51 protein-coding genes and 2 pseudogenes (1 of these 53 running past the window's edge) are annotated in these 55,910 nt (G+C 71.4%); 32 read left to right on the forward strand and 21 right to left on the reverse strand.

Annotation, left to right across the window (positions count from 1 at the left end; all coding sequences use genetic code 11):
- Positions 1 to 550: 550 nt before the first annotated feature.
- The 3 genes from P3G67_RS09810 (at position 551) to P3G67_RS09820 (ending at position 1,190) form a co-directional block, all read left to right on the forward strand.
- Positions 551 to 751 (forward strand): hypothetical protein, encoded by a 201-nt coding sequence (locus P3G67_RS09810; RefSeq protein ID WP_269858200.1) that lies wholly within the window; start codon positions 551 to 553, stop codon positions 749 to 751.
- 115 nt (positions 752 to 866) lie between these two features.
- Complete coding sequence (locus P3G67_RS09815) at positions 867 to 1,061, forward strand: hypothetical protein (protein ID WP_276093075.1); 195 nt, start codon at positions 867 to 869, stop codon at positions 1,059 to 1,061.
- 27 nt (positions 1,062 to 1,088) lie between these two features.
- Entirely contained in the window at positions 1,089 to 1,190 is a 102-nt protein-coding gene (locus tag P3G67_RS09820; protein ID WP_276093076.1) for an LPFR motif small protein, read from the forward strand.
- 265 nt (positions 1,191 to 1,455) lie between these two features.
- Here P3G67_RS09820 and P3G67_RS09825 read toward each other — a convergent pair whose 3' ends face one another.
- Positions 1,456 to 3,072: an FAD-dependent oxidoreductase gene (locus P3G67_RS09825; RefSeq protein WP_276093077.1), complete on the reverse strand. Its 1,617-nt coding sequence runs from the start codon at positions 3,070 to 3,072 to the stop codon at positions 1,456 to 1,458.
- A gap of 372 nt (positions 3,073 to 3,444) precedes the next feature.
- On the opposite strand from P3G67_RS09825, the gene P3G67_RS09830 reads away from it, so the two are divergent.
- The 7 genes from P3G67_RS09830 (at position 3,445) to P3G67_RS09860 (ending at position 8,782) form a co-directional block, all read left to right on the forward strand.
- The gene (locus P3G67_RS09830; protein ID WP_276093078.1) at positions 3,445 to 4,578 is read left to right on the forward strand and encodes a SchA/CurD-like domain-containing protein; all 1,134 of its coding nucleotides are present in this window, start codon (positions 3,445 to 3,447) and stop codon (positions 4,576 to 4,578) included.
- A 62-nt stretch (positions 4,579 to 4,640) separates the two neighbouring features.
- Positions 4,641 to 5,054, forward strand: coding sequence for a cupin domain-containing protein (locus P3G67_RS09835; RefSeq protein ID WP_276093079.1), 414 nt, complete (start codon positions 4,641 to 4,643; stop codon positions 5,052 to 5,054).
- Positions 5,051 to 6,319, forward strand: a complete 1,269-nt coding sequence (locus tag P3G67_RS09840) for a beta-ketoacyl-[acyl-carrier-protein] synthase family protein (protein WP_276093080.1) — start codon at positions 5,051 to 5,053, stop codon at positions 6,317 to 6,319. Before P3G67_RS09835 ends, P3G67_RS09840 begins: the two co-directional genes overlap by 4 nt.
- Positions 6,316 to 7,560, forward strand: a complete 1,245-nt coding sequence (locus P3G67_RS09845) for a beta-ketoacyl synthase N-terminal-like domain-containing protein (protein WP_276093081.1) — start codon at positions 6,316 to 6,318, stop codon at positions 7,558 to 7,560. The genes P3G67_RS09840 and P3G67_RS09845 overlap by 4 nt, the downstream gene beginning before the upstream one ends.
- Before the next feature lie 37 nt (positions 7,561 to 7,597).
- A complete protein-coding gene (locus tag P3G67_RS09850) occupies positions 7,598 to 7,849 on the forward strand; it encodes an acyl carrier protein (protein ID WP_269858207.1) in 252 nt (83 codons plus the stop codon).
- A gap of 2 nt (positions 7,850 to 7,851) precedes the next feature.
- Complete coding sequence (locus tag P3G67_RS09855; RefSeq protein WP_269858208.1) at positions 7,852 to 8,340, forward strand: SRPBCC family protein; 489 nt, start codon at positions 7,852 to 7,854, stop codon at positions 8,338 to 8,340.
- A gap of 109 nt (positions 8,341 to 8,449) precedes the next feature.
- Positions 8,450 to 8,782 carry a TcmI family type II polyketide cyclase gene (locus tag P3G67_RS09860; protein WP_269858209.1) on the forward strand — a complete coding sequence of 111 codons (333 nt, stop codon included), beginning with the start codon at positions 8,450 to 8,452 and terminating at the stop codon, positions 8,780 to 8,782.
- A 2-nt stretch (positions 8,783 to 8,784) separates the two neighbouring features.
- On the opposite strand, the gene P3G67_RS09865 is transcribed toward P3G67_RS09860, so the two are convergent.
- The 3 genes from P3G67_RS09865 to P3G67_RS09875 all read right to left on the reverse strand — a co-directional run bounded on the left by P3G67_RS09865 (position 8,785) and on the right by P3G67_RS09875 (position 11,955).
- A complete protein-coding gene (locus P3G67_RS09865; RefSeq protein WP_276093082.1) occupies positions 8,785 to 9,816 on the reverse strand; it encodes a methyltransferase in 1,032 nt (343 codons plus the stop codon).
- Between the two features lie 30 nt (positions 9,817 to 9,846).
- Positions 9,847 to 10,905: a right-handed parallel beta-helix repeat-containing protein gene (locus P3G67_RS09870; RefSeq protein WP_276093083.1), complete on the reverse strand. Its 1,059-nt coding sequence runs from the start codon at positions 10,903 to 10,905 to the stop codon at positions 9,847 to 9,849.
- A 264-nt stretch (positions 10,906 to 11,169) separates the two neighbouring features.
- Complete coding sequence (locus tag P3G67_RS09875; RefSeq protein ID WP_276093084.1) at positions 11,170 to 11,955, reverse strand: VOC family protein; 786 nt, start codon at positions 11,953 to 11,955, stop codon at positions 11,170 to 11,172.
- A gap of 284 nt (positions 11,956 to 12,239) precedes the next feature.
- On the opposite strand from P3G67_RS09875, the gene gndA reads away from it, so the two are divergent.
- Entirely contained in the window at positions 12,240 to 13,676 is a 1,437-nt protein-coding gene (gene gndA, locus P3G67_RS09880; protein WP_276093085.1) for an NADP-dependent phosphogluconate dehydrogenase, read from the forward strand.
- Positions 13,677 to 13,749: 73 nt separating this feature from the next.
- Here the strand turns inward: gndA and P3G67_RS09885 are convergent, their stop codons facing one another.
- Positions 13,750 to 14,961: a PucR family transcriptional regulator gene (locus P3G67_RS09885; RefSeq protein WP_276093086.1), complete on the reverse strand. Its 1,212-nt coding sequence runs from the start codon at positions 14,959 to 14,961 to the stop codon at positions 13,750 to 13,752.
- A 136-nt stretch (positions 14,962 to 15,097) separates the two neighbouring features.
- Here P3G67_RS09885 and P3G67_RS09890 point away from each other — a divergent pair, with 136 nt between their 5' ends.
- The 3 genes from P3G67_RS09890 to P3G67_RS09900 all read left to right on the forward strand — a co-directional run bounded on the left by P3G67_RS09890 (position 15,098) and on the right by P3G67_RS09900 (position 18,633).
- Positions 15,098 to 16,285, forward strand: coding sequence for a lactate 2-monooxygenase (locus P3G67_RS09890; RefSeq protein WP_276093385.1), 1,188 nt, complete (start codon positions 15,098 to 15,100; stop codon positions 16,283 to 16,285).
- Between the two features lie 10 nt (positions 16,286 to 16,295).
- On the forward strand, positions 16,296 to 17,282 hold the full coding sequence (locus tag P3G67_RS09895; RefSeq protein ID WP_276093087.1) for a 2-hydroxyacid dehydrogenase: 987 nt from the start codon (positions 16,296 to 16,298) through the stop codon (positions 17,280 to 17,282).
- 187 nt (positions 17,283 to 17,469) lie between these two features.
- Entirely contained in the window at positions 17,470 to 18,633 is a 1,164-nt protein-coding gene (locus P3G67_RS09900; protein ID WP_276093088.1) for a permease, read from the forward strand.
- A 35-nt stretch (positions 18,634 to 18,668) separates the two neighbouring features.
- Here P3G67_RS09900 and P3G67_RS09905 read toward each other — a convergent pair whose 3' ends face one another.
- The 3 genes from P3G67_RS09905 to P3G67_RS09915 form a co-directional block, all read right to left on the reverse strand.
- Positions 18,669 to 18,956: a hypothetical protein gene (locus P3G67_RS09905; RefSeq protein ID WP_276093089.1), complete on the reverse strand. Its 288-nt coding sequence runs from the start codon at positions 18,954 to 18,956 to the stop codon at positions 18,669 to 18,671.
- A gap of 35 nt (positions 18,957 to 18,991) precedes the next feature.
- Positions 18,992 to 20,194 carry a globin domain-containing protein gene (locus tag P3G67_RS09910; RefSeq protein ID WP_276093090.1) on the reverse strand — a complete coding sequence of 401 codons (1,203 nt, stop codon included), beginning with the start codon at positions 20,192 to 20,194 and terminating at the stop codon, positions 18,992 to 18,994.
- An 89-nt stretch (positions 20,195 to 20,283) separates the two neighbouring features.
- Entirely contained in the window at positions 20,284 to 20,721 is a 438-nt protein-coding gene (locus P3G67_RS09915; RefSeq protein WP_276093091.1) for an RrF2 family transcriptional regulator, read from the reverse strand.
- Between the two features lie 161 nt (positions 20,722 to 20,882).
- On the opposite strand from P3G67_RS09915, the gene P3G67_RS09920 reads away from it, so the two are divergent.
- From P3G67_RS09920 to P3G67_RS09935, 4 genes are read left to right on the forward strand one after another with little or no spacing between them, the layout of a single operon-like run.
- Positions 20,883 to 21,743 carry a polysaccharide deacetylase family protein gene (locus P3G67_RS09920; RefSeq protein WP_276093092.1) on the forward strand — a complete coding sequence of 287 codons (861 nt, stop codon included), beginning with the start codon at positions 20,883 to 20,885 and terminating at the stop codon, positions 21,741 to 21,743.
- A 14-nt stretch (positions 21,744 to 21,757) separates the two neighbouring features.
- Positions 21,758 to 22,540 (forward strand): uracil-DNA glycosylase, encoded by a 783-nt coding sequence (locus P3G67_RS09925; RefSeq protein WP_276093093.1) that lies wholly within the window; start codon positions 21,758 to 21,760, stop codon positions 22,538 to 22,540.
- 47 nt (positions 22,541 to 22,587) lie between these two features.
- Positions 22,588 to 22,869, forward strand: a complete 282-nt coding sequence (locus P3G67_RS09930; RefSeq protein WP_276093094.1) for a hypothetical protein — start codon at positions 22,588 to 22,590, stop codon at positions 22,867 to 22,869.
- Between the two features lie 50 nt (positions 22,870 to 22,919).
- Positions 22,920 to 23,579, forward strand: coding sequence for a PhzF family phenazine biosynthesis protein (locus P3G67_RS09935; RefSeq protein WP_276093095.1), 660 nt, complete (start codon positions 22,920 to 22,922; stop codon positions 23,577 to 23,579).
- Between the two features lie 41 nt (positions 23,580 to 23,620).
- Here the strand turns inward: P3G67_RS09935 and P3G67_RS09940 are convergent, their stop codons facing one another.
- From P3G67_RS09940 to P3G67_RS09960, 5 genes are all read right to left on the reverse strand, one after another.
- Complete coding sequence (locus P3G67_RS09940) at positions 23,621 to 24,013, reverse strand: CBS domain-containing protein (protein ID WP_269858292.1); 393 nt, start codon at positions 24,011 to 24,013, stop codon at positions 23,621 to 23,623.
- A 332-nt stretch (positions 24,014 to 24,345) separates the two neighbouring features.
- Positions 24,346 to 24,861 (reverse strand): hypothetical protein, encoded by a 516-nt coding sequence (locus tag P3G67_RS09945; RefSeq protein ID WP_276093096.1) that lies wholly within the window; start codon positions 24,859 to 24,861, stop codon positions 24,346 to 24,348.
- A gap of 198 nt (positions 24,862 to 25,059) precedes the next feature.
- Positions 25,060 to 26,004: a polysaccharide deacetylase family protein gene (locus tag P3G67_RS09950; protein ID WP_276093097.1), complete on the reverse strand. Its 945-nt coding sequence runs from the start codon at positions 26,002 to 26,004 to the stop codon at positions 25,060 to 25,062.
- Between the two features lie 486 nt (positions 26,005 to 26,490).
- A complete protein-coding gene (locus P3G67_RS09955; protein ID WP_276093098.1) occupies positions 26,491 to 26,835 on the reverse strand; it encodes a histone-like nucleoid-structuring protein Lsr2 in 345 nt (114 codons plus the stop codon).
- A 111-nt stretch (positions 26,836 to 26,946) separates the two neighbouring features.
- Positions 26,947 to 27,534 carry a pyridoxamine 5'-phosphate oxidase family protein gene (locus P3G67_RS09960; RefSeq protein WP_276093099.1) on the reverse strand — a complete coding sequence of 196 codons (588 nt, stop codon included), beginning with the start codon at positions 27,532 to 27,534 and terminating at the stop codon, positions 26,947 to 26,949.
- Between the two features lie 265 nt (positions 27,535 to 27,799).
- Here P3G67_RS09960 and P3G67_RS09965 point away from each other — a divergent pair, with 265 nt between their 5' ends.
- Entirely contained in the window at positions 27,800 to 28,171 is a 372-nt protein-coding gene (locus P3G67_RS09965; protein WP_276093100.1) for a hypothetical protein, read from the forward strand.
- A gap of 94 nt (positions 28,172 to 28,265) precedes the next feature.
- Here the strand turns inward: P3G67_RS09965 and P3G67_RS09970 are convergent, their stop codons facing one another.
- Positions 28,266 to 29,024, reverse strand: coding sequence for a PP2C family protein-serine/threonine phosphatase (locus P3G67_RS09970; RefSeq protein WP_269858228.1), 759 nt, complete (start codon positions 29,022 to 29,024; stop codon positions 28,266 to 28,268).
- Between the two features lie 94 nt (positions 29,025 to 29,118).
- Positions 29,119 to 29,763, reverse strand: a complete 645-nt coding sequence (locus P3G67_RS09975; protein WP_269858229.1) for a ScbR family autoregulator-binding transcription factor — start codon at positions 29,761 to 29,763, stop codon at positions 29,119 to 29,121.
- Between the two features lie 148 nt (positions 29,764 to 29,911).
- On the opposite strand from P3G67_RS09975, the gene P3G67_RS09980 reads away from it, so the two are divergent.
- The 5 genes from P3G67_RS09980 (at position 29,912) to P3G67_RS10000 (ending at position 35,004) form a co-directional block, all read left to right on the forward strand.
- Positions 29,912 to 30,832: a ScbA/BarX family gamma-butyrolactone biosynthesis protein gene (locus P3G67_RS09980; protein WP_276093101.1), complete on the forward strand. Its 921-nt coding sequence runs from the start codon at positions 29,912 to 29,914 to the stop codon at positions 30,830 to 30,832.
- Positions 30,833 to 30,850: 18 nt separating this feature from the next.
- Positions 30,851 to 31,789: an NAD-dependent epimerase/dehydratase family protein gene (locus P3G67_RS09985; RefSeq protein WP_276093102.1), complete on the forward strand. Its 939-nt coding sequence runs from the start codon at positions 30,851 to 30,853 to the stop codon at positions 31,787 to 31,789.
- Entirely contained in the window at positions 31,786 to 32,520 is a 735-nt protein-coding gene (locus P3G67_RS09990) for a hypothetical protein (protein ID WP_276093103.1), read from the forward strand. Before P3G67_RS09985 ends, P3G67_RS09990 begins: the two co-directional genes overlap by 4 nt.
- A gap of 219 nt (positions 32,521 to 32,739) precedes the next feature.
- Positions 32,740 to 33,675 carry a TauD/TfdA dioxygenase family protein gene (locus P3G67_RS09995; protein ID WP_276093104.1) on the forward strand — a complete coding sequence of 312 codons (936 nt, stop codon included), beginning with the start codon at positions 32,740 to 32,742 and terminating at the stop codon, positions 33,673 to 33,675.
- Between the two features lie 72 nt (positions 33,676 to 33,747).
- Positions 33,748 to 35,004 carry a hypothetical protein gene (locus P3G67_RS10000; protein ID WP_276093105.1) on the forward strand — a complete coding sequence of 419 codons (1,257 nt, stop codon included), beginning with the start codon at positions 33,748 to 33,750 and terminating at the stop codon, positions 35,002 to 35,004.
- Here P3G67_RS10000 and P3G67_RS10005 read toward each other — a convergent pair.
- From P3G67_RS10005 to P3G67_RS10030, 6 genes are all read right to left on the reverse strand, one after another.
- Complete coding sequence (locus P3G67_RS10005; protein WP_276093106.1) at positions 34,956 to 38,597, reverse strand: glycosyltransferase; 3,642 nt, start codon at positions 38,595 to 38,597, stop codon at positions 34,956 to 34,958. The genes P3G67_RS10000 and P3G67_RS10005 overlap by 49 nt on opposite strands.
- On the reverse strand, positions 38,594 to 41,668 hold the full coding sequence (locus P3G67_RS10010; protein ID WP_276093107.1) for a glycosyltransferase: 3,075 nt from the start codon (positions 41,666 to 41,668) through the stop codon (positions 38,594 to 38,596). The genes P3G67_RS10005 and P3G67_RS10010 overlap by 4 nt, the downstream gene beginning before the upstream one ends.
- A complete protein-coding gene (locus tag P3G67_RS10015; RefSeq protein WP_269858237.1) occupies positions 41,665 to 42,462 on the reverse strand; it encodes a glycosyltransferase in 798 nt (265 codons plus the stop codon). Before P3G67_RS10015 ends, P3G67_RS10010 begins: the two co-directional genes overlap by 4 nt.
- Positions 42,463 to 42,656: 194 nt before the next feature.
- Positions 42,657 to 44,399 (reverse strand): TIGR03767 family metallophosphoesterase, encoded by a 1,743-nt coding sequence (locus P3G67_RS10020; RefSeq protein ID WP_276093108.1) that lies wholly within the window; start codon positions 44,397 to 44,399, stop codon positions 42,657 to 42,659.
- 192 nt (positions 44,400 to 44,591) lie between these two features.
- A complete protein-coding gene (locus P3G67_RS10025) occupies positions 44,592 to 46,505 on the reverse strand; it encodes an ABC transporter ATP-binding protein (RefSeq protein ID WP_276093109.1) in 1,914 nt (637 codons plus the stop codon).
- Between the two features lie 255 nt (positions 46,506 to 46,760).
- Positions 46,761 to 47,183, reverse strand: coding sequence for a hypothetical protein (locus P3G67_RS10030; protein ID WP_276093110.1), 423 nt, complete (start codon positions 47,181 to 47,183; stop codon positions 46,761 to 46,763).
- 249 nt (positions 47,184 to 47,432) lie between these two features.
- Here P3G67_RS10030 and P3G67_RS10035 point away from each other — a divergent pair.
- The 8 genes and pseudogenes from P3G67_RS10035 to P3G67_RS10070 form a co-directional block, all read left to right on the forward strand.
- Positions 47,433 to 47,799 (forward strand): annotated as a pseudogene (locus P3G67_RS10035) (phosphoketolase family protein).
- Positions 47,796 to 48,170, forward strand: a pseudogene (locus P3G67_RS10040) (phosphoketolase family protein); the annotation flags it as partial. The pseudogenes P3G67_RS10035 and P3G67_RS10040, both read left to right, overlap by 4 nt.
- A gap of 80 nt (positions 48,171 to 48,250) precedes the next feature.
- Positions 48,251 to 50,689 carry a glycoside hydrolase family 65 protein gene (locus P3G67_RS10045; RefSeq protein WP_276093112.1) on the forward strand — a complete coding sequence of 813 codons (2,439 nt, stop codon included), beginning with the start codon at positions 48,251 to 48,253 and terminating at the stop codon, positions 50,687 to 50,689.
- Positions 50,690 to 50,781: 92 nt separating this feature from the next.
- Positions 50,782 to 51,210, forward strand: coding sequence for an Hsp20/alpha crystallin family protein (locus tag P3G67_RS10050; RefSeq protein WP_276093113.1), 429 nt, complete (start codon positions 50,782 to 50,784; stop codon positions 51,208 to 51,210).
- A gap of 33 nt (positions 51,211 to 51,243) precedes the next feature.
- Positions 51,244 to 52,653 (forward strand): nicotinate phosphoribosyltransferase, encoded by a 1,410-nt coding sequence (locus P3G67_RS10055; RefSeq protein ID WP_276093114.1) that lies wholly within the window; start codon positions 51,244 to 51,246, stop codon positions 52,651 to 52,653.
- Positions 52,650 to 53,249: a class I SAM-dependent methyltransferase gene (locus P3G67_RS10060; RefSeq protein WP_276093115.1), complete on the forward strand. Its 600-nt coding sequence runs from the start codon at positions 52,650 to 52,652 to the stop codon at positions 53,247 to 53,249. Before P3G67_RS10055 ends, P3G67_RS10060 begins: the two co-directional genes overlap by 4 nt.
- Positions 53,250 to 53,346: 97 nt before the next feature.
- Complete coding sequence (locus P3G67_RS10065; RefSeq protein WP_276093116.1) at positions 53,347 to 55,062, forward strand: sensor histidine kinase; 1,716 nt, start codon at positions 53,347 to 53,349, stop codon at positions 55,060 to 55,062.
- Between the two features lie 156 nt (positions 55,063 to 55,218).
- On the forward strand, positions 55,219 to 55,910 hold the 5' portion of the coding sequence (locus P3G67_RS10070) for a universal stress protein (protein ID WP_276093117.1). 172 nt of this gene lie beyond the right edge of the window; only the first 692 of its 864 coding nucleotides appear in the window; it begins with the start codon at positions 55,219 to 55,221; its stop codon lies off the right edge, out of view.

Consider the following 55,910-nt stretch of genomic DNA (forward strand, 5'->3'; position numbering starts at 1 on the left):
GGAGCCGGGCGGCCAAGCCTCCCAAGCCATGGTCGGCAGCCTCATGAAAGCCACACCCGGCTCCCCTGGGTCCCCCAACCCTACGAATGGCTGGGGCAGGCCCAGCAAGAAGGTAGAGCCTCATGAGGCAGCGCCGGCGCCACGCCTGGTCCAACGGGGGAGCGCAAGTCTGCCTTTGGGTGCACTTGAGCCGTATTGGTAGCAGATTTCCAGCCGGTTGTTCGCCAACCGAGATTGGACCAGACGTTGCCGTAGAGGACGCGCGGCTTATTCCTCGCCACTCCTGAAGGAGGTACAAGATGGTTCTTTCCGGGTTGCTCGGAGCTGTCCTCGGGCTCGTCGGAGCGCTGCTCTCGATTCTGTGACGCGTGACGACGGAACCCGTCGGTAATGCCGCCTGCTCCTTCTCCCGGCTCGACGTTGTTCGATTCCGTTCTGGAGAAGGACAGCTGGACAGTCTGGCGATCTTTGACGGCAGCGGTACCGGTTACCGCCGAAGGAATAGCGGGTCGGCGTGCGCCCGAGGAGGGCTGGGCGCAGGGTGGGAGGTATGGAGGGTCCGCTGATCGTCGTGCATCCGCCTCGGGACGGCGAGCGTCTGCTGACGGTCCTCGGGGAGCCCGTCGGAATCGTTGATTCGCTGGGTGAGATCGAGTTGCTACTGCGCCGCGCTGGGCTGAGTCCCGCCGATGTCCTGGATGATCCGGATCTGATCGAGTGGCGCGGAGGTGGCCCCGAGGTTTGGGGCTAGCCGGTGTCGCGGCGTCGCGGGGGTGCGCGCGGGGAGCTTCTCGGAATACGTGGGTGCAAAACGGAAAGAAGTGCGCATATGTGCGGATATTCCGTGGTCGGGTAGGGAGAACGCGATGCCGAAGACACCCAGGAAATCACGCAAGGCCGCCGAGAAGTCCGGGGAGAGCCTGTCTCGGGGCGCCGAGGAAGCCGCGCAGGCGCGCGACAAGGATGTGGAGCCCCGGGGGCGCAGGGGCCGCGCGCAGCGCCCCACCGGAAGCGTCGATCCGTCGTCCTACACAGGGGTTAAACCGCCGTCCGACAAGTGAGCGGGCTTACCGACTCTCGGGTGAGTGATGTTTCAGACGATTGCCGAGGTTCCGGGCTCCATCGGTCATGCGGTCGCGACGGCGGTGGCGGCACCGTTCCGTCTGGTCGCCAGGCTGTTCGGAGGCTGAATCCGCCCGCCGGGCCCAACGTCCACGGTTGGGGTTCTCTGGGTGCTCTCCGGGAGGAGTGCCGGGCGCGCCGTGTCGGTGCGCCCTTGGCGGTCCCACCGGGTTCTCCGCAGCTGCCGTCGGCGTGCCCGGCGGAAACCCCCGTCGACGTGGAAAGGAACGCCGCCGTTGCGTTGGTCGGCACAGCGCATGCCCACCGAAGCCACTTGAAAGGCCGTGGAGGTGTGAGGTCCCGCCATCAGCCCGAAGCCTCACGCCCGACGCCTCATCCCCGGCGCAGAACGGATGCCAGGACCTTGGTGAGGGTTGTCGCGGGGTCGGCCGCGGCGGCCGTTGCTCTCCAGGCGACGAAGCCGTCGGGGCGGACCAGCACGGCGCCGTCCGGTGAAGTGCCGTGTGCCTGGGCCCAGTCGGTGTCCGGGTCCACGATCAGGTCGTGGCCGACCTGGTAGCACTCCAGAGGTAGTCCCAGCCGCTGGGCGACCCGCCGCCCCGCCTCGAACCACGTGTGGCCGTGGGTGCCGCTGAGTAGTACCAGGGACCGTTCGTACAGGTCGAGCGAGGACATCCGTACCCCGTCCCTGCGCAGCCAGAAGTGCGGTGCGCGGCTGCCCGGGGCGGCGGTCAGCTCCAACTGGTCTGGTACGACGGGCGCGTTGGGGTCGGTGCCGACGACGGCACCCCGGTTGTAGCGGTAGCCCAGGGCGGTGGGCAGGACGCCGCGCTGCGGGCCGGTGGTCGGCGCGGCGTCGTAACCCGGGTGCCGGTGCTCGGTGGAACGGGCGGAGGCGCGCTCGCTCGTCGCCTGTGCCACCGGCTGCCGCTCGGCGCCGTAGGTCTCCAGCAGGCCGGGCCCGGCCCAGCCGCCCAGTACCGCCGCGAGCTTCCAGGCCAGGTTGTGCGCGTCCTGGATCCCGGTGTTCGAGCCGAACGCGCCGGTGGGGGACATCTCGTGCGCGGAGTCACCGGCCAGGAACACCCGCCCGGTGCCGTAGCTGCTGGCCACCCGCTCCGCGGCGTGCCAGGGCGCCTTGCCGGTGATCTCCACCTCCATCTCCGGTACCCCGGTGGCCCGCCGGATGTGTTCGGCGCACCGCTCGTCGGTGAAGCTCTCCAACTCCTCGCCGTGCTCGGGGTGCCACGGGATGTGGAACACCCACTGCTCCCGGTTGTCCACTGGCAGCAGCGTGCCGTCGGCCTCGGGATTGCGCAGATAGCAGGCGATGAATCGGCGGTCGCCCACCGCGTCCGCCAGCCGTTTGGCCTGGAAGGTCACGCTGACGTTGTGGAACAGGTCGCCGCGCCCGGTCTGACCGATGCCCAGCCGCTCCCGGACCGGGCTGCGCGGGCCGTCCGCGGCGATGAGGTACTGGGCGCGCACCGTGCGGCACTCGTCCGTGCCCCTGCGGCCGATGACGGCGGTCACCCCGTCCGCGTCCTGCTCGAAGGAGCGCAGCTCGGTGCCGTAGCGCAGGTCACCGCCCAACTCGCCGGCGTAGTCCAGCAGTACCGGCTCAAGGTCGTTCTGGCTGCACAGGCACCAACTGGTGGGGCTGAGGCGGGACAACCGGCCGCCCGGGTCGACCTCCTTGAACAGCCACTCCTGCTCGGTTCCGGTCAGCGTCTCGGCCTGGAGGATGCCGTGGTTGTCCGCCAGGACCGACGCCGCCACTTGGATGCGCGGTTCCACCCCGGCGACCCGGAACAGTTCCATCGTGCGCACGTTGTTGCCGCGCCCACGGGGGTGCCGGGAGGTTCCCGGGTGCTTCTCCACCAGCGTGTGCGGGACTCCCAGGCGCCCCAGGAAGAGGGAGGCGGACAGGCCCACCAGGGACCCGCCCGCGATCAGTACCGGCACCCGCTCGTCGATCTTCGCGTTCATCCATGGCTCCAGGCGTTGCGCGGATTCCCGAGTGTGGACTCCCGGATGCGGGAGCGGCTTCACGGGTCACAGTGGCCCGCGTCATCGATCCTTGCCCGGGTGGCGGTGTTCCGCCCGGCCAGGTCACCCGAACGGCCTACACACGTTGCGGCATCCGTGGTAGCCCATCACCATCGATTCACGGGCCTGCTTCCGGAAATCCCGAAATAATTCGGGGGATTGGGTCCAGGTGGCGAAACTTTTTCGGAACGCCGCGGAAGGAACAATGCGTGCGGCCTGCCGGGAAGTTTATCCGGCCACCGCCCGTCCGGCATCCAGTCCGGCCCGAGGCCCGTTGACGCCGAGTCCCCTGCCCGCGAAGGAGCGGTGAAGATGACGGTGCTGTCCAAAGCTGAAGCGCCCCGATCCAAAGCCGGAGCACTTGAATTCATCCCCAGCGAATCCAAGCTGCGGGTCATTCTCGTGCTGCACATCAAGGACGGCGCCGAAAAGCGCTTCATGGAGGTCTACAGGATCCTGCGCGATCAGGTGGCGGAGGTTCCGGGACACATCAGCGACCAGCTGTGCCAGTCGATCCAGAACCCCTCCGAGTGGATCATCACCAGCGAATGGGAGGGCCCGGCCCCGTATTTCGCCTGGGTCAACAGCGCCGAGCACGTGCGCATGGTGGAGCCGATGCACGAGTGCGTGCACAACACCAGGTCGATGCGCTACGGCGTGGTCCGCGAGACCCGACCCGCTGCCGCCGCTCCCGTCCCGAGGGCGGAGCGCCACACTGAGCGCCCGCCCGACGACGTGGTGCGGCACGCCGTCACGTTCACCGTCAAGCCCGGCAGTGAGCAGGCCGCCGCGCGGGTCCTGGCCTCGTACGTCTCCCCGGACCCGGAGGTCGACGCGATCACCAGACTGCATCGCACCTCGCTGTTCATGCGGGGCAACCGCGTGGTGCGGGCGATCGAGGTGATCGGCGACCTCGGCGCCGCGCTGCGCCACGTGGCCGGCCAGCCGGGCGTCAGGGCGGCCGAGGAGGCGCTCAACCCGCATCTGGAAGAGGCCCGAGACCTGGACGACCCGAAGGCCGCGCGTGAGTTCTTCATGCGCGCCGCACTGCCCGCCGTGCACCACCTGACGGTCGGTGACGTCAACGCCCCCGGCGTGCGGCGGCGTGCGCTGAGCTACCCGGCCCGGCCCGGCTGCGGGGCGGCGGTGGCGCTGTTCCTGTCCCGGCAGGATCAACTGGCCGCGGCCCGGCATCCGTCGGCACTGGTGAGCAGCACGATCTACCAGCGCGGCGACATCGTCGTACGCGTGGTGGACCTGCGCTCGGCCAGCGAACCGGACCCCCGGGTGATCCTCGGCATCGAGGGAGTGCGCGCCCCCGCCGTCCTCAGCCGACTGGTCGACGTCGGCGCCGACGGCGATCTGGGCACCAGCGCGGGGATCAGCCGCTTCCTCGCCGACTGCGACATGGACCTGGTCACCGACCGCCGGGCCCAAGAGCCCTGAGGACGGCGGCAGTTCACGGAGACAGGCAACCGCCCGCCCGACGCGATGACCGGGAGAACACCATGCCCACACAGACCGCACGCATCGTGCACATCGACGAGACCAAGCCCAACCGGCGGCGCGGTGGCGACCTGCGCACCCTGCTCACCCCCACCACGGTGGGCGCCACGAGCGGATTCATGGGGATGGCCATCATCAGGCCGGGCGAGCGCATCGGGGAGCACTACCACCCGTACTCCGAGGAGTTCGTCTACGTCGTCGAGGGCCAGGTCGAGGTCGACCTGGACGGTGAGCCGCATCCGCTGGGCCCCGACCACGCGCTGCTGATCCCGACCCACGTGCGGCACCGGTTCCGCAACGTGGGCGACACCGAGGTACGGATGGTCTTCCACCTCGGACCGCTCGCCCCCCGACCGGAGTTGGGGCACGTGGACACCGAGGAAGGGCCGCCCGAACCGGCGAAGGCGGTGTCGTGATGCGACGTGTGGCCGTCACCGGCGTCGGCGTGGTCGCGCCCGGCGGAGTGGGGGTGCCCGCGTTCTGGGACATGCTCACCGCCGGACGCACCGCGACCCGGGGGATCACCCTGTTCGACCCCGAGGGGTTCCGCTCCCGGATCGCCGCCGAGTGCGACTTCGACCCGATCCAGTGCGGCCTCGACGCCGACCAGGTCGAACGCGCCGACCGGTACGTACAGTTCGCGCTGGTGGCCGTGGACGAGGCGGTACGTGACGCGGGCCTCGACCTGACGGCGGAGAACCCCTGGCGGATCGGGGTGTCGCTCGGCTCCGCGGTCGGCGGCACCACCCGGCTGGAAGCCGACTACGTGCGGGTCAGCGGCTCCGGCGAGCGCTGGGACGTGGACCACCAGCGGGCCCGGCCGCATCTGCACCGTGCCTTCTCGCCCAGCGCGCTCGCCTCCGAGGTGGCGGAACGCACCGGCGCGCACGGTCCCGTGCAGACCGTGTCCACCGGCTGCACCTCGGGCCTGGACGCGGTGGGGTACGCCTTCCACGCCATCGAGGAGGGCGACGCCGACGTCATCGTCGCCGGTGCCGCGGACTCGCCCATCTCGCCCATCACGGTGGCGTGTTTCGACGCGATCCGGGCCACGTCCCCCAACAACGACGACCCGGAACACGCCTCACGGCCGTTCGACGCGCGCCGGGACGGCTTCGTCATGGGCGAGGGCGGTGCGGTGCTGGTACTGGAGGAGGCGGAGCACGCACGGCGGCGTGGGGCGCGGATCTACTGCGAGATCGGCGGCTTCGCCACGTTCGGCAACGCCTACCACATGACCGGGCTGACCCGGGAAGGACTGGAGATGTCCCGGGCGATCGACAACGCACTGGACCATGCGCGCATCGACCGCTCCGACGTCGACTACGTCAACGCCCACGGCTCCGGCACCAAGCAGAACGACCGGCACGAGACGGCGGCGGTCAAAAGGTCGCTGGGCGAGCACGCCTATGCGACACCGATGAGTTCGATCAAGTCCATGGTGGGGCACTCGCTCGGCGCGATAGGCGCGATAGAGCTGGCCGCCTGCACCCTCGCCCTGGCCAACGGCGTCATACCGCCGACCGCCAACTACGAGACGCCCGACCCCGAGTGCGACCTGGACTACGTGCCGCGCACCGCGCGCGCGGTACCGCTGCGCACCGTCCTGTCGGTCGGCAGTGGATTCGGTGGATTCCAGTCCGCTGTCGTCCTCAACCGCAGGGAGAGGCGGACACGATGAGTCAGCGCAACAGCCGCCGTGTGGTGGTGACCGGAATCGGTGTGATCGCCCCCAACGGGGTGGGCAACCGGGCTTTCTGGAAGGCCACCAAGGAAGGTGTCAGTGCCCTCGACACGATCTCCCACGACGGCTGCCGGAACTATCCGCTCCGGATCGCCGGGGAGGTAAGGGGCTTCGACCCCGCGGACGCGATCGAGGGCCAGTACCTGGTGCAGACCGACCGGTTCACGCACTTCGCGATGGCCGCGGCCGACCTGGCGAAGGACGACGCCCGGCTCGACACCACCGGACTGTCTCCGTACGCGGTGGGCGTCGCCACCGCTTCCGGCTCCGGCGGCGGCGAGTTCGGCCAGGGCGAACTGCAGCAACTGTGGGGCCGGGGGCCGAAGTTCGTCGGCCCTTACCAGTCCATCGCCTGGTTCTACGCGGCGAGCACCGGCCAGATCTCGATCCGCGGCCAGCACAAGGGGCCGTGCGGAGTACTGGCCAACGACGAGGCCGGGGGGCTGGACGCGATCGCCCACGCCTGCCGGAACACCCGGCACGGCGCCGACGCGGTCATCGTCGGATCCACCGAGGCACCGCTGGCGCCGTACTCGATCGTATGCCAGCTCGGCTACCCGGAACTCAGCCGGGCGGACGTCCCCGAACGCGCCTATCTCCCGTTCACCGCGGACGCCTGCGGCTTCGCGCCCGGGGAGGGCGGGGCGATGCTGGTGGTCGAGGACGAGGAGGCGGCCCGGCGGCGCGGCGCCACGCCCAGGGCGGAGGTCTGCGGCCACGCCGCCACGTTCACCGGCGCCTCCGCCTGGGAGCGGTCCCGGGAGGGGCTGGTGCACGCCATCCGCGGCGCTCTGGACCAGGCCCGGTGCGCCCCGGAAGAGGTCGACGTGGTGTTCGCCGACGCGCTCGGGGTGCCCGCCGCGGACCGGGCCGAGGCGCTGGCCATCAACGAGGCGCTGGGTCGCCGAGCCGCCGAAGTACCGGTGACCGCACCGAAGACCGGTTTCGGCAGGGCGTACTGCGGGGCCCCGGTACTGGACGTGGCCACCGCGGTGCTCGCCATGGAGCACGGCCTGGTGCCACCCACCCCCAACGTGGTCGACGTCATCCACGACATCGACCTTGTCACCGGCCTCGCCCGCCCCACCGAGGTGCGCACCGCGCTTGTGCTCAGCCGCGGACTGATGGGGTGCAACGCCGCGCTCGTGCTGCGACGCGGCGCCGACAAGCCGGCATGACGGCAGCGCCGTCAGCGGAACCGGAAGGAGAGTAGTGGTGAGCGATCGACTGACCTTCGACGAGTTGGCCTCGTTGATGAAGAGCAGCGCCGGAATCACCGTGGAGGCCGGGGAGTTGGAGAGCCGCCCCGACTCACCCTTCGCCGAGTTCGGGCTGGACTCGCTCGGTCTGCTCGGCATCGCGGAGAAGCTGGAACACCGCTTCGGGCAGCCCGTCGAGGCGGAGAACTGCAAGACCCCCGCCGAGTTGCTCGACCTGGTCAACTCGGCACTGATCGCGGGAGCGTGACCATGTCCGGACACACCGAGAACGAGATCACCATCGCGGCCCCCTTCGACCTCGTCTGGGACGTCACCAACGACCTGGAGAACTGGCCCCGCCTGTTCAGCGAATACCGCAGCGTCGAAGTGCTCGGCCGGGAAGGCGACAAGACGACCTTCCGGCTGACCATGCACCCCGACGACAACGGCCAGGTCTGGAGCTGGGTGTCGGAACGCGAAACCCACCGGGACGCCCGCACCGTACGGGCGCGCCGGGTCGAGCCGGGACCGTTCGAGTTCATGGACATCAGGTGGGAGTACGCGCAGACCCCGGACGGCGGCACGAGGATGCGCTGGATCCAGGACTTCGCCATGAAGCCCACTGCACCCGTGGACGACGCCGGGATGACGGACCACCTCAACCGCAACACGCGGATCCAGATGGACCTCATCCGGGAGAAGATCGAACGCCGGGCCCGGGTACGCACCGAGTACGCGGAGTCCACCGTCTCCAACTAGCCGCCACCCCAGGGTGCTTGCCCCGGCCGGAGGGTCCGGCCGGGGCACGTCTGGACCGCCCGCGTACGCCCGAACCGGCGTGCCCCCCACCAGCGAGAGGACACCGCCCATGCACCGCGCCTTGATCGTGGCCCGGATGAAGCCTGGCTCCGCCCCGGGCATCGCCGAGGTCTTCGCCGACTCCGACCGCGGCGAACTGCCGCATCTGATAGGCGTCAGCGGCCGCAGTCTCTTCCAGTTCGGCGATGTGTACCTGCATCTGATCGAGGCCGACGAGCCGCCCGGCCCCCGGGTCGCCAGCCTGACCGGCCACCCGGAGTTCCGCAGCGTCAGCGAACGGCTCACCGCCTTCGTCCGGGCCTACGACCCGAAGACCTGGCGGGAGCCGAAGGACGCCATGGCCCACGAGTTCTACCGGTGGGACCGGGACGGCACCGCCTGACCTCACACCGGCACGCTCGCCTCGAAGGCGTGCAGATAGGCGTTGATCGGCTGGATGTCAGCCAGTTCGAGACCGGCCGCCGTCATCGCCTGGACCAGGCTCTCCTTGGAGTGCTTGGCGCCGCCCACGTTGAGCAACAGCAGCAGGTCCATGGCGGTGGTGAACCGCATCGACGGGCTGTCGTCCACCAGGTTCTCGATGACGATGACCCGGGCGCCCGGACTCGCCGCGGCGATCACGTTCCGCAGCGTCAGCCGGGTGCTCTCGTCGTCCCACTCCAGAATGTTCTTGATGATGTACAGGTCCGCCCGTACTGGCACGTCCTCCCGGCAGTCACCGGGCAGGAGTTGGGCTCGGTCGGCCAGCGGGCCGCCGGGGCGCAGCCGGGGATCGGCGTTCGCCACCACCTTCGGCAGATCGAGCAGGGTGCCGCGCAGCTTCGGGTCCCTCTCCAGCAGGCTGGCGATCACATGGCCCTGCCCGCCGCCGATGTCCACCACGCTCGACACACCGGTGAGGTCGACATACGCGGCGAAGTCCTCGGCGGACTGCTTGCTGGACTGCGTCATGGCCTTGTTGAACACCTCGGCCGACGCGCCCGCGCCGTCGTGCAGGTAGTCGAAGAACTCTTTGCCGAACACATCGGGGAAGACCTTCCGGCCCGACCGTACGGCCTCGTCAAGCCGCGGCCACACCTGCCAGGTCCACGGCTCGGTGCACCACAGTGAGATGTAGCGCAGGCTGTTCGGGGTGTCCTCGCGCAGCAGCCGGGACATCTCGGTGTGCGTCCACCGGTCGTTACCGGCCTCGGCGAAGATGTCGTAGCAGGACAGCGTGCGCAGCAGTCGGCGCAGCGGTCGCACCTCGGTGTTCAGTGCCGCTGCCAACTCCTCGGTGCTGGCCGGAGCGTCCTGCAGGGCGTCCGCCAGGCGCAGTTGTGCCGCCGCGCGGACGGCCGCGGCGCACGCGGCGCCGAACACCAGCTCCCGAAGGCGCATGCCCGCGGCCGGTGAGGTGGGTTGTGCGGTGGTCATGAGGCCGCCTTCCGGGTTGTGGGGCCGCCGTCAGCACGAGCCGGTGGGCTCGGAGGTACGGCAGTAGTTCCTGACGAAGGTGTTGTCCGTGCCGACGTCCCGATTGGCAAGGTCCGCCGGGGCGTTGTCGCGCACCGTGTTGTCACGAACGGTGATGCCGGAGTTGGGCGCTCCGAACCTGCTGCGGAACAGTACGATCCCGCCGGACATGGGCGTTCGGCCACGGTTGCCGCGCACCAGGTTGTGCGTCACCAGCGTCTGCTCCGCCCCGGTGACGAGGATTCCCACGCCTTGTGTCATCGACATGTGGGCGCTCGGGCCGCAGTACTTGTTGTTGAGTTCCACCCGGTTGTGGCGGACGGACAGGGCGCCGGCGCGGGGGATGTTCTCGTCGCCCACCACGAAGACGCCGCCGCAGTTGCCGGTGATGGTGTTGTGCTTGACCACCAGGTTCCGGGCCCGACGGATCACCACGCCGAAGCGGTTGCCCTGGACGGTGTTGCCCGAGATGACCGCGCCCTGCGTGTCGAGCGCCCCGGCCTCCCGGCCGATCACGTTCGCCAGCAGGATGCCCGACTGGCCGTTGTTCCTGATGACGTTGCGCTTGAACTCACCACGGGTGGAAAGCTGTTGGCTGATGCCCTGCTGCCCGTTGTTCTGGACGAGTACGTTGCGCACGCTCATCCGGTCCGTCCAGGAGGCCGAGATGCCGTCGTTCGGGAAGCCGGAGACGGTGAGCGATCTGATCCGTACGCCGGGGATCGGCTCGTTCGGGGTGCCGGTGACGCAGATCCCGTGACCGGCCCGTGCGCAGGCGGTGCCGGACCGGGTGGCGCCGGGGGCGAGCACGGTACGGGGGCCCATGCCGCGGATCGTCAGGCCCGGGACGGTGACCTCGACGCTCTCCCGGTAGGTGCCGGGGAGCAGAAGCAGGGTCTCGCCGGGGCTGGCCCGGTCGACCGCCTCCTGGATCGACTCACCCGGGCGGACGATGTGCCGGTTCGCCGCGCTGGCGGGAGGTGCCGCCACGAATCCGGCGACGAGGAGTGTGGCGAGCGGCGCGAGATGGCGGGAGCTTCGCTGGGGCATGGGCCGATGCTGCCTTCCTGAAGACCAGCGGCGGAGCACCCTGGGTGCTCCGCCGCCCGGCGGTGCGGGGACGTTGCGGGGAAGCAGGGCGCGCTGCCTGCCGCCTCGAAGCTATGAGGGCCCGTCAGCCCCCGCCACTCGTACGCCTCCGTCCGGCGCGGCCGATGCTCCGCAAGGGGTACCCGGCGGCTCTCGGCTGGTCCGCGATGGTTCGCGCCCCGTGCGCTCGCCACCGCGGCGGAAGGCGGAGCCGCGCGGCGACCGTTACTCAGTGGCACTCGTGATGACCGAGAAGCTGGCGCCGAACGGGTCGGTGAGGGCGGCCATCCGGCCCACGCCCGGCACGGTCTCCGGCGGCATGGCGACCTCGCCGCCGCTCTCCTGGGCCACGCCGATCGCGGCGTCGCAGTCGGCCACCTCGAAGTACGGCCGCCAGCGGGTCGTCCAACCCTCCTGCCGCATCTCGTCGCTGAGCCCCATGATCCCGCCCTGACGGGCGTCCTCGCCGCCACCGGCGGGGGAGACCACGGTGTACGTGAAGCCGTCCATGGACATGTCCTGGATCTGCCAGTCGAAGACCGAGTGGTAGAACGCCTTCGCCCGCTCCGGGTCGGCGGTGTGCAGCTCCGCCCAGCACAGGGTGTTCGGGTCGTTGACCGCGCCCAGGCCCGGAGTGTCCCCGGGCTGCCACACGGCGAAGTCGGCGCCGGTGGGATCAGTGAAGGCAGCCAGCCGGCCCGCGGTGAAGACGTCCATCGGCGCCATCCGGATCGAGCCGCCGGCCTGCTCCACCGCCTTGGCGGTGGCATCCGCGTCGGGCGTGTGGAAGTGCACGGTCCAGGCCGAGGAGGCGCCCTCCTGCATCAGCGGGCCGGCGGCGGCGACGATCTTCCCGTCGAGGGTGAACATGCCGTAGCCGCCCGCCTCCGGCCCCTGGGACTGGAAGTCCCAGCCGAACAGCGCGCCGTAGAAGTCGGCGGAGGCCGCCACATCGGGGCTTCCGAGGTCGACCCAGAGAAGCGATCCAGGCACGTAGGGAGTGGTGATCATGACGGTGGCCCTCCGAGGTTCGGCCATGGCAGGGACCGCCCTGCGGCCAGCGGATTCGGGCGGTTTCCCGTGGACGAGTTCAGCATGGCAGGGGGCACTGACAATCGCCCCGCACGGCGCCCGGCGCCCCGCCGTGCGCGAACCACGCCGCTGGCACATAGTGGGACTGCCGGGGGTAGGGCCGCCCCCTACGCAGGGGCGCTTCACCCCTATTCACCAGGCCGACCGCCAGACGTGCTCCGTCAACGACGGCTACACTTCGCGCTGACTTGAAGGAGCGTCAGATGACTGCCAAAGCGCAGATCGGGGTGACCGGGCTCGCGGTCATGGGCCGCAACCTCGCCCGTAACTTCGCCCGCAACGGCTACACCGTCGCCGTCCACAACCGCACCCCCGCCAGGACCCGTGCGCTGATCGACGAGTTCGGACACGAGGGCGACTTCGTACCCACGGAGACCGCCGAGGAGTTCGTCGCCTCGTTGGAGCGGCCGCGGCGGCTGCTGGTGATGGTCAAGGCGGGGGAGCCCACCGACGAGGTCATCAGGGAGTTCGCACCGCTGCTCGAAGAGGGCGACATGATCATCGACGGTGGCAACGCCCACTTCGCGGACACCCGGCGCCGGGAGGCCGCGCTGCGCGAGCAGGGCATCCACTTCGTGGGCACCGGCGTGTCGGGCGGCGAGGAGGGCGCGCTGCACGGGCCGAGCATCATGCCCGGCGGCTCGGTGGAGTCGTACCGCACGCTCGGACCGATGCTGGAGAAGATCAGCGCCAAGGTGGACGGCGCCCCGTGCTGCACGCACATCGGAACGGACGGCGCCGGGCACTTCGTGAAGATGGTGCACAACGGCATCGAGTACGCCGACATGCAACTGATCGCCGAGGCGTACGACCTGCTGCGCCGGGCCGCGGGCATGACACCCCAGCGGATCGCGGAGACCTTCCGGCGCTGGAACACCGGACGGCTGGACTCGTACCTCATCGAGATCACCGCCGACGTGCTCACCCACACCGACGCCGCCACCGGCAAGCCCTTCGTCGACATCGTCGCCGACCAGGCCGAGCAGAAGGGCACCGGCCGCTGGACCGTACAGACAGCGCTCGACCTCGGCGTACCGGTCCCGGGCATCGCCGAGGCGGTCTTCGCCCGGTCAGTGTCCGGCCACACCGACCTGCGCGCCGCCGCCCGCTCGCTGCCCGGCCCCAAGGGCAACGTGCTGGACGCCAAGAGCGCGGAACGCTTCGCCGACCAGGTCGAACACGCCCTGTACGCCTCGAAGATCGTCTCCTACGCGCAGGGCTGGAACATGATCCAGGCCGGCGCCACCGAGTACGGCTGGGACATCGACCTGGGCGCCGTCGCCTCGATCTGGCGCGGCGGATGCATCATCCGCGCCGCCTTCCTGGACCGCATCCGCGCCGCGTTCGACGCCGATCCGGCGCTGCCGAGCCTGCTGGCGGACGCGCAGTTCGCCAAGGAGATCGGCGAAGCGCAGAGCGCCTGGCGCACCGTGGTGGCGGCGGCCGGTGAGCACGGCATCCCGGCCCCCGGCTTCTCCGCGGCGCTCGCGTACTACGACGCGCTGCGCGCCGAGCGGCTGCCCGCGGCGCTCACCCAGGCACAGCGCGACTACTTCGGTGCGCACACGTACCGCCGCGTTGACCGCGACGGCAGCTTCCACACTCGGTGGGGGCAGGACAAGTCCGAGGTGGAGGCGTAGTGCCCGCCCGGCGGATCTGACGCGGGGGCGCGGTTTTTCACGGACCGCACACGCCAGGAACTTCGGGCAACCCTCAAACACCGCCCGCGCCCGGCCGGTTGGCCAGGGTGCGGGCGATGTCCAGGGTCAGGCGGTGCCAGGGCTGGCGCGGGTCGCGTGCGGTGAGTTGGGCGATGCGGCGCAGCCGGTAGCGCATCGACTGCGGGTGAAGATGGAGCTCGCGGGCCGCCGCGGTGGCCGAGCCGTTGTCCAGGTAGGCGCAGAGCGCGGTCAGCAGGTGCCGCTGGGCGGGCTCGACCAGCGGGCCCAGCACGACGCGGGCGATCTGGTCCGCGGTGGCGGAGGCGCGGCCCGCGAGCAGGCTCAGTACGTGCGCGTCGGCGTCGGTGAGCAGCCGTCCGGGCTGGTGGGCGTGGCCGGGGGCGGTGTCCAGCGCGTCCGCGGCCAGCCGGTACGCGGCGGCGACGCGGTCGGGGCCCTCCCGGGTGATCGCACAGCCACGCCACGCCCGGGTGTGCAACGCCGCCGAGGCCTCCTCGGCCGCGGCGGCGGGCAGCAACAGGACGACACGCGGGCCGCGGGTGGTGGCCAGCGGTGTCACACCGCCCGCGTACAGGGTGAGCGCCTCCAGCAGTTCGGCCGCCGTCGCCTCGGTCACCGAGTGCGCGGCGGGCTCCGGGAACGCCTCGGGACCGGTCGGCTCGGCCAGCAAGAGGCAGTACGGATCGGGGAGTTGAACGTCCAGCCGCTGGGCGCGGTCGGCGATCGCGCCGGCCGAGGCGTGCCGTCCGGCGATCAGGTCGTCCAGCAGATCGCGCAGCGCGCGGGTGCGGTCGCTCGCCAGGTACTCGGCGGTGGCGGCATAGGCGGTTCCCATCACCTCGGAGAGGGTGTCCAGGGTGGTGAGCAGCAGCCGGGTGAGGGCGAAGATGTCCGCACCGTCCACCTCGCCGCCGGTGCGTGCCGCGATCAGCTCGGTGATGGTGGTCAGCGCCACCCGGTAGGCCCGTAGCACGGCCTGCACCGGGCGGCCGTCGGCGGCGCGGGCCGCCGCGATGCCGCGCAGCAGCCGCAGGTCGGCGGCCTCCAGCCGGCCGTCGACGGTCCACAGGTGCAGGACGCGGTGCAACGCCTTTCCGGTGATGGCTCTGACCTCAGCCATCCGCCCGTCGTCCAGCGCGGCGTAGGCGGGCACCCGCTCGTGCACCGCGGCGATGATCGCCTCGACGGTTCGCGGGTCGCCCATCAACTCCCGCCGGATCCGTTCCCGTTCGCGGTGCGCCACCCGCGGCCCCTTCCGGCTTTGTCACATGGTGATAGATCTAGCGGTGCCGGGTGCGCACCCCCATGGACTCACATTGTCACTCTGGCGAGGATCGGACGTGCACGGACCCGACCCCGAGGAGAGGCAGGGCGCGTCGATGAGCGACAGCACGGATCAGGCCAAGGAGTGGGCGGCCTTCCAGTACGAGATCTACCTGAACGGCATGACGGGCGCGGTGCCCCGGCTGCCCACCGACCTGACCCGGCTGGAGGAGGTCGCCGAGGCCCGGCTCGGCCCCGGCCCGGTCGGCTATGTGGCGGGCAGCGCGGGCAACGGCCGTACCACGAAGGCGAATCGGGAAGCACTGGACCGCTGGCAGATCGTTCCCCGCATGCTGCGTGACGTACAACGCCGCGACCTGTCCGTCGAGTTGCTCGGCACCCGGCTGCCGGCACCGCTCGCCCTCGCCCCGGTGGGCGTGCTGTCGATCATGCACCCGGACGCGGAGACCGGGGCCGCCCGGGCCGCCGCCGCGCAGGGCGTACCGTTCATCCTCTCCTCGGCCTCCAGCACACCGATGGAGCGGGTCGCCGAGGCGATGGGGGAGGCGGAGCGCTGGTTCCAGCTGTACTGGCCCAAGGACCGCGAGGTCACCAAGAGCCTACTGGCCCGGGCCAAGGCGGCCGGCTACACGGCGCTGTTCGTCACCCTGGACACCTGGCTGCTGGCCTGGCGGCCGCGCGACCTGGACCAGGCGTACCTGCCGTTCCTGCACGGTGTGGGCACCGCCAACTACTTCACGGACCCGGCCTTCCAGGCCGGGCTGGCCAAGCCGGTGCACGAGGACCCCAACGCCGCCGTACTGCATTTCGTGAACATGTTCGCCGACCCCACGAAGACCTGGGACGACCTGGACTTCCTGCGCGAGCACTGGGACGGCCCCATCGTGCTCAAGGGGATACTGCACCCCGACGACGCCCGCCGGGCCGCCGCCGCCGGGATGGACGGCATCGTCGTCTCCAACCACGGCGGGCGCCAGGTCAACGGGGCGATCGGCGCCGCGGACGCACTGCCCGGCGTGGTACAGGCGGTCGGTGACCGGCTCACCGTTCTGTTCGACAGCGGGATCCGCACCGGCGACGACATCTTCAAGGCCCTCGCCCTGGGCGCCCGCGCCGTACTGCTGGGCCGCCCCTATGCGTACGGGCTCGGCCTGGACGGCCAGCCCGGCGTGGAGCACGTCATCCGCTCGCTGCTGGCCGAGTTCGACCTCACGCTGGCCCTGTCAGGACACACCACCGCGGCCCGGCTCACCCCCGCCGCCCTCACCCGTACCAACGCCTAGGAGCCCTGAGTTGTCCATCGAGCAGAACGCACCGCGCAACGTGCTCGCGATCGTCTCCCCGCACGTCGGAGGCCGGGCCGCCGGAACCGCGCTGGCCGCGGTCTTCGCCGACCGTGCCCAGGTCACCGTGGTCGAAGCGGCCGACGAGGACCCGAAGGCGCTACGGGAGGCCCATGTCGTCATCACCGGCCTCGGCCCGGTGACCGCCGACCACATCGCCGCCGCGCCCGAGCTGCGACTGATCCAGTGCGCGAGCCACGGCTTCGACTACGTGGACGTGGCCGCCGCCCGGCAGCGCGGCATCCCGGTGAGCACCATCGGATCCAGCGGCGCGGAACAGCAGAACGTCGCCGAGCAGACCTTCGCCCTCATGCTCGCACTGGCCAAGCAGCTCATCCCCGCCCACACCGCGCTGGTCGACGCGGACTGGGCGCTGCCCCGGCTCCAGCAGTCCATCACCGAGCTGTCCGGCAAGACCCTCGGCATCATCGGCTTCGGCCGCATCGGCCAGGAGGTCGCCCGCCGCGCCGCCGCGTTCGAGATGCGGGTGGTCTACACCGACCGGTCCGGTGAATCATCGCGGGACGATCTCCAAATCGAAGCACACCGCGTGGAGTTGGACGAGCTGCTGCGCACCGCCGACTACGTCTCCGTGCACGCCCCGCTGACCGACGAGAGCCGGCATCTGCTCAACGCCGAGCGGCTGCGCATGCTCAAGCCCACCGCGTTCGTCATCAACACCGCACGCGGCGCGCTGATCGACCAGGACGCGCTGGCCGACGCGCTGGAGGCGGGCGCGCTCGCCGGAGCGGGTCTGGACGTCTTCGACCCCGAACCGCCCACCGCCGCACTGCGGTTGCTGCGCGCCCCCAGGGTGGTGCTGTCGCCGCACGTCGCCGGGGTGACCCGGGAGACACTGGTGCGCATCGCGATGGCCGCGGTACGCAACGTCTCCGACTATCTGGACGGCAAGGAGCCGCGGGACATCGTCGGGTGACGGCTCCGGCCGCCCGGCGCCAGGGGCGCCGTGGACGGCCGGTCCACGCCGCGAGGGTCGCCCGCCGCCCTGGCGGGGCGAAAGGTCGGGGGCAGGCCCCCGACACCCCCGGCGGGCCGACCGCCATCCCGGCGATGCCTCCGCGCGCCTTCCGCTCGGCGGGTGCCGGGTGCTACGGCATAGGGATATGCCCGCGATCCTGCACGCGCTGTCCATCACCGGTGCCATGACCTGGGAGATCACCTGGGCGCTGATCCTGGGCTTCACCCTGTCCGCCATCGTGCAGGCCGTGGTGCGCAGGTCCACCGTCGTGCGGCTGCTGGGCGACGACCGCCCCCGTACCCTCGCCCGAGCGGCGGGCCTGGGGGTGGCGTCGTCCTCCTGCTCGTACGCCGCGGTCGCGCTGGCGCGTGCGCTGTTCCGCAGGGGCGCGAACTTCACCGCCGCGATGGCCTTCGAGATCGCCTCCACCAACCTGGTGGTCGAACTCGGGGTGATCATGGCCCTGTTGATGGGCTGGCAGTTCACCGTCGCGGAGTTCATCGGCGGACCGATCATGATCGTGGTGCTGGCGGTGCTGTTCCGGCTGCTGCTGCGGGAGCCGCTGTTGCGCGAGGCCCGTGCACAGGCGGAGCGCGGGCTGGCCGGTGCCATGGAGGGGCACGCGGCGATGGACATGTCGGTACGGCGCCCCGGGCCGTTCCTCCGGCGACTGTTCTCCGCCGAGGGCTTCACCGCGACATCGCACGTCTTCGTCATAGAGTGGGCGGCGATCCTGCGAGACCTGCTGGTCGGCCTGCTGATCGCCGGGGCCGTCGCCGCCTGGGTGCCGGACACGTTCTGGCGCGGGTTCTTCTTCGCCGGGCATCCGCTGGCCGCCAGGCTGTGGGGGCCGCTCATCGGGCCGGTGGTGGCGGTGGTGTCGTTCGTCTGCTCCATCGGCAACGTGCCGCTGGCCGTGGTGCTGTGGAAGGGCGGCATCAGCTTCGGCGGCGTGGTCGCGTTCGTCTTCGCCGACCTGCTGATCCTTCCGATCCTCAACATCTACCGGAAGTACTACGGCGCGCGCATGGCCGCCTTCCTGCTGGCCACCTTCTACGTCGCGACGGTGGTCGCCGGCTACTGCGTCGAGTTCCTCTTCGGCGGGGTGCGCCTCGTCCCCGACCAGGCCAGGGCCAGGCTCCCGGTGGAGGGGGTGTCCTGGAACTACACCACCTGGCTCAACATCGTCTTCCTGGGGCTGGCGGCGGTGCTGCTGGTGCGCTTCGTCCGCACCGGCGGGTTCGCCATGCTGCGGATGATGGGCGGCTCACCGGCCGTGTCCGGTGACCATGGCCACGGCGCCCAATAGGCCCGCGGTACGGGCGGTTTGGGCGCCGTGTCGGGTCATGCGATGGCGCGCTCCGGGATGGGCACCTCCTCGCCGTCCACCTCCAGGGTGACGCGGGGGATGGCGGAGCCGAACCGGGCCTGGTGCACATGGATGCGGAACGGCAGGGGCGGGTCCTCGGGCAGTTCACCGGAGAGCAGGCTGGTGCCGGAGCCGTGCACGCGTTGGCGGAAGACCTCTTTGCCGTCGACCAGCAACTCGATCTCACTGGTCAGCCCGGACCGCACCGTCACCGTGATCGAGTGTCCGGCGTGGTCGATGTGGAAGTGGAACGGGCGCCCCATGACGCACCTCCGTAGTACTCAGGTGCTCATCCAGCTTATGGCCTGTCCGCCGGATCTTCATCGGATGTGCGCGGCGGCAGCCACAGGTCCGGGCCGAACACCTCGTAGTGGATGTCCGCAGCGCGCACACCCAGTTCGAGCAGTTGCGACCGGGCGGCGCGCATGAAGGGCAGCGGGCCGCACAGATAGGCGGTGGTCCGTGGTGGTACGGGGAGGGTGCGCAGGTCGACCAGGCCCGTGCGGTCGGCGGGCCAGGGGCCTTCCGGGTGCTCGTACCAGACGTGCGCGGTGGCGTTCGGCAGCTTGGCGACGAGCTGGTCGAACTCGGTGCGGAAGGCGTGGGTGCGCGGGCCGCGGTCGGCGTGGACGGCGATCACCTGCCGCCGTGCGCCGCTGGCGGCGAGCTGGCCGAGCATTGCGTTCATCGGCGTACAGCCGATCCCGGCGGAGGCGAGCAGCACCGGTGTGTCGCCGTCGTCCAGCGTGACGTCGCCGAACGGGGCGCTGATCCGCAGCACGTCGCCGTCGTGGACGTGCCGGTGCAGATGCCGGGAGACCGTGCCGTCGGCCCTGACGGTGAACTGGAAAGCGGCGGTGCGCGTACCGGACAGACTGTACTGGCGTATCTGCCGTGCGCCGTCGGGGAGTTGGGCCTGCACGGAGACGTACTGGCCCGGCCGGGACGGCGGTGGCGGGGCGCCGTCCGCGGGCCGGACCAGGAACGTGACGACGTCGGCGGTCTCCTGGAACCTGGCCAGCACCTGGTAGTCCCGCCAGGTGTCGCCGTCCGGGGCGCCGAAGCGGGCGTACAGCCGTTCCTCGATGGCGATCAGGGCGTTGGCCATCAGCCAGTACACCTCGTCCCAGGCGGCGGCGACCTCCTCGGTCACCGCGTCCCCCAGCACTTCGACGATGGCCGCGGACAGATGGGTGTGGACGATCTCGTACTGGTCGCGGGTGATGCCGAGCGAGGCGTGCTTGTGGGCGATGCGGGCGAGCATCGTGTCGGGGCGCACCTCGGAGTGGCTGACCAGGGTGCCCGCGAAGGCGGCGATGGAGCCCGCCAGGGCCTGCCGCTGGGCGCCGTTGGCCTGGTTGCCGCGGTTGAACAGGTCGCGCTCCAGCTCGGGGTGCGCGGCGAACAGCCGGGCGTAGAAGGCGGCGGCGATCTCCTCGATGGCCGCGCCCACGGCGGGCAGGGTGGCGCGGATGGTGTCGGCGGACTTCTGAGACAGCATCAAGGGGCTCCAAAGGAGTATGTCAGATTCGTATTTTCGAGCGCGTGGAACCGGCCTTCGAGCGTGGTGCGCGAGGGGAACGGGGTCGCTCAACTCCGCAGCGGCAGCCCCATCAGGACCGGGCCGGTGGGGGAGGCGACCAGGTCCTGCACGGTGATCGGATCGAGCGCGGCGTAAAAGGCGTCCTGCGCGGCCCGTAGCGCGCTGCGCAGTCGGCAGGCGGTGCGCAGCGGGCACGGCGGCTCGTCCTCGCAGCCGACCACGTCCCCCACCCCCTCCAACTCCCGTACCAGCCGACCCAGCGAGCCGGTGCGCCCGGTGTGGGTGAGGGACAGGCCGCCGCCCCGGCCGCGGCGCGCGTCGACCACGCCGAGGTGCTGGAGCCGGGTCACGACCTTCGCCGCGTGGGTGTAGGGCACGGACATCGCGTCGGCCACCTCGCGAGTGGTCGGCGGGTTCTTCCGGTCCGCCACGGCGAGGCGCATCGCGATGCGCAGTGCAAGGTCTGTGCTCTTGGTCAGTCGCACGAGCAGCAGCGTAACTAATGCGAATCTGACTCTCCAGATTGGGTTCCGTAGTACGTCACCTGGTCCTCGGGGCTCCCGGGGCGTGACCAAGATCCAGGTCATAGGGTTGCCCCTGCCGCTCGCCGGAGCGGCGTGGCAGCGGAAGAGACGTGGAGGAACGGATGTCGGTCAGTCGCCGGACGGTACTGGCGGTCATGGCGGGAGGGGTGCTCGCGGGCTGCGGCACCGCACGGAACACCGCCGCGAGCGCGTCGCCGACGCCCACCGCCACCCCCTCGGCGGAGCTCACGCCCTCGGTGGCGCAGCCGGCCGTGCCCACCCGCGCCGACGAGGTCGCCCGCTACGGACGCCTCGCCCCCACCAAGTGGGGGCTCGACGGCGTGCCCGGCATGGTCTCGCGGCTGCCCGCCGGACATCGGGCGACAGCGCTGACCTTCGACGCGTGCGGCGGCCGGGGCGGCAGCGAGTACGACAGCGGGCTGATCGAGTGCCTGCGCGCACACAAGGTGCCCGCGACCCTGTTCATCAACTCCCGCTGGATAGACGAGAACCGCGCCACCTTCGACCACCTCGCGGCGGACCCGCTGTTCGAGATAGCCAACCACGGCACCCGGCACCTCCCGCTGTCGGTCTCCGGCCGATCCGCGTACGGGATACCCGGCACCCGTAGCGCCGGAGAGGTGTACGACGAGGTGGCGGGGAACCGGGAGAAGCTCACCAAGCTCCTCGGCCACCCGCCCCGCTACTTCCGCTCGGGCACCGCCTACTGCGACGACGTGGCCGCGCGGATCGTCTCCGACCTCGGTGAGCGGTTCATCAGCTTCGACGTCAACGGCGACGGCGGCGCCACCTTCACCCCGCAACAGGTGCACCAGGCGGTGCTCACCGCGCGGCACGGCTCCATCGTCATCAGCCACATGAACCACCCGAGGGGCGGCACGGCACGCGGATACGCAACCGCCATACCGCGACTGCTGGAATCCGGCCACCAGTTCGTAAGGCTCTCCGACGCGCTCACATGAGCCATCCTTGGGGCATGCCCGACGAGCGAACCGACGACCCCGGATACCCGGCACGGCAGGCATCCCGGATGGCCTCGCTGGAGCAACTGGACGCGACGGTGCCCACCTGCCGCGCGTGCCCCCGCCTGGTGGAGTGGCGCGAGCACACCGCGCGGGTCAAACGCAGGGCCTTCCAGGACTGGGACTACTGGGCCCGGCCGGTACCCGGCCTCGGGCCACCGGACGCGGCACTGGCCGTCGTCGGGCTGGCTCCCGCCGCGCACGGCGGCAACCGCACCGGCCGGATCTTCACCGGCGACCCATCCGGAGAGGTGCTGTACGCGGCGCTGTACGACGTCGGCCTCGCCTCGCAGCCGACGGCCACCCACCGCGACGACGGGCTGGAACTGTACGGCGTGCGGATCACCCTCCCGGTGCACTGCGCACCGCCGCAGAACCGGCCCACCCCGGCCGAGCGGGACACCTGCCGACCGTGGCTGGCGCGGGAGCTGGAACTGCTGCGGCCCACCCTGCGTGCCGTGGTGGTGCTCGGCGCTTTCGGCTGGCAGGCGCTGCTGCCGGTGCTCGCCAGCGCCGGATGGCGGCTGCCCAGACCGCGCCCGGCCTTCGGGCACGGGGCACAGGTCCTGCTGGCGGACGAGCGCGGCGGCCGGGGGCTGCATCTGCTCGGCTGCTACCACCCGAGCCAGCGCAATGTGTTCACCGGTCGGCTCACCCCCGCCATGCTCCGCGCCGCGCTGCGCGAGGGCGCCGCGCTCGCCGGACTGCCCCGGCCTTCGTCCACCGACGACCGGTGACGGCCCGCCGACATGCGCGGCACGGCAACCTGGCGGAAGGTGAGCATATGAACCACCATCACCGCTCGCCCGCACGGGCGCTCGACATCGACACCCGCCTGGTCACCGCCGGAGCGATGCTCACGGTGTGCGGCTCGCTGGTGGCGTTCGCCGGTTTGGCACTCGCCGGCTTCGCGCTGGTCAGCGCGGGACGGCAGTGGGTACGGCAGATGGAGGTGCCGCCCGGCGAACTGGCGGCGGCCAAGCTGCGCCAGGCCAAGCAGGCGTCGCTGGCGGGCATGCAGGCCTGGCAGGCGGCCCAGGGCGACGGCGGCCGGACGAACCCGTAACGAACCCACCTGCCTGTCGCCCCTCACCCGGCGGATGCTTGAATCGCCGGATGATTGATCATGTTGTGCTGCGCGTGTTCATCGGACCCGACGGGCGCGGCGGGAACCCGCTCGGCGTGGTGACCGACGGCACCCAGGTACCCGGCACGGACGAACGCCAGCGGCTGGCCGCCGAACTCGGTTACAGCGAGACCGTGTTCGTCGATGACGCCTCGCGCGGCGCGGTCGACATCTACACCCCCAGCGCCCGGCTGCCGTTCGCCGGGCATCCGCTGGTGGGCGTCTCATGGCTGCTGGGGGAGCGCGGTCAGCGGGCCGAGGTGCTGCGACCGTCGGCCGGGGACGTGCCGACCTGGACGGACGGCGACTTCACCTGGATCCGCGGGCGCGCCGAGTGGGCGTCCGGGCGACGCACGCAGCAGTACGCCTCGGCAGCCGAGGTGGACGCCCTGCCCGCCCCGCCCCCGGGTGAGGGCTGGCTGTACGCCTGGGCATGGCTGGACGAGGCTGGGGGACGGGTTCGGGCCAGGGCCTTCCCGCGGCGCGGCGACAACATCGTGGAGGACGAGGCGACGGGCGCCGCCGCGGTCGTCCTCACCGCGGAACTAGGCCGCCCGCTCACCATCCACCAGGGCGCCGCCTCCCAGATCCTCACCCGTCCCCGGGGCGACGGCTGGATCGACGTCGGCGGTCGCGCCGCCATGGCTTAGGACCGTGCCCGTACCGGGAGCGGTACGGGCACGTGAAGCGGTCAGCGGGCGGAGTAGACCGCGTCGCAGAACTCGGCGATCTCGTGTTCCGGCAGGTTGCGCACGACGTCGGCCTCGCTGATGACGCCGACCAGGCGCTTTTGCTCCAGCACCGGAAGCCTGCGGATCTTGTGGTCCTCCATCATGTGCAGTGCGTCGCCGATCTCCGCGTCGGCGTCGACCCAGTGCAGACGGCTGGCGAGTTCACGGGCCTTGACGGTCGACGGGTCCCGGCCTTCCGCACAACACTTGATCACGATGTCGCGGTCGGTGATGATCCCGGTCAACCGGTCGTGGTCGCAGATCGGCAGCGACCCTACCTCGAGGTCGCGCATCATCACCGCGGCGTCCTTGAGGCTCTTCTCCGCGTCGACGCACTGGGCGCCCTTGTGCATGATGTCGCGGGCCTTGCCTTTGAGTGCTGTCTTCCGCTTCGCCACTGTGGCTCACCTCCTCGGTGATTCCCGGCCATGCCGGTATTCCTCTGCCAGGGCGAACCCGTGCATACCGAGAAAAGTGCAGAACAGTTCCATACTGACCGCGCCCCGCGCATCCCACCATCGGAGCGCACGAACGGGTGGAGCCCGTTCACTACTGACCGCCACAGCACGAACCCGTACGGAAGCGGATCTGGACGGTTCACGGCGGAACCCGCGTGCGGTTGCGCCGCCCCGCGCCGATCGGTCGAACCAGGCCAACGCGTACCGTTCGGTGCGGCGAAGGGCGCCTAGTGGGTGGTGACCCGCGCGCTCATGTGGACCAGTCCCGCGACCCCGAACTGGAGCGTCAGCGGCAGCTTGCCGTTGGAGGTGGCGCCGTTCACCTTGGGGAGTTGGACGCTGGGGCCGCCCTGGCCGCCGAAGGTGACGGTGGTGCCGGGGTTGAGCAGAATGCCCGAGGTGGACAGCGAGCCGTTGCCGGTGCTGTTGCCCTGCAAGGTGGCGCGACCGCCGTTGGGGGTCGCGACCATGGCCAGGTGCTCGGCCACGCTGCCGCCGTTGCGGATGGTCATGGTGAGCTGGCCCGTGCCGGACGGTCCGATGTGCGCCACCGCGTTGTGGACCGCCAGGTTCGTGCCGGGAACCTGGATGTTCAGCTCGCCCGGGGTGGTGGCGGTGTCGCTGGGGGTGACCGGACCGGATGGCTGGGTCTGGCCGCCCGAACAAGCCGTGGCCAGTGCGAGTAGCGCGGCCGTGGCCACGGCCGCGCTGGCGGTTCGGGAGGAGACGCCGTTGCGTGTCATCCCTGCATTATGGCCTCCGGCCTGGGCTGCTCCGCGGGGCGGGCCGGAGGCCCGGGCTGGAGGTTCGCGGGTCGGGGTGGGTTCGGCACAGCCGGGGCGCGCGCTTGCGGTTGGCCGCCGTCGCGGGGGCCAAGCCCGCGGCACCCCGGCGCGGTGCGATCGAGGGGCGCCGAGGGCGGGCCCTCGGCGCCCTCCCGGTCAGCGGCCCGGGTAGCTGTATGTGTAGCCCTGGGCGTCCAGTTGGTCCAGCAGCGCGGCGAGGGCCGCCACCGACTGGGAGCGGTCGCCACCGCCGTCGTGCATCAGGATGATGCCGCCGGGCTTCAGTTCCTGGTTGATGGTCTTCATGATGGCCGGCACACCAGGGCGCTGCCAGTCGTTGGAGTCGACCGTCCAACCCAGCGGGCGCAGGCCGTGCTCGGCCGCGATGTTGCGGATCGCCGGGCTGAAGTCACCGCCGGGCGCACGGTAGTACCAAAGCTTCGCCCCGGGACCCGCGGCGGCGGATATCTCGCGCTGGGCGTCGACTATCTCGTGCGTGTTGTAGTCCAGGGACTTCTTGCTCTGCTGCTCGTCGTGGTGCACCGAGTGGTCACAGAGCCGGAACCCGGCCTCGGTGATCTGCTTGGTGAGGTAGGGGTAACGCTGGGCGTTGGGGCCTATCTCGCAGAACGTCGCCTTGGCGTGGTGCTGTTGGAGCAGCGCCAGCACCTGCGGCGTCCACTTCGGGTCGGGGCCGTCGTCGAAGGTCAGCGCCACGGACTTGCCGCCGTCCTCCGTGCCGTGCTGGATGGACGTGTTGACCAGTGGCGCACCCGACGGCGCGCTGGCGGACGGGCTGCCCGGCTGAGCGCTGGGACTTTGTGCCGGATTCGAGGCGGAGGCGCTGGGGGAGGCCTGCCGTGCGGGCGCCGACGAGTCGGCCGACGACGGCGAGAGGACGGAACCGGAGGCCGACGTACCAGCGGAGGGAGTGCCGGAGGCCGCGGCGGAACCGGTGGCGGTCGTGGAGGGGGAAGCGGCCGACGCCGAGTCGGCCGAGCGGGGGTGCGCGTGGACCTGCGGGCCGCACGCGGCCAGGGCGGCGCCGGAAAGCGTCACCACGAGGGCGGCTGTCGTCCTCTTCGCACTGGCGAATGCCACAGCTGTACCTCCAACGGCATCGTTGACGGATGCCTGAATTGCACGTTCAGTAACTCTTCATGCGCGGTGAGTACGGACCGAGCGGCGAACGGGAATCAGCCGGTTCGGCCGTGGGAATGTGATGCGATCGGCCGCACTGTATGGCCTGTGGCGGCTGGCTCGCTCATCTCCGGTTCACCCGGTGCGTGGGATCGAATACGGAGAGTCCGTTTTGCGCGTTATGTCGTCAACCGTAGAGGAAGGGCAGCGCTCAGCCCAGAGTGTTTGATGTGAGATATGTCCCTTATGCACTACGGCCCGCGTGTGACGGGAGGGGAAACGGGGTGACGTGGCCCCTCGTTCGGCTGACGGTGACTGCCTGGCCGTGACGGCCGCCTCCGTACCCCAACTCACCCAGTATGGCGCGGCGTTGGGGGGTTGGGGAGTCGGCGCCCGAAGAAAGCCCCCGGTGGAAAACGACTCCCGCCCCCCGTTCGAGAAGGGCGGCTAGTTCGCGGACTCGTACCGCTCGATGACGTCGCGCGGAATCCGGCCCCGCGGGCTGACCTCGATGCCCTGCTCCTTGGCCCAGGCGCGCACCTTCACCGGGTCGCAGCCGGTGGCCGCCGAGTCGCCGACCACGGACTGCTTGGTCTGGGCGCTGCGGGAACTCCCCGTTTTCCTGCCGTGCCGGAGGAAAGGTGCCAGCGCTTCAAGGAGTTTGTCGTAGTTGTCGGCGCCGAGGTCGATCTCGTAGCCGATGCCGTCGACACTGAAGGTGTGGGTGGCAATGTCGTCACCCTGTTCACCGCTGATGTCGTCGGTGAAAAGGGTGATCACGCGCTGAACCATTGTCTTGGATCCTTTCCAGGCAGGCGAGTGGATGCTACCCGGGTCTGCTGTTGGGACCCAAAGGGATCGGGAAATCCCGGCTGTTCCGTACCGTTTGGCGCGGCGTACCGTTCAACTCGTGCGCGGCGGCAGTGGCAGCGGCAGCCCCGGCAGACCGTCGAGGCTGACGGCGACGTGCTCCTTCTTCTCGCAGTACACGGCGAAGGACTCCTCGGTCTCCCGGGCGAAGCGCTGGGTGTGCAGCGGGCGTTCCTCGCGGTAGTCCAGATGGGGAACCGCGTATCCGCAGGTGTCGCTGACGCGTTCGGCGGTGACCACGATGATGGCGCGCAGATCGGTGCGGCGGCGGAACTCCTCGCCGAAGTGCGGAAGGAGTTCGTCCCAGCGCGGGTCGTCACGGAACACCGGTACACCCCGGCCGTGGATGCGGACGATCTTGGGCGGGCCGGTGAAGGCACACCACATCAGGGTGATGCGGCCGTTCTCCCGCAAATGGGCAATGGTTTCCGCGCCGCTGCCGCCCAGGTCGAGATAGCAGACGGTGTGCTCGTCCAGCACGGCGAAGGAGCCGGCGAGGCCCTTTGGGGAGACATTGACATGACCGTCCTCGGCCAGCGGTGCGGTCGCGGTGAAGAAGAGGTGCTGTTCTTCTATGAACTTCCGCAGCCGTCCGTCTATTCGCTCGTAAGTCGTTCCCATGCGGCCATTGTCGCCACCGCGGGCGGACGTGAACAGCGTTTTCCGGGGTCAAGGGGTGAGAGGGGACGGGGAGCCCTCTGGGGGCACGGTGGCTTCCCTCTCCAAGCGGGTTACACCTGGCCCGAGTTGTACGTCATCGGATCGGGCTGCTGCGGGGGAGTACGCACTGGCGTGACCAACTCATCGCCTCCGGCGGGAGGTCGTGAGGAGGGGGAGGCAAGGCAGTAGACAGCGCGTGCGGCCGGGACGAGGTGTGCGCGGCGTCATGGTGGAGACCGGCGGCGAGGACGGCGACGCCGAGGACCTGGCCGAAACGCCGACACCGCTCGTAGCGCCGGTTGGGCCCCGGGGCGTCGGCGCTGGCCGCGGCGGCTGGGCGCGGCAGGTCGCGGAGACACTGCGTGCCCGCCAACTGGTACTGCTGGCCGCGCTGTTCGGCGAACCGTCGGACTACATCCCCGACTTCGTCATCCCGCGCCCGGTGAGCCATGAGGAGTCCGTCGACGCGGAGCTCCACCGGATCGCCACCGCCCGACCGGCACGGGTCCGCCAGGAGATGACGTCACCGCCAACTTCACCGGTGAACCACGGCACTTGGCGTCCAGCACAGCGGCGATGCCGCGGCTGGAGTACCTGACCGGCAGGGCCTACGGGCCGTCGGTGAACATGCCGCCGCCGACGCCGCCCATCGCGGCGACCTCGGAGGGTAACCGGCGGCCGAAGCCCTTCCGCTACGGCGACCGCGGCGACCACTCGCCGATGCGCACCACTGCCAGGGTGATGTTGTCCGGGCCGCCCGCCTCGATCGCCGCCTTCCACAGTTCGAATGCGGCCCGCCCGTCCTCGTACTCCTGCAACAGGCTGTCCAGTTCCTCGTCGGGCACCGGATCGGTCAGACCGTCCGTGCAGACCAGGAAACGGGCGTCCTCGGTCAGCGGGTGGCACCGTACGTGCGGGTTCACGTCCCTGAACTCGACGGCACCGCCCAGCGTCTGCGTCACGATGTTGGTGGTGCGCTGCCCGGGCGCCAGCGGTGGGTTGTCGTCCACGCTGAGCTGGCGCAGGCCGTCCTGGCCCACGGCGAGGACCCGGCTGTCGCCGATGTTGAACGCGAGCGCGGACTCCGGCAGCACGACGACGCCCGCGACCGTGGTGCCCATGGTGCGCAGAGCGGGATTGGCGTCGGCCGCCGCGTACACATCGTGGTTGCACGCCTTCAGGGCGTCGCGGAGGTTCGACTCGGTGTCCAGCGCCCGGCCGACCCTGGACAGCCGGCGCACGGTCAACGCGCTCGCCACTTCACCGCCCGGCTGCCCGCCCAGCCCGTCGGCGACCGCGACGACCAGCGGGGTGCCGAACGGGAACAACAGGGTCTGCGGGTTGTCCGTCACCGTTCCGCACAGCGTCCACGGCCCGGCCGCCAGGCTGTCCTCGTTGTGCTCCCGGACCAGCCCGACGTGGCTCAACGCGCTCACCGCGATGTAGGCCATGAAGCCTCCCACGGTCCATGGTAGAGCGCCTGACCCGGACCATCCGGCGGGCCTGGTCGGCTCCCGAGACGGGCTTCAGGGCGCCCGTCAGGCCTCAGACCGACTCGGAAGGAGGCTGTGCGGCGTCGCCGCTACTGCTGCCGCGCGGGTCGACGCGGGGCAGGACAAAAGGCGCGCCGAGGCCGGGAAGAATGTGCTCCCACAAGTCCGTCACGCGTTGCTGGAGATCCGCTCGGCCGTTGAGCGTCTCGGACAGCAGCTGAATACCGGTGAAGCAGCCGATGATGAGTTCTGCGGTCTTCCTGGGAACAATGTGCTTCAGTACGATGCCATCGCTCTGCGCCTTTTCCAGGAATGTGCAGGCGATGTCGGTCCACTCGCGATAGGGCTGGGTGGTGGGCGCGGTGAAGGAGCCCTCGATCACCAGCCGGACCCCGGCCTGCATCATCGGGTTGCCCTGAAGCTCACGTGCCATGAAGTGCGAGGCGTCGATGGCGGCTTGGAGGGGGCACTCTGCGACGTGCGAGGGCAGCAGGCTGGTCTGTTCCTCGATGACCGCCTTCGCCAGGTCCTCTTTCGAGGCGAAATGGAAGTACAGCGCACCTCTTGTGGTGCCGGACTCCTTCAGGATGTCCTCCACCGCGGAGGCTGCGTAGCCGTTCTTGGCGAACACCACGGCGGCGGCGTTAAGGATGCGCCGGCGAGTTTCCCTGGCTCGCTCTTGCTTCGGTTCTCGCACTTTATTTTCTCCGGGCGCGCACCTCGCGCCGTCAAGGCTCGGGAGTGTGAGCGTTACGTCATCTTTGCGAACGCTAAACCAACTGACTGTCCGGTAGGTATCCTAGCAGCGCAAAAGGAGCAGCCCCCGACGAGGCGGAGAAGTGCACATGTCCATACCCGGGCTGATGGATCCATGGCAGCGCGAGTTCACTGGTACCGCCCCCCGGGAGTACGTGCACCGCCGTGCCATCGCCGAAGTGTTCCTTACCAATGTCTGGCGATGTGTCGGCAAGGACTCCTTCGCGCTGATCACGCAGTGGCCGCGTGCTCACATGCTCTATGCCCCCCTCCGTGGTGGCTGGTATGACCCCATGATTGCCGTGGAAACCATCCGGCAGGCCGGTTTGTTGATCGCCCATGCCGAATACGGCGTCCCCCTAGAGTATCAATTCATAGTCGAATCAATAGAGTTGACCACCCACAAGGCCGTACCGGTGGGCCGCCTCCCCGCGGAACTCGATCTGCAACTCGACGCCGACGACATCAAACAACGAGGTCAGCACCTCGCCCACATGCGGTGCACGTTCCGCTTCTTCCGGGGCACCGAGAAAGTCATCACCGGCAGTGGAACCTTCACCTGCGTCCCCGTCCGCCTCTACCGGCGCCTGCGCGGTGCGAGGGCCTGCGCGGCCCCGACGGCTCCGCAGCCACGCGCGGTAGCCGCGGAGACCGTCGGCCGCCGCTGCGAGCAGAACGTCCTGCTGGCCCCCGGCCGCGGACCGCGCTCATGGCAACTGAGGGTCGATCCACTCCACCCGGTGCTCTTCGACCATCCCGTCGACCACATGCCCGGCATGGCCCTGCTGGAGGCGGCCAGGCAGGCCGCCGAAGCCGTCACGGAACCCGGGCTCCTGCCCACCCGGATACAGGTCGCCTTCGAACGATACGTAGAGTTCAATGCCCCTTGCTGGATCGAGGCCGAACCAGAGCATGCCAGGAGCGACGGTACAACGCAGGTGAGCGTGATCGCCCGGCAGAACGGCGCTCCAGCGTCCAGGATCACCATCGTCATGAGACCCGGTACATGAGCGGGACAGGGGAACACAGTGCGCGTACTCATCACCGGTGCTTCCGGTTTCATCGGACGACGGGTCGTCCAGGCCATGGCGGCGGACACCTGCCGACTGCGGCTGCTCGCGCACACCCGCGCTCTTGAAGACGCCCCGAGCGACGTGGAGACCACGCACGCGGATCTGACGGACCCGGCGTCGCTGCGCGGTCTGTGCGACGACGTCGACGTCCTGGTGCACTGCGCCGCGCACATCGGCGAGGACCCGGAACTGTGCGAAGCCGTCAACTCCCAGGGCACCAAGTCGCTGGTGTCCGAAGCGCAGAGCGCGGGCGTGGGCCGCCTCGTGTACCTCAGCACCGCGGCCGTCTACGGCGAGGGGCCCTTCACCGAGCTGCGGGAGGGCGCGATCTCCCCCCGGCCCGTGTCCGTCACCAGCAGCACGCGCCTGGCCGCCGAGAACGTGGTACTGGCGAACGGCGGAACCGTCCTACGGCCGCACCTGGTGTACGGCGCGGGGGACCGCTGGGTGATCCCCGCGACCGCCTGGATCGCCTCGACCATCAAGGCCACGGTCGACGGCGGTCGAGCCCGCTTGTCGCTGATCGACGTGGACGACCTCGCGCACGCCATCAGGGCGTGCGCACTGAGCCCCAAGCCCCACTCCGGCGTCTACCACGCCGCCCACCCGCGTCCCGTGCCGCTGAAGGAACTGCTCGACATCGTGACGTCCCACCTCGGGCTTCCCCGGATCGACGAGGACCTTCCCTACGACCAGGCCCTGGAACGCTTTACCGCGCAGGGTGGGCGCAGGCGCCACCTGGACATGATGGCGCGAGACCACTGGTTCGACAGCGCACGGCTGTGGTCGGACTTCGCCCATGTCCCGGGGGCGGGCTTCGCCGAACAGTTCGGCCGCCACGCCGCCTGGTACCGCGACCAGTTGAAGCACTCGGCGCCCGGGAAGACCGCATGAGCGAACACATCGCGCCACGCCACATACTGGTACGGGCCAACGGCGGTGCGTCGCCCCTCCACATGCCGTCCGGCGTCTGGAGCGATCCGGCTGTGGAGTCGTTCACCGCCCACGTGGGACTGGACGACCGCGAACTCCAACTGCCGACCGAACTGGCCGCCCACCTACGCAAATGGTCACAGGCCCGACCCGAAGGGGGATTCACCAAAGGCCCCGAACTGCGCAACCACGTCAAGGCCGGCCGGAACGCGGCCCGCGCCTTGGCCAGGCATCTGGGGGCCGCGTGGGTGGTGCGGTACTTCGACGACAGTCACGGGACGGCCAAGTTCGTCTGCTGGGGCTGTGATCGTCTCCATTGGAGCCGCTACGCGGACGACGAGCCCCCGCACCCACTACATGTCGCCGTGCAGGCCGAGTACCGATGGGGTCCGTTGCGCGCTGAGGGGTTCGGCGATTTCCTGCCCGACGACCCCGCCGCCGGACTGCGGCTGACTGATGAGCTGGTCGAGGGCCTGTACGCGTGGTCACGCGATGTGGACGCCCTACTCGACCGCCAACTCGCCACCCGGGAAGTGGAACCAGCCGCATGGGAGGCGTTGTCCGTGCACGGTCTGCGGCTGGCCGGACGGCTCGCCGGCGAAATCGAGCCAGGGCGGACCGTGTCCTACGAAGGCATCGTCCACTACCCGGAGGACCTACACAGGAGAACGTCTCCGGTAGAGCCAGAGTAGGCGATTCTCCCTTTTCCTTCTCTGGCTGGTGTCCGGCATTCGCGTTCGCCGTTCGTGGAACTGCCATACGGCCGTAACACCCGGGCGTTGACCGGTGTTCGGGGCCGCTGGAAGCATCGGCGGCATGTCGTTTTCCGCCTGTCACTCGTGGTGTATCGGCGGCTGTGGCCGCGCTTTCGGTGAATCAGTCGCATCCGTACCACGAAGTGAGGACGAACCATGACCACTGCCCCCACCACCCTCGATGTCCGTAAGATCGCCGGGCACATCGGCGCTGAGATCAGCGGCGTTGATCTGGCCGACGAACTGTCCGCGCCGGTCGTCGCCGCGATTCGCGCCGCGCTGTTGGAGCACCGGGTCGTCTTCTTCCGCGGCCAGCGGCTCGATGCCGAACACCAGGAGGCGTTCGCCCGCCGCTTCGGCAGTCCCACCACCGCGCACCCGACCGTACCGTCGCTCGACGGGAGCCCCGCGGTGCTCGACCTGGACTACGGCCGCACCACCAGCCGCGCCAACAACTGGCACACCGATGTCACCTTCGTCCGGCGGCCTCCGCTGGGCTCCATCCTGCGCGCTGTCACCATTCCGCCCTATGGTGGCGACACCGTGTGGGCCAACACGGTACGGGCATACGCCACGCTGCCCGTCGAACTGCGGGAGCTGGCCGACCGGTTGTGGGCGGTGCACTCCAACGCGTACGACTACGTCTCCGACGCGCGCGAAGGCGATGACAGCGAGGTCGCGCGGCGACACCGCGAGGTGTTCACCTCCACCGAGTACGTGACCGAGCACCCGGTGGTACGGGTTCACCCGGAAACCGGCGAACGGGCCCTGGTACTGGGCGGGTTCGTGCGGCGGTTCGTCGGGTGGACCGGAGATGACTCGCGTGATCTGCTGCGGCTGTTGCAGCGGCATGTGACGGCGCTGGAGAACACGGTGCGCTGGCGCTGGCACGCGGGCGATGTGGTCTTCTGGGACAACCGCGCGACGCAGCACTACGCCGTCGCGGACTACGGTGACCAGGCGCGCCGGGTCCAGCGCATCACGCTCGTGGGAGACGTGCCCGTCTCCGTCTCCGGTGAGCGGAGCCGGTCGGTCGCCGGGGACGACACCTCATACAACACGGCGCTGGCGCGGTCGACGGACGCGCGGTAGGCGGCGCTTCGGCCGGGGGAGGGGTGGCGCCGAACCCACCGGAAGTCCCGGTACCGTGTTGTGGTCATGGGCATGACCGAGAATCCGCGCGACCGCCGAGGACGGTCCCGGTCGCTGCTGGCGGCGGTGGCCGTGTTGGTCGGGGTCGCCCTCGTGATGGCCTCGGCCGGATGCCAGCCCGGGAGGCGGCAACCTCCGCGCGGCGGCCCGTGGTTCGGGGTGTTGCAGGTCGGTCCCGGCTCAGTACGGCCGTTGGCCGGAACCGGGGTGGACCGGGCGGTCGTCGGGCTGGACTGGAGCCGTTACGAGCCCGAACCGGGGCGGACCGACGCCGCGTACGTTGCCGGAGCCGTCCGCCTGATCCGGCTGTTGAAAGCCCAGGGCATCGGGGCCGTGCTCGATCCGGGGCTGCACCATCCGCCGTCCTGGGTGTTCGCGCTCCCGGGCGCGACCCGCTTCCAGGACCAGTACGGCGTGCAGTGGCGGGGCTCCGCGACCTCCGGTACCGCGGTGGCGAACGCCGTGTTCGACACCGCGGTCCGCACCGCAGAAGGCGACTACCTGCGCCGGATCGCCGCCGACCTGGGCGGCGGGACATTCGCCGCGGTCCGGGTCGGCGGCCTGCTCAGCGGCGAGCTGCGCTATCCGCCCGCGGACGACGGCGCCGGACACCACGACGCCGTCTGGTACTTCGACTCCGGTGCGCGTGCCACCGCCCCGGTCCACGGCTGGCGGCCGGGCACGGGCGGCAAGGCGGATGCGGAGCGTTCCGTACGCGGCTACCTCGGCGCGTTGACCGAGTACGAGCGGTGGTTGCTCGGCGCCACCGCCGCCGCCTTCCCCAGGGGGCAGTTACAACTGCTGCTGCCCGGCTGGGGGTTGCGGCCCGGTCAGGTGACCGCCGCGGTCGACGACGACCTCGACGGGCACAGCCGGGCCGAGCAGGGCGGCATGCTGTCTTCCGGACTGGCCTGGGACGGCCAGGTTCGAGCACTCGGCGCGTACCGCTCCCGCGCCCTCGCCTACACCACCTGGCTGGACGCGCCCTCCGGCGGCCGTTCCCCGCAACTGGTCAGCCCCGCCGAGTACCTGGCCGGGCTGACCGCTGCGGTAGGAGTGCCGTTGGCCGGGGAGAACACCGGGCAGAACGCCACCCGACAGGCGCCGAAGTCCGCCCTGCGGGTCTGCCTGCACCGGGTCCGCACCCTGCGGCTGGCCGGAATGATGTGGATGAGCGAGCCCGACCTGCTCTCCGGCCGGGCCGGGCTCACCCTGGCCGACTACGCCGGCGCGGTGTCCGCGCTCCGCTCCCGGGGCACCGCGGACTGACCGCGTACCACCGGCAACCCGGCCAGCCAGCCCGCCAGCGTGGCCGCGTCCAGCGACTCCGCGCGGTGCGCCGGAACCCCCGAAGCGGCCAGCCAGGCATCGGACTTGGGCTCGAAGGAGATGCCGAACAACTCGGTGCGTTCCGCCACCGCGTAGATCTGGGCGTGCAGCCGCATCGCCACGATCCCGCTGGCCGCACCCACCAACGCCTTGGCGACGGCCGGATGCAGGCCGGGGCCTGCCAGCGTGGCCCGGGCGCCGAGCCCGGAGCGGCGTGCCACCTCGACCGAGAGCGCCGCGTCGCCCAGTGCCGTGCCGAGTCCGTAGTCGCCACGGTCGGAGAGGCAGAGGAAGACCACCGGGCGCTCGTCGTCCCACTCCCGTAGTGCGTCGGCGACCGCAGCCAAGACGCGCTGCCGCATTCCGGGGTCCGGCATCGGCTTGAGGCTCACCAGCAGCGGACGCGTCGCCGGATCGACACCGGTCGCCTTCCGCACCCGTTCGGCCGGTGCCGGGGCCAGCGACTCGGCCGGGTCGGGGACCAGCGCAGGGCGCACCCAGCGGGCCGGTCCCGACGAGAGCAGCTGCCGGGTGCCGGTGTCCCGTACCGTCACCGTGCACGCGTGGCGGCAGGCCAACTGGAGCAGCCAGCATGTCGGTTGGGGGGTGTCGGGATACGCGCCGATCGCCACTACGTGCAGTTCCTTGCCGAGCAGCCTGCCCACCAGCAGCACCGCGGGCAGCGCCCGCACCAGGGGCGGCAGTCCGCGCCCGAACATCCCGCCACCGCCAACCGCGATGGCGTCCGCGCGCAGAAAGGCGCGTACGGCGCGAACGGAGGTGGTGCGTACGGCGGCCAGCCCGTGCAGCCCCGTGACCGCGTCCGGATCGCGGCTGACCACCGTGAACCGGTGCCTTCGCTCACCGGCGAGTTCGCCGAGTCTGACCAGGATCGACTCGTCACCGGTGTTGCCGTTGCCGTAGTTGCCGATCAGCAGGGCGCGGCCCGCCCGGCCGCGGCGGTCCCGCAGCAGGTGGCGCAACTGCGCCCGGGTGTCCAGCGGTGCGTCGGCGACCGGCCCTGACGCGTCACGGTAGACGGCGAGTTGGGCATCCGCTATGCGGTCCCAGTCCAGATGGCGCACACTGGCCGGACCGGCGGCGCCCAGGGCCGCGCAGTGCTCGGGGTCGGCCGCGAGCTTGGCCAGTGCCTCCGCGTAGCCGGTGACATCGCCCGCGGGCACCCGCACTCCGACGGCCTCACCGACCAGCGCGCGCAGGCACGGGATGTCGTACGCGAGCACAGGCGTCCCGGTGGCCAGCGCCTCGGCGGCGACCATGCCGAAGGTCTCGTAGCGGCTTGGCATGCACACCAGCCGGGCACCGGCCAGCAGGTCGAAGCGGGCGGTGCCGTCCACCCGGCCCAGCCAGTCGACTTGGTCCGCGATGCCCAACTGCTCGGCGAGACGACGCAGTTCGGCCTCGTCCGGTCCGTCACCGGCGATCCGCAGCCGTGCGCCGAGTCGCGGCGCGGCCTCGGCATAGGCGCGCAGCAGCAGGTCGAGGCCCTTCTGGGCGATCTCAAGGCGGCCGAGGTAGAGCAGGTCGCGGCGGTCGCCGGTGGCGGGGACGCGGTGGTCGAACGCGGCCGGTTCGAGGCCGTTGGGCACCGCCGTGACGGAGGCGGCCGGACTGCGGCGGCGCAACTCCTCGGCGAGGTCCTCGCTGACCGCGACCAGCCGCTGGTGTGAGGCCACCCCGAGCCGTTCCACCACCCCGAACGGCAACTTGTACTGGCGGGACTTGTCCCGGGCGAACAGCCACTGCACCACACCGACCACCGGACGGCGGGTCAGATGCGGCACGCACAGCGAGGAGAACGGTGCGGCGAAGTCCTCCACCACCACATCCGGGTCGGTGCGCCGCACCAGCAGCCACAGCCCGACCAACACGGCCGCGAAGTAACCGAGTTGGCCACTGAACCGCACCCGCCCGAGCGGCCCCAGGCGCGGCCCGAACGGCAGGTACCGTACGCCGTCGACCACAGCCGGGTCGGCTCCCGGCCAGCGGGCGCAGGCGACGGTGACCTCGACCCCGCGGGCGGCCAGCCGACGGTTGACCTCATGTGTGCGCACCGAGCCGCCGCCCGCGCCCGGTTGCCGCGGGTCCTCGAACCCCAGGTGGAGCACCCGGTACGGTCCCGGCCTGCGGCGGCGCGGCCGTACCGCCAGACCGGCCAGGGCGCACACGGCGAGGGCGGCGCAGCCCCACAGCACCGGACGCGAGCGCAGCGCGGCCAGCACCGTCCAGGCCACCGCGCCCGCGAGCAGGGCCGTGGCCGCACCGGCGGCCGGGCCGAGCCCGCTGACCCGGCGGCGCACCAGGGCGAGCAACAGCAGCGCGGCCGTACCGAAGACGGCCGCCGCCGACCAGGCGAGCGCCGCCGGGTCCTGCGACGCGGCGGCGAAGCCCCCGGCACCCACCAGGCAGACGGCACCGAGCAGCACCAGTGCCGGGCGCACCGGACCCCACGCCTGGAACAGTGTGGTGACGAGGTTGACCGTCGCCGCGGCCAGCCCGGCGAGCCCCAGCGGCAGCAGCAGCCCGGCGGCGGACGCGTACCGGGCCGGCAGCAACAGCCCCAGCACGCTCGGCGGGCAGGCGGCCACTACCGCGGTGACCGCGACAGCGGTGATCCAGTGCAGCCGGAGTACCCGGCGGAAGTCGGCACTCGGCACTCGACCACCGCCCGCCGGACGGGCCGCGGCGAGCCTGGGGAAGACCACCATGGCCAGCGCGGTGGCCAGGAACACCGGCACCCGGGCCAGTACCAGCAGCGCCTGGTAGGTGGCCAGGCCCGCCGCCGCGCCGCGTACCGCCGAGGCGACCAGCACGTCCAGGGTGAGCAGCACCGACACCAGCGTCTGGATGCCGCTGATGGCGGCGGCCTGCCGCCACAGCTCGCGCCGCTGCCGTACCGCGTCGCCGTCCCGGGCACCGCCGCGCGGCCCGACCAGATCGCGCCGCATCGCCAGCAGCCCGCCAGCCGCGGCCACCCCGGCGCCGACCGCGAAGGCGCCGATCACCCCGGTGCTGCCCCAGCCGAGCGCGGCGGCGGTCACCGCGACCGCGATCCGCACCGCCACCTCGGTCACCCGCAGTGCGCCCAGTCGGCCGAAGTCCTGACGGCCCTGGAGGTAGCCGGCCGCCGCGGACAGCAGCATGATCAGCACACAGGCGGCGGCGAGCACCGCCAACAGCGCGGGACCGGCGTACCGGCTGACCGCCGCACAGGCCGCCGCCGCGCAGCCCACCGAGAGCCCGAGGCTGAGCCGCAGGCAGGAGCGCAGCGACTGCCGACGCCTGGCGCTGCCCGCACCGCTCACCGCCACCTCCCGGGCGAGCACCCACGGCACCGTGGCAGAGGCCAGGGTGCCGACGGTCAGCAGCACCGAGGACACCGCGGCGTACCCGGCGTAGGCGGACGGCGGCATCAGCCGCACCAGAACGAGGGACAGACCGTAGTTCGCCGCGCCGACCAGCACCGTGGCGGCGGTCAGCAGTGCGGCACCCCGGTCCAGCCGGGCGCTCATCGGCCACCGCCCTTCCCGCCGGTGAGCGGACGTACGTCGTAGACCCGCAGTTGGCCGTTGGTGGCACCGGACTCGGAGTGCAACAGCCGGGCGTGCCACTGGAGTTGGCCGACGAGTGCCGGGTCGAGCGGGCTGTAGCCCTGGGCGACGAGTTGGGTGGACAGCAGCAGGTAGTCGGCGTGGCCGCGGTCGAGCGCGGCGAGGGTGTGCCAACTGCCCAGCCGTACGCCCTGCATCAGGAACTGGGCGCTGCCCTCGGTGACGTCCACGGTGCTGCCCGGCGGAATGTGGGTCCGGGCCCAGGCGAGGGTGCGCCGGTAGGCGTCGTCGTGCCGGGTGTGGACGTCCGTCCACGCCCAGGCGTCGAGGGCCAGGGCCAGCGCGGTGAGCACGGCGACGGCCCGCAGGCCGCGGGCGCCACCACGTCGGGTGCCGGTGGGGTTCGCGGTGCTGTGGGAGCCGGGAGCCACCGGATGGGCCAGATCCACGGCAAGGGCCAGCGCTCCCGTGCTGGTGACGACCAGCGGGTAGAACATCTGCTCCTCAAGCGTGCCCAAGCCGATGGCGTACAGCAGGAAGAACAGCGCGCCCGCCGCCCAGGCGGTGACCACCGAGCGGGCCGGCTCGGCGGTGAACTGCCAGGGCTGCCGGGCCCGGCGTAGCAGCAGCCAGGCGGTGGCGCAGCCGCCGACCGCGATCAGCGCGTACGGCACACCGAACTGCCCCAGGTTGGCGAGCAGTCGGTGCCCGAGACTGGCCGAGGCGGTGGCGGTCGGCCGGTTGAAGCCGGTGATCTGCCGGGTGCCGACGGCACGCGCGATGCCCGCGGTCTTCTGCGCCCACCAGGCCGGCCAGCCACCGGCGGCGGCGGTTGCCGCCACGTACACCGCGTAACCCGCCAGCGTGGTGGCCACGGCGGTCAACCGCAGCCGCCGTACCGCGTCCCGGGCGCTGAACGCCAGTACCGCCAGCGGAACCAGGGTGACGAGTGCGTACAACTCCTTGGTGGTGACGGACAGCGCGAACAGCAGTCCGGCGAGTACCCCCGTCCCGGTGCGGGCGCGCCCGGTCGCGGGGGTGCGGGCCAGCACGAGCATCCCCAGGGCCGCGGCGGCGGTGGCCGGGGCCTCCAACATCAGCCTGCTGTCGAAGCGGTTGAGGAACGGGTCGCAGGCCAGCAGCAGTCCGGCGGTGAGCGCGATCGACGGCCGTACGGTGCGTCGCAGCAGCGCGGTGACGGCGACCGCGGTCAGCGAACCGGCCACGGCGTCCACCGGCCGTAGCGCCAGCGCCAGCCGGAGCGTGTCGCCGTGTGCGCCAACCGCCTTGATGACGGCGGCGAGCAGCGCGAAGAACGCCGGAGGGTGCAGGTCGAAGGGATGGCCGTAGAGGGTCACGCCATGGCCGGTGGCCAGGTCACGGCCGACATTGACATAGGTGATCTCGTCGATGAACAGGTCGTAAGAGCGCTGGATGAACGCCAGCCGCAGGCCCATTGCCAGCACGAACAGACCCGCCAACGCGGCGCCCCAGCGGGCCCGTTGGGGCCGGGCGTGCCCCGGTGTGGCGGGTGACGGGCGCCGGGCCGGACCTACCGGTGGATGCTGCCGCCAGCCCAGGGCGTCGCCGTGCCGGGCCAGCCGAATGTCAACGTCGCCCCGCGCGAGGGAGGTTGGCGCGATGCGGCGGACCACCGCTTCGGCGTCCTGCTCGTCGGCGCCGACCAGCAGCAGCGCCGCGTCCGGCCCCGAGCGGTCCACCAGGTCGGTGGCGCGCAGCGCACCGAGGTCGGCGCGGGCGAGCGCGGCGGTGGGCAGCCGCACCAGGGCGCAGGCGTCGGTGACGGTCCTGCGCTGCGGGGCGAGGTGCCGCAGCCGTTGCCGCTCGGCGGTGAGCGCGGCGAGCAGATGCCCGGCGGTGGCGTCCCAGCCGAACCGCCCGGCCCACTCGCGGCAGCGCACCGCCCACTCCTCGGCCCGCTCCGGCGTCTGGACCGCGCGCAGCGCGTCAAGCAGGGCGGCGCCAAGGTCGCCGTCGGGTTCCACCAACCAGCCGGTGGCGCCGGGCCGTACGGTGTCCCGCAGGCCGGGCACCGCGTACGCGACGGCGGGCACGCCCGCCGCTGCCGCCTCCATGACCGACAGGCCCCAGCCCTCGCCCATCGAGGCGGTGGCGGTGATCCACGCGGATGCGACCAGCTCGTCGCGCTTGTGCCGGGACACCCGGCCGTGGAACACCACGGCATCGGCGACGCCCAGTTCGGCGACGAGCTTCTCCAGTTCCGGCCGCGCCTCGCCGTCCCCGACGAGGTGCAACCGCACACCGGGCAGCTCGCGTTGGAGGCTGGGGATGGCGCGCAGCAGATGGTCGACGCGTTTTTGCCGGACGAGGCGGCCGACGCACACGATGCGTGGCGCACGGTCCCGGCGCGCGGTGCGCGGGTCCGGGGCCGGGTCGGGTGCGGGTTGCCCGCAGGGGGCCAGGTACACCGGCCCCGGAAGGGAGAGCCGGGCGCGGATCTCGGCGCGGGAGGAGGGGGAGACGGCGCTGATGGCGCGCTGCCGGTAGACCAGCCGACTGCCGCGGTTCTCCAGCCAGCGGCCGAGCGCGGCCAGCGGCCCGGGGAACCAGACCCCGAACTGGTCCTGGTGCACATGGTGGATCAGCAGCACGACCGGTGTGCGTCGGCGCAGTGTGAGCGGGGTGAAGAACGGGATGCCGTTCTGCGAGTCGATCACTGCGTCCACCCGGGCGCGGTGGAACAGCAGCCACAGCAGTACGAACGGGTACACGGTGAACCGCCCGCCGCCGCGCACCACCGTGCCGTACCGGGTGTGTTCCCGCCGGGCGGTGCCGGGTGGGCGGGCGGTCAGGTAGGTGACGCGTACGCCCGCGCGGTGCAGTTCCGCGGCGACCTCCTCGCAGTACAGTTCGGCGCCCCCGGCCTGCGGGTGCGGTGCGTCACGCCAGTTGCAGACCACCACATGGCGGTCGCGCCATTCGGTGACGCCGGGGAAGGCGTCGGCCAGGGACCGGGTGCGCGGCTTGGCGACCGCGGTCGCCTGGCTCACCGTGCCGCCTCGGGGACGGGCTGGAAGCCGGCCAGTGAACGGTGCAGTCGCCACAGATCGCGGGCCACCCGGCGGCCGTCGGTCAGCGGCCGGAAGCTGGAGCCCTCCTGGTCGCTCCAGGCCACCGGGAACTCCTGGAGTGCCAGCCCCAACGCCCGAGCGCGGGCGATCACTTCGAGGTCGAAGGCGAAACCGACGGTGGTGATGTCGGCGAAGATCCGCCGGGCGGCACCCGCCTCGAAGAACTTGAAGCCGCACTGGGTGTCGGCGATCGGCCCGGACAACCGGCGGGTCAGCAGCCTGAAGCCGGCGCCGCCGAGCCGCCGCACCAGCGGTTGGCGCACCTTCAACTCGGCGCCGTGGCAGCGCCGGGAGCCGATCACCACCTGGTGTCCGTCCTGGAGCAGGGCGAGCGCGTCGTCGACGGCGGCGGCCGGGGTGGCGAGGTCGGCGTCGCAGAAGCCGACCCAGCGGGCCCGGCTGGTGACCATGCCGCGGGCCACCGCCGCGCCCTTGCCACGGCGGGAGCAGCCGGTGACGGTCACCGGTACGCCGCGGGCGGCGATCCGGTCGGCGCACTCCGCTGTGCGGTCGCTGCTGCCGTTGTCGATGACGCGTAGGGCGCTGCGCAAGGGGAGTTGGCGCAGGTGGTCGGCGAGCGCGAGGAGGGTGCGGGCCAGTCGCCGCTCCTCGTTGTAGGCGGGTATGACGAGTTCCAGGTCGACGGTGGATAAGCTCCCGGGCGGGGACGCGGTGGGGGGAGCGTCACGTCGTTCCGTGTGCGGTGAGTGCATCGGGATTCCTTTGGGGGGACATGCCGGGAATGGGTGACATGCCTGCGTCAAGTGATCCCGTCGACACTATCCGTGGCGGAGCGTGCGCCGACAGTGCTCCACGATCTTTTAACAGGGCGGTAGCACGCTGTTTTCATCGCGAAGCGAACGGGGCCGACCGGTGAACGGATCGGCCCCGTCAGGGAGTTGAGCGGTCAGCCGCGTGGCTTGGCCAGCAGCAGTTCGGTGTTGTGGTCCGCCGGGGTGCCGAGCTTGACGGCCGGGGTGGCGTACGGGTCGTTGTACGACAACTCCCGGTACAAAGCGGCCAGTCCGGCGTTCGAGGTGTCGCCGAAGTCGGTGTCGTAGCGGGCGGCCGACTCCACCAGAGTGGTGAACAGCGACAGGGTGCCGTCGCCGTTGTCGGCGATCTCGATGATCCGCGCGTGCTGCGGATAGTCGATGTGGGAGGCGGTGTTGATCTCCCAGAACGCCCGCTCCGGCACCGCGTGGCCGTGCGCGGTGATCTGGTTCTGGTGGGTGTGGCCGTTCACCCAGGCCACCACGTTCGGGTACCGCTGCAACAGCGCCACAAGGGCGTTGCCGTCGTGCCGGGCCTCGAACGGGTTGTACGGATCGGGTAGCAGGTTGCCCATGGAACCGCTGGTGTGGTGGCTGAAGACGACGACCAGCTGGTTGGACGAGCCGCCGCGCACCAGGTTGCCGTCCGTGTCGTACCAGTGGTCGCTGTGCTGCCTGAGCACCGCTTCCAGCCAGTTCAACTGCGCGGTGCCGAGCGAGCCGTCGGCGAACCCGGCCCGGTTGGTGGTGTCCAGGCTGATGCCCAGCACGCCGTCCGACATCGGGAACGCGTAGTACAGCTTTCCGCTGGCGGCGGCGTCCGAGGTGAAGCCGTGCCCCACCGGACCCGGGCCGGTGCAGGCCGGGTTGAGGTGGGCCTGGGCGAACTCCTTGGGGGTGAACGGTATTCGGCGCGCATCGGCCGTCACCTCGCGCACCGGGCCACCGTCGGCCAGCAGCCGGGCGAGTTGCGCCACCGCCTTCGCCGGGTCGTTGCGCAGCGCGTCGGCCAGCTTGGCCGCGTCGGCGTCATCGCACCCTTCGAGCTTGCGGTCCCCGGTGTAGAGGGAGTTGAGCAGCCCGAGGTCGGGCAGCGAGCCCTCGATGCTGTCGTCGTGGTTGCCGACCGTGGTGTACCACGGGGTGCGCAGACCGGGCGCGGTGAACCGGCTGCCCGCGGCGGACAGGAAGCCGGACACCTGCGGGAAGCCATGCGACTTGTAGGTGTCCTGGAAGGACGACTCCGGGTTCCAGTACAGCTCGCTGCCCGAGTCCTGCACCCCCTCGTAGCGGTTGGGGTCACCGCTGTTGGGGGTGATCTGACCGCCGCTCATCACCGTCAGGTACCAGTCGAGCTCGATCCGCTCGTGGTTGTCCGTGTTGTCACCGGTCGCCATCACCAGCGAGAACGGCGCGCCCGTGAAGGGGCCGCCAGGCAGCGAGTTGACCCGTTCCACCAGCGAGGCGGCGCCGCGCACGGTCAGCGCCTCGTGCGGGCGGTACGCGCTGTCGAGGTAGCGGGCGAGGTACTCGAACCGCACCGGGGACTCGGTGTCCACCAGGTGCAGATCGGTGAACTGCACGAACGACGCCAGAGCGGTACGCCGGTCATCGCGGGTCGACGCCGCGGCGGCCAGGTCGGTGCGCACCACCAGCGGCCAACCCGGGCCTGCCTGAAGCCTCTTGTACGCTCCGCTGCCGGTCGGGATGGCCACCTGCTCCAGCGTGGTGCCCGCGGTACGGACGGCTCGGGTGGCGGTGGCGGCCAGGGCGCGATCGAGCGTCGCGGCGGACGCGAACCGGCCGCCGCCGAAAGCCAGGGCCGCGGCGGCGGCCGAGGCTCCGGTGATGAACTGGCGTCTGCTGTAAGCGGGCATGCCGCGGTCTCCTGACGGTCGGTGGGGGACGACTCATACGCGTCCGCCGCGGTACGCGCCCGAGGCCCCGACGCCGGGCTACCCGCAGGTAACGCGCCGTCCGTCAGAATGCCCGGTGACATTGGTTGTCCTGTGAACAACTGGCGAAGCAATGGTGAGGAATCGTTGTCCTGTTGGCCCTCCCGACGGATCTCAGGAGACCTCGTTGGGCACCTCGTTCACGGTGGCCGACGCCGTACCGCGGTCGTTCTGCAGCGACCACAGGTCCCGGAACAGGCCCGGAACCGCGACCAGTTCGTCGAACGTGCCCTGCTGGACGACCCGGCCGTGGTCCAGCACGACGATGCGGTCCGCGATGGTCACATTGGTCAGCCGGTGGGTGACCAGCACCACCGCCCGGTCGGCCGCGATGGCGCGCAGCCCGGAGAACACCCGGTGCTCGGCGCGCGGATCGAGCGCGGCCGTCGGCTCGTCCATCACCAGCAGCCCGGCGGGCCGGTGGAACGCCCGGGCCAGCGCGATGCGTTGCCACTGCCCGCCGGACAACTCCTCGCCGCCGAGCCACTCGCGGGCCAGCAGGGTGCGCAGCCCGGAGCGCAGCCCGCGCACCACCTCATGGGCGCCGCTGGCCTCGCACGCCTGCCACACCGCGGAGTCGCCCAACGGCGCCGGCTGGCCGAGGGTGATGTTCTGCCGGGCGGACAGCGGCCAGCGCGCGTACTCCTGCGGCACCACCGCGACCCGCTCCCAGGCCGCCAGCGGATCCACCTCCCGGGTGTCCACCCCGTCCCACCGCACCATGCCGGACGTGGGCAGGTAGAGCCTGGTGAGCAGCTTGGACAGGGTGGTCTTCCCCGAGCCGTTCTCCCCGACCAGAGCCAGCACCTCTCCCCGACGCACCGTCAACGTCACCCCGTCCAACGCGTTGCGGTCCGCGCCCTCGTACCGGTACACGAGGTTGTCCGCCCGCACCTCGCGCGGCGCCGTGGGCAGCGCGGCACCGCGCCGCAGCCGGTAGCCGCCGGCCTCGTCCAGGAACCGCGACCAGTCGTCCACGTACATCCCGGTACGGAACATCCGGGCGCCGCAGCCCACCAGGCTCTGCACCGACGCGGTGACGGTGCGCAGCGCGAAGATCGCGGTACCGGCCGAGGCCACCGACATCCGTCCGGTGCCCAGCAGCAGCGTCAGCGCCACCCACACCAGACCCGACGCCAGACCGCCGGCCGCCGCGCCGAGCAGCGCGGTACGGGCACCCCTGCCGACGGCGCGGCGCTCCGAGGCGTTCACCCGGTCGGTGATCCTGCGGTACTTGCCGAGCAGGAAGCGCGCCATGGTGCCGGAGCGGATCTGGTCTGCGGCGTGGGTGTCCGCCATGTGCCAGCGCAGCACCGACAGCATCCGGCGGTGGCCCACCATCTCCATCGCCGCCAGGTAGCTGACCCGCGCGGCCCGAACCTGCGCCACCCCCTGCGGCAGCCCGGCGAGCACCAGCAGCGGCAGCAGCACCGGATGCAGGGCGGTGAGCACTCCCGCCCCTGCGATCAGCGAGGCGGTCGCGGAGAGCAGGTCCTGGCCCTGCTGGATGAGGTCCTGGGAGACCTGCGCGCCGCGCTCCGCCGCCTCCCTGCGGTCGTTGAAGCCCGGATTGTCGTACGCCGCGAGCTCCACGTTGACCGCCGCGTCCAGCAGCATCAACTCCGCTTCCTGGGACATCAGCGGAGCCAGCCGGGCGGACAGCCAGTTGACCGCGATGCCGAGCACCGCCCGCAGCCCGGCCGCCGCCGCCAACACCGTGAGCGACGGCCAGGCCGCCCACAGCCGGTCACCGATCCGTCCGGAGGAGATCAGCGCCGTGATCGTGCCGGTGGTGGCGAGCAGCCCGAACGCCTGGGAGAGACCGGAGAGGATCTGGCAGACCAGCAGCCCGGCCACCGAGAGCCGGTCCGCGCGCCACGCCAACGCCAGTGAACGGCGGACCAGTTGCGGCAGCTTGCGCGCCATCTGCCGGGTGGTGATGGACTTTCCGGCCTCCCAGCGCTGGTCGCCGTCGAGTTGGAAGTCCAGTTCGTCGTCGGACTCCGCCGGCAAAGTGGCTTCGACCATGGCGCCCCCCACTCGGATCGGGGTGCTTCACCCCACGCGATGGCCGGACGCTATTGGGCACGGCGGTCACCATGACGGGCCTTCGCCGGAAGAACGCCCGATCGAGTGGGGGCGCGCGGTGGCCTTTCCGGCGCCGAGGAGACCGCTGGCGTGAGCGGGCTCAACGGACGGCGGATCGGAGCCCGTTGGGTCGGGCGGTACCGTGCGGCGCCACCGTCGGTCGCCGCCTACGGCACCGTGGAACCCCCGGCCTTGTCAGAAGAAGCCCCCGTCGTCGTCCACGACCTCCTCGTAGACGTCCGTGTCCTCGTAGTAGTTGTTCTCGATGACCGTGCGCGGCCGCTCGTCCTCCAGCATCTCGCCGATCAACGCGCCGCCGACCAGGCCCGCCACGCCCGCGCCCACCACGGCGGCGGTGCTGTGGCCCGGCCGCTGCTGCGGGTAGCCGGGCTGGGGGTACCCGGGCTGCGCGTAACCCGCCTGCGGGTAACCGGCCTGGGGATAGCCCGACTGCTGGGGATACGGGGCGCCCTGCGGCTGGTAGTACGGCGGCGAGGTCGTCTGCACCCGCTGCGCGCACGGGCCGCACGCCTGCACGGGGCGGGACACTCCCCACTGCGGCGACCACATCACGCTCACACTGCCTGGAGCGTGCGCGGAGTCGAAGAAGCAAGTCATATGTGCCCCCTTGAGGTCACCGGCGTTTCCCGCCGGGTGGACGTTCGGTACCGCACCCTGCCGATCCCGTCCGCACAGGGTGCGGCCAGCGTACCCGCGGCCGTCGCGGGGCCTCGGCGTGGGCCGTTCGGCTCTGCTTGCCGCCCTGGCAGGCCGCGGCCCGGCGTACCGGGTACACCACAGGCCTGAGCCGTGCCACAGGTGGCGCGTGACCGCATCCCGCGTACCGACGACGATTCGGAGGACGTCATGACCGACGCGCAGGCGGACCCTTCCGGTTCCCTCACCGAGGAGGAACTCACGGCGCTCGACGCCCACTGGCGGGCCGCCAACTACCTGGCGGCCGCGCAGATCTACCTGATGGCGAACCCGCTGCTGACCGAGCCGCTGCGCCCGGAGCACATCAAGCCGCGGCTGCTGGGGCACCTCGCCGGGGCTCACCTTCGTGTACACGCACCTGAACCGGCTCATCCAGCGGCGCGGGCCGGACACGATGTGCGTATGGGAGCCGGGGCACGGCGGTCCCCGCGGTGCTGGCGGGCTCCTGGCTGGACGGCAGTTACGCCGAGCGGTATCCCGACGTGAGCCGGGACGCGGAGGGCATGGCGCTGCTTGATGCCGGAGCGGGACCATCCGCACGGGATGCCCGACGCGCTGTTCCCGCCGGACCGACCGGTGATCTTCGCCTACCACGGCTATCCATGGCTGATCCACCGTCTGGCCTACCGACGGGCGGTCCATCCCCGACTGCACGTACGCGGCTACCGGGAGGAGGGGACCACCACCACACCGTTCGACATGGTGGTCCGCAACGACCTCGACCGGTACCGGCTGGTGATGGACGTCATCGACCGGGTACCGGGCCTGGCGGTGACCGCGAGCGCCGTACGGCAGGCGATGGCGGACGTCCGCACCCGGCACCACAGGTGGATCCGCGAGCACGGCACCGACCTGCCCGAGGTCGCCGACTGGACCTGGAGCGGCTGACCACGGGATGCCGTCCAGGTCACTCGCGGCCACCCTGGAGGGATGCGGCCGCGAGCAGCGAGAGGCGGTGGACGGGTGCGATGCCGGAGGACTGGACGTGGGAGTACGAAGGCTGGGACCCGGCGGAGGAACGGCTGCGGGAGTCGCTGTGCACCCTGGGCAACGGCTACCTCGCCACCCGGGGCGCCGCCACCGAGGTCACCGGCGGCCTGGCGCACTACCCGGGCACCTACGTCGCGGGCTGCTACAACCGTCTGGTCTCCCAGGTCGCCGGACGCATGGTGGAGAACGAGGACCTGGTCAACCTGCCCAACTGGCTGCCGCTGCGCTACCGCATCGCGGAGACCGACCACCGGCCCCCCTCAGCCTGGCTCACCCCCGCCCACCGCGGTCTGCTGACCTACCGCCAGACCCTCGACCTGCGGCGGGGCACCCTCACCCGGCGACTGCGCTTCACCGACGGGCGCCCCGCCGACCGCCGCCACCTGGGCGTGGAGCAGGTGCGGTTGGTCCACATGGGTGCCCCGCACCTGGCCGCGCTGCGCACCACCTTCACCGCCGAGGACTGGTCGGGCCACCTGGACATCGAGGCCGCGCTCGACGGCCGCACCACCAACGCCGGGGTGGAGCGCTACCGGGAGCTGAACGGCCACCACCTGGGCCGGGTGCGCACCGCCGCCGAGGGGCCGGACATCCTGCGGATGCGCTGCGCCACCCGCACCTCCGGTATCCGCATCGCCCTGGCCGCCCGGACCGCGGCCTGGCAGACCGCCGACGACGGTGACACACCGCTGCCCGTCACGCCGTGCGTGCGCCTGGGGGAGCGCACCGCCGCGCACCACCTGACCGTGCCGATCGCGCCCGGACAGCCCGTCGTGGTGGACAAGGTCGTGGCGCTGCACACCTCGCAGGACCCGGCGATCAGCGACCCGGACGAGGCGGCCCTGTACGAGGTGTCACAGGCCCCGGGCTTCACCGAACTGCTCGCCACGCACGAGGCGGCCTGGCGGCGGCTGTGGCGGCGGGCCGAGCTGGACGTCTCGGGGGAGCCCGGCCGCATCCTGCGGCTGCACCTGTTCCACGTGCTCCAGACGCTCTCCCCGCACACCGCGGGACTCGACGTCGGCGTGCCCGCGCGCGGGCTGCACGGCGAGGCGTACCGGGGACATGTCTTCTGGGACGAGCTGTTCGTGCTCCAGTACCTCAACCTGCACTTCCCCGAGGTGTCCCGGGCACTGCTCGACTACCGGTACCGACGGCTGCCGCGGGCCTGCCGGGCCGCCAGACAGGCCGGTCTGGCGGGCGCGATGTACCCGTGGCAGAGCGGTTCCGACGGACGGGAGGAGACCCAGACGCTGCACCTGAACCCGCGCTCCGGCCGCTGGCTGCCCGACCACTCCCATCTGCAGCACCACGTCGGCTCGGCCATCGCGTACAACATCTGGCGGTACGGACAGGCCACCGCGGATACCGAGTTCATGTACACCAGGGGCGCGGAGATGCTGTTCCAGACCGCCCGCTTCTGGGCCAGCGCCGCCGAGTACGACCCCGCGACGCTCCGGTACCGGATCCGCGGCGTGGTCGGCCCCGACGAGTACCACGACGCCTATCCGGGCGCGCCGTTTCCCGGGCTGGACGACAACGCGTACACCAATGTGACCGCCGCCTGGGTGCTGGCCCGGGCGCTGGAACTGGCCGACGTGCTGCCCGCGCCGCCGCGGCAGGAGCTGTTCGAACGGATCGGGCTGGCCGAGGAGGAGCTGGCCGGGTGGGAGGACATCTCCCGGCGGGTGCGGGTGCCCTTCCACGGCGGCGTCATCAGCCAGTTCGAGGGGTACGGCGACCTGGCCGAGCTGGACTGGGACGGCTATCGGGAGCGGTACGGCGACATCCGCCGCCTGGACCGGATCCTGGAGGCGGAGGGCGACACCGTCAACCGCTACCAGGCGTCCAAGCAGGCCGATGTGCTGATGCTCGGTTACCTGTTCCCGCCCGCCGAGCTGTCGGCCGTCTTCCAGCGCCTGGGTTACGCGGTGGACGACGCGCTGTGGCGGGCCACCGTCGACTACTACCTACGGCGCACCAGCCACGGATCCACGCTCAGCGGTCTGGTGCACGGCTGGGTGCTGGCCCGGGCCCGGCACGCCGATGCGTGGAAGTACTGCCAGGAGGCCCTCACCAGCGACGTGGCCGACCTCCAGGGCGGCACCACCGCCGAGGGCATCCACCTCGGCGCCATGGGCGGGACGCTCGACCTCGTACAGCGCGGCCTGACCGGTCTGGAGACCCGCGACGACACCCTGTGGCTGGACCCGGCGCCGCTGCCGGAACTCTCCGAGTTCGACCTCACCCTGCGCTACCGCGGTCAGTGGGGCATCGGGCTGCGGATGAAACCGGGGCAGCTGCTGATCAGCGTCCCCGTCTCCAACGAGGCATCGGTGCGCTTCGCGCTCGCCGACCGGGCCTGGAACATCGCCCCGGGCACCGAGCGGGTGGTCGCGCTGCCAACCGGGGAATGAGCACCGGCCCCGTGTGCGTCCGGACCGTGCGGGCGCGACGCTGGATAGCGGGGGAGCCTTCGGCAATGGGAGCAATGGGAAGGGAGTAGGCGATGAACCACGTGGTAGAGCGGCGCCAGAAGCGGCCATTCGCGCTACAGGACGTGTTCGACTGGTTCGAGACCGGCCTGCCCGGACTCCACCCGCCGGGCCTGCACAGCATCCGCGTCGAGGAGCGTTCCACCGACGACGCGTACATCGTGCGCGCCGAGCTGCCGGGTATCGACCCGGACAAGGACGTGGAGATCACGGTCGACAACGGCATGCTGACCCTGCGCGCCGAGCGCACCGAACGCACCGAGGACGTACGGCACTCCGAGTTCCGGTACGGCGCGTTCTCGCGGTCCCTGCGGCTGCCGCCCGGGGCGCGCCCCGACAACGCCACGGCCGACTACAAGGACGGCGTGCTGACCATCACGGTGCCCGTCTCGGAGCGGGCGGCGAGCGCCACGAAGATCCCCGTGAGGCACGAGGGGAAGTGAGCCGCACACCGTCGCGGGAAGGAGACGGCACCGATGTCGACGGCGAGTACCACGGACCTCTACGAGGTGACGATGGCGCTGTCGTACCTGGCGGAGGGCATGACCGAACCCGCGACCTTCGACCTGTTCGTACGGGACCTGCCGGACGACCGCGGCTTCCTGGTCGCGGCGGGACTGGAGCCGGCGCTGGACTACCTGTCCGGGTTCCGGGTAACCCGGGAGGACGTCGAGGCGTTCGCCGCGGTGCTGCACCGGCCCGCGGCCGAGCTCGAACCGCTACTGGGGCTTGAGTTCACCGGCGGGGTGCGCGCGGTGCCCGAGGGCCGGATCGTGCTGGCCGGCGAGCCGCTGCTGGAGGTGACCGCGCCGCTGCCGCAGGCGCAGCTGGTGGAGACCTACCTGCTCAACCTGGTCAGCCACCAGACGATGATCGCCTCCAAGGCGGCCCGCTGTGTGCTGGCGGCCGACGGCCGCCCGCTGGTGGACTTCTCGCTGCGGCGCACCCACGGCGTACAGGCCGGGATGCAGGTGGCCCGGCTGGGCGCGCTGGTGGGCTTCGCGGCGACCAGCAACGTGGCGGCGGCCGTCGCCTACGGGATCGCCGCCAGCGGCACCATGGCGCACTCCTACGTGGAGGTGTTCCCCAGTGAGGAGGCCGCGTTCCGGGCCTTCGCGCGCAGTCATCCGGGCCCGGTGACGTTCCTGGTCGACACCTACGACACCGAGCAGGGCCTGACCACCGCCGCCCGTGTGCTGCGCGAGCTGGGCCGCGGTCCGGGCTGCGCGGTCCGGCTGGACAGCGGTGACCTCGCCGCGCTGGCGGTGCGCGCCCGGCAGATCCTGGACGACGCCGGGCTGCCGCTGGTGCGGATCGTGGCCAGCGGCGGGCTGGACGAGTACGCGGTGGACGACCTGGTCGGTGCCGGGGCGCCGATCGACGTCTTCGCGGTCGGCACCCGGGTCGGGGTGTCGGCCGACGCGCCGTACCTGGACACCGCGTACAAGCTGGTCGCCTACCGCGGCGAGCCGGTGATGAAGCTGTCGGCGGCGAAGATGACGCTGCCGGGACCCAAGCAGGTGTTCCGCCGCCCCGGATACGACGACGTGATCGCGCTTCGCGACGAGCCGCCACCCCCGGACGGCGAGCCGCTGCTGCTGCCCGCCATGGCGGACGGCCGGCGCACCCGCGAGCCGTATCCGGTGACCGACGCACGGCAGCGGTTCGCCGCCGACCTGGCCGGGCTGCCGCCCGCCGCCCGGCGGATCCACCACCCCGAGCCGCCGCACGCCACCCTGTCCGAGGCACTGACCGCGCTGACCGGCCGGGTGCGGCACCGGATCGAGGAGGACGTCGTCGGCGCCCACCGGCGGCCCGCCCCCCGGGAGTACGTACCGAGACCGGCGGGCCGGCGGCCGGGGGACGGCGGGGGCCGAGCACCGTGACGGTACTGCCGCGCGTGCTGGACGCGGTGTTCGGGCATCCACGCGGCCTGGCCGGGCGGCTGGGCGGCGCGCTGATGGCACGCGGCAACGCCGGACAGGAGCGCTGGGCGGTCTCGGCAGCCGGACTCCACCCCGAGGAACACGTCCTGGTGGTGGGGCCCGGTCCCGGCGTCGGGCTCGCCCTGGCCGCGGAAGCGGTGGGGCCGGACGGGCTGGTCGTCGGCGTGGACCCCTCGGCGACCATGCGCCGGCTGGCCCAGGCACGCTGCGCCGCACCGGTCACCGCCGAGTACGTACGGGTGAGGGCGGGCCGCGCCGAGCGAACCGACTGCGAGGACGCGTCGATGGACGCGGTCATCTCGGTGAACAACGTGATGCTCTGGGACCGCCCGGCGGGCTTCCGTGAGCTGCTGCGGGTGCTGCGCCCCGGCGGTCGGCTGGTGATCACCGTGCACCGGCACGTGCTCGGCGTCCCGCCACAGCAGGTGGTCAGCGACGCCGTGGCCGCCGGGTTCGTGGAGCCGGAGCTGACCTTCAGAAGGCGCCGCGCCACCAGCGACGCCGTCCAGCTGCTGCTGCGGCGGCCCGCCCCCTGAACCGTGCCCGGCCGATGGCCGCCGGTCGGCGCGTGGGGTGTACTTACGCATAAGGGGACTTTCGTGATCGCACAGCCGATGGAGGGACCGGTGGCCGGTGGGGACGGAAGGAGCTAGGGGAGCCGAGCACCTGCGACGGCTGCAACTCGACGAACTGCTCGAGGAGTTGCAGGTGCGGGTCGACGCCGCCCGCGGCACCCGGGACCGGGTGCACAACCTGCTGGAGGCGGTGCTGTCGGTCGGCCGGGGCCTGGAGCTTCCGCAGGTGCTGCGGGGCATCGTCGAGGCCGCGGTCGAACTGGTGGACTGCGAGTACGGTGCGCTGGGTGTGATCGCCGAGCACCAGAAGCTCTCCCAGTTCGTGCCTGTGGGCGTCTCCGAGGAGCGGCAGCGGCTGATCGGGCACCTGCCCGAGGGTCACGGCGTGCTGGGCGAGCTGATCCGCCATCCCAAGGCGCTGCGGCTGCGCGAACTGTCCGACCATCCCTCCTCGTACGGCTTTCCGCCGCACCATCCGCCGATGCACTCGTTCCTCGGGGTGCCGATCAGGGTGCGCGACGAGGTGTTCGGCAACCTGTACCTCGCCGAGAAGCACGGCCAACGGGAGTTCGACGTCGAGGACGAGGCGGTGCTCCAGGCGCTGGCGGTGGCGGCCGGAATCGCCGTGGAGAACGCCAGGCTCTACCAGGAGACCCGGGACCGCCAGCGGTGGATGGAGGCGACCGCCGAGGTCACCCGCCGCCTGCTGTCCGGCGCCGACGAGGAGCCCGTGGTGCGGCTGATCGTGGAGCACGCCCGGCGCATCCTCTCCGCGGACCTGGGGTTGCTGACGCTGCCGGTCGAGGGCGGGGACGAGGTACGGGTCGCCCTGGCGGTGGGCACCGACGCGGAGATCCACAGCGGTCTGGTGCTCCCCAGGCAGGGCTCGTTCGCCGGCGCCGCGTTCGCCGCGGCCGGGCCGGTGACCAGCCTCGACATCGGTACGGATCCTCGGGCCAGCGCCGGGCCGCCGCGCTGGCAGGGGCTGGGACCGGCGGTGGCGGTGCCCATGACCGCCGCCGGGGAGACCCGCGGGGTGGTGCTGCTGGCACGCGCCGAGGGCCGACCGGGGTTCACCGGGACCGAGACGGCGCCGCTGCTCGCCTTCGCCGGGCAGGCCGCACTGGCCATGGAACTGGCCGAGCGGCGCCGGGACGCCGAGCAGATCGCGCTGCTCGAAGACCGCGACCGGATCGCCCGCGACCTGCACGACCTGGCCATCCAACGGCTGTTCGCCACCGGTATGACGCTGCAGAGCGTGGTGCGCCTGGTCCACCACCCGGAGGCGACGGAACGGCTGCTGCACGCGGTGGACGACCTGGACGAGACCATCAAGATCATCCGTTCCACGATCTTCGGGCTGCGGGCCCGGGAGGGCACCCCGCAAGGACTGCGGCTGCGCGCCGTCCAGGTTGTCGAGGACGCGAAGCTGGCGCTGGGGTTCACGCCCGCGTTGCGGATGGAGGGCCTGGTCGACACCGAGGTGTCGGATCCGGTGGCGGACGACGCGGTGGCGGTGCTGGGCGAGGCGCTGTCCAACGTGGCGCGGCACGCGCATGCCCGGTCCGCCGACGTCCGGATCCTGGTCGCCGAGGGCGAGTTGGCGCTCACGGTGACCGACGACGGCCGCGGCATCCCGGACGGCGCCCGCCGCAGCGGCCTGGCCAACCTCGCCGAACGCGCCGCGAAACGCGGCGGTGCCCTGCACCTCGTCACCCCGCCCACCGGCGGCACCCGCCTGAGCTGGCGCGTACCGCTGCGCGAGGGCGGTTAGCCGACGCCGCCAGGCGTGGCGCACGGTGCCTCGGCACCGGGCAGGGGCCAATGGCCGTCTGCTGGGGGACGACCGGCCCATCCCGCCCAGGCGGTCCTCGGAGGGACGCTGGAGACAAGGACGTTTCGACCAGTAAGCGACCCGGAGGTGCGCGTCGTGGCCCGCCCCATCACCGCCGGTATCAACGGTTCCGCGGAAAGCCTCGCCGCCGCGCACTGGGCGGCCGGTGAGGCCCACCTGCGCGACCGGCCGCTACGGCTGGTGTACGCCTGGGAGTGGCTGCCGTCCCAGGAGGAAGCGGGCGCCCGGCAGACGTGGCCGGACCGCGTCCTGAGCGAGGCCGCGGCCGAGATCGAGTCCAGGCACCCGGGGGTGCCGGTCACGGTGGAAGGGATCGAGAACCTCCCGGTCAAGGCCCTGGTGGCGGCGGCGCTCGATTCCGACCTGCTGGTCCTCGGCTCCCGGGGGCTCGGTGGGGTGCACGGCTTCCTCACCGGCTCCGTCGCCCTGGGCGTGGTGGCGCGCTCGGAACGTCCCGTCGTGCTGGTACGTGCCGGAGCGGTGCCGCCCGGTGGGGCGGCGCGAGACGCCCGGCACGAGGTCGTCGCGGGGCTCGACCTGGACCACCACTGTGAGCCGGTGGTCGCCTTCGCCTTCGACGCAGCGGCGGCGCGCATGGCCACGCTGCGGATCATCCGGGCCTGGCACGCACCGGCCCTGTACGACTACGCGGCGGGTGGGGTGGACGCCGAGTCCGCCGACACCACCGAGCAGCAGGAACGGCAGGAGCTGTCCGCGACGCTGCGGCCCTGGCGGGAGAAGTACCCGCGGCTGACGGTGCGCGAGGA

This window comes from Streptomyces silvisoli (assembly GCF_029269905.1).
Taxonomy (GTDB): Bacteria; Actinomycetota; Actinomycetes; order Streptomycetales; family Streptomycetaceae; genus Streptantibioticus_A; species Streptantibioticus_A silvisoli_A.

Bases quoted from the DNA above. Each gene is read 5' to 3' on its own strand.
- P3G67_RS09810 (WP_269858200.1), top strand. From the start codon at position 551: ATGGAGGGTCCGCTGATCGTCGTGCATCCGCCTCGGGACGGCGAGCGT.
- P3G67_RS09815 (WP_276093075.1), top strand. From the start codon at position 867: ATGCCGAAGACACCCAGGAAATCACGCAAGGCCGCCGAGAAGTCCGGG.
- P3G67_RS09820 (WP_276093076.1), top strand. From the start codon at position 1,089: ATGTTTCAGACGATTGCCGAGGTTCCGGGCTCCATCGGTCATGCGGTC.
- P3G67_RS09825 (WP_276093077.1), bottom strand. From the start codon at position 3,072: ATGAACGCGAAGATCGACGAGCGGGTGCCGGTACTGATCGCGGGCGGG.
- P3G67_RS09830 (WP_276093078.1), top strand. From the start codon at position 3,445: ATGACGGTGCTGTCCAAAGCTGAAGCGCCCCGATCCAAAGCCGGAGCA.
- P3G67_RS09835 (WP_276093079.1), top strand. From the start codon at position 4,641: ATGCCCACACAGACCGCACGCATCGTGCACATCGACGAGACCAAGCCC.
- P3G67_RS09845 (WP_276093081.1), top strand. From the start codon at position 6,316: ATGAGTCAGCGCAACAGCCGCCGTGTGGTGGTGACCGGAATCGGTGTG.
- P3G67_RS09855 (WP_269858208.1), top strand. From the start codon at position 7,852: ATGTCCGGACACACCGAGAACGAGATCACCATCGCGGCCCCCTTCGAC.
- P3G67_RS09860 (WP_269858209.1), top strand. From the start codon at position 8,450: ATGCACCGCGCCTTGATCGTGGCCCGGATGAAGCCTGGCTCCGCCCCG.
- P3G67_RS09865 (WP_276093082.1), bottom strand. From the start codon at position 9,816: ATGACCACCGCACAACCCACCTCACCGGCCGCGGGCATGCGCCTTCGG.
- P3G67_RS09870 (WP_276093083.1), bottom strand. From the start codon at position 10,905: ATGCCCCAGCGAAGCTCCCGCCATCTCGCGCCGCTCGCCACACTCCTC.
- P3G67_RS09875 (WP_276093084.1), bottom strand. From the start codon at position 11,955: ATGATCACCACTCCCTACGTGCCTGGATCGCTTCTCTGGGTCGACCTC.
- gndA (WP_276093085.1), top strand. From the start codon at position 12,240: ATGACTGCCAAAGCGCAGATCGGGGTGACCGGGCTCGCGGTCATGGGC.
- P3G67_RS09890 (WP_276093385.1), top strand. From the start codon at position 15,098: ATGAGCGACAGCACGGATCAGGCCAAGGAGTGGGCGGCCTTCCAGTAC.
- P3G67_RS09900 (WP_276093088.1), top strand. From the start codon at position 17,470: ATGCCCGCGATCCTGCACGCGCTGTCCATCACCGGTGCCATGACCTGG.
- P3G67_RS09905 (WP_276093089.1), bottom strand. From the start codon at position 18,956: ATGGGGCGCCCGTTCCACTTCCACATCGACCACGCCGGACACTCGATC.
- P3G67_RS09910 (WP_276093090.1), bottom strand. From the start codon at position 20,194: ATGCTGTCTCAGAAGTCCGCCGACACCATCCGCGCCACCCTGCCCGCC.
- P3G67_RS09920 (WP_276093092.1), top strand. From the start codon at position 20,883: ATGTCGGTCAGTCGCCGGACGGTACTGGCGGTCATGGCGGGAGGGGTG.
- P3G67_RS09925 (WP_276093093.1), top strand. From the start codon at position 21,758: ATGCCCGACGAGCGAACCGACGACCCCGGATACCCGGCACGGCAGGCA.
- P3G67_RS09930 (WP_276093094.1), top strand. From the start codon at position 22,588: ATGAACCACCATCACCGCTCGCCCGCACGGGCGCTCGACATCGACACC.
- P3G67_RS09935 (WP_276093095.1), top strand. From the start codon at position 22,920: ATGATTGATCATGTTGTGCTGCGCGTGTTCATCGGACCCGACGGGCGC.
- P3G67_RS09940 (WP_269858292.1), bottom strand. From the start codon at position 24,013: ATGCACAAGGGCGCCCAGTGCGTCGACGCGGAGAAGAGCCTCAAGGAC.
- P3G67_RS09945 (WP_276093096.1), bottom strand. From the start codon at position 24,861: ATGACACGCAACGGCGTCTCCTCCCGAACCGCCAGCGCGGCCGTGGCC.
- P3G67_RS09955 (WP_276093098.1), bottom strand. From the start codon at position 26,835: ATGGTTCAGCGCGTGATCACCCTTTTCACCGACGACATCAGCGGTGAA.
- P3G67_RS09960 (WP_276093099.1), bottom strand. From the start codon at position 27,534: ATGGGAACGACTTACGAGCGAATAGACGGACGGCTGCGGAAGTTCATA.
- P3G67_RS09965 (WP_276093100.1), top strand. From the start codon at position 27,800: ATGGTGGAGACCGGCGGCGAGGACGGCGACGCCGAGGACCTGGCCGAA.
- P3G67_RS09970 (WP_269858228.1), bottom strand. From the start codon at position 29,024: ATGGCCTACATCGCGGTGAGCGCGTTGAGCCACGTCGGGCTGGTCCGG.
- P3G67_RS09980 (WP_276093101.1), top strand. From the start codon at position 29,912: ATGTCCATACCCGGGCTGATGGATCCATGGCAGCGCGAGTTCACTGGT.
- P3G67_RS09990 (WP_276093103.1), top strand. From the start codon at position 31,786: ATGAGCGAACACATCGCGCCACGCCACATACTGGTACGGGCCAACGGC.
- P3G67_RS09995 (WP_276093104.1), top strand. From the start codon at position 32,740: ATGACCACTGCCCCCACCACCCTCGATGTCCGTAAGATCGCCGGGCAC.
- P3G67_RS10000 (WP_276093105.1), top strand. From the start codon at position 33,748: ATGACCGAGAATCCGCGCGACCGCCGAGGACGGTCCCGGTCGCTGCTG.
- P3G67_RS10005 (WP_276093106.1), bottom strand. From the start codon at position 38,597: ATGAGCGCCCGGCTGGACCGGGGTGCCGCACTGCTGACCGCCGCCACG.
- P3G67_RS10015 (WP_269858237.1), bottom strand. From the start codon at position 42,462: ATGCACTCACCGCACACGGAACGACGTGACGCTCCCCCCACCGCGTCC.
- P3G67_RS10020 (WP_276093108.1), bottom strand. From the start codon at position 44,399: ATGCCCGCTTACAGCAGACGCCAGTTCATCACCGGAGCCTCGGCCGCC.
- P3G67_RS10025 (WP_276093109.1), bottom strand. From the start codon at position 46,505: ATGGTCGAAGCCACTTTGCCGGCGGAGTCCGACGACGAACTGGACTTC.
- P3G67_RS10030 (WP_276093110.1), bottom strand. From the start codon at position 47,183: ATGACTTGCTTCTTCGACTCCGCGCACGCTCCAGGCAGTGTGAGCGTG.
- P3G67_RS10045 (WP_276093112.1), top strand. From the start codon at position 48,251: ATGCCGGAGGACTGGACGTGGGAGTACGAAGGCTGGGACCCGGCGGAG.
- P3G67_RS10050 (WP_276093113.1), top strand. From the start codon at position 50,782: ATGAACCACGTGGTAGAGCGGCGCCAGAAGCGGCCATTCGCGCTACAG.
- P3G67_RS10055 (WP_276093114.1), top strand. From the start codon at position 51,244: ATGTCGACGGCGAGTACCACGGACCTCTACGAGGTGACGATGGCGCTG.